At 75.5% G+C, this 55,694-nt stretch carries 55 protein-coding genes (1 of these 55 running past the window's edge); 26 read left to right on the top strand and 29 right to left on the bottom strand.

Translation table 11 applies throughout. The features are described from left to right. Positions 1–220: 220 nt before the first annotated feature. Complete coding sequence (locus tag IE98_RS0112050; protein ID WP_030268065.1) at positions 221–610, bottom strand: hypothetical protein; 390 nt, start codon at positions 608–610, stop codon at positions 221–223. 429 nt (positions 611–1,039) lie between these two features. On the opposite strand from IE98_RS0112050, the gene IE98_RS50740 reads away from it, so the two are divergent. Continuing rightward, on the top strand, positions 1,040–1,330 hold the full coding sequence (locus IE98_RS50740; RefSeq protein WP_234443514.1) for a hypothetical protein: 291 nt from the start codon (positions 1,040–1,042) through the stop codon (positions 1,328–1,330). A gap of 9 nt (positions 1,331–1,339) precedes the next feature. Here the strand turns inward: IE98_RS50740 and IE98_RS0112060 are convergent, their stop codons facing one another. Beyond that, positions 1,340–2,140, bottom strand: a complete 801-nt coding sequence (locus IE98_RS0112060) for a hypothetical protein (RefSeq protein ID WP_234443515.1) — start codon at positions 2,138–2,140, stop codon at positions 1,340–1,342. A gap of 125 nt (positions 2,141–2,265) precedes the next feature. Then, complete coding sequence (locus IE98_RS0112065; RefSeq protein ID WP_030268068.1) at positions 2,266–2,952, bottom strand: 2-phosphosulfolactate phosphatase; 687 nt, start codon at positions 2,950–2,952, stop codon at positions 2,266–2,268. Between the two features lie 717 nt (positions 2,953–3,669). Between IE98_RS0112065 and IE98_RS0112075 the strand changes: the two genes are divergently transcribed. Beyond that, positions 3,670–4,638, top strand: a complete 969-nt coding sequence (locus IE98_RS0112075; RefSeq protein ID WP_234443516.1) for an endonuclease/exonuclease/phosphatase family protein — start codon at positions 3,670–3,672, stop codon at positions 4,636–4,638. A 167-nt stretch (positions 4,639–4,805) separates the two neighbouring features. Here the strand turns inward: IE98_RS0112075 and IE98_RS0112080 are convergent, their stop codons facing one another. Continuing rightward, a complete protein-coding gene (locus tag IE98_RS0112080; RefSeq protein ID WP_030268072.1) occupies positions 4,806–5,351 on the bottom strand; it encodes a DUF3291 domain-containing protein in 546 nt (181 codons plus the stop codon). Between the two features lie 287 nt (positions 5,352–5,638). Between IE98_RS0112080 and IE98_RS47865 the strand changes: the two genes are divergently transcribed. Together IE98_RS47865 and IE98_RS42370 are read left to right on the top strand one after the other, a co-directional pair. Next, entirely contained in the window at positions 5,639–6,022 is a 384-nt protein-coding gene (locus IE98_RS47865) for a luciferase family protein (RefSeq protein ID WP_159400893.1), read from the top strand. An 85-nt stretch (positions 6,023–6,107) separates the two neighbouring features. Beyond that, positions 6,108–7,088, top strand: coding sequence for a PQQ-binding-like beta-propeller repeat protein (locus IE98_RS42370; protein ID WP_052390436.1), 981 nt, complete (start codon positions 6,108–6,110; stop codon positions 7,086–7,088). A gap of 36 nt (positions 7,089–7,124) precedes the next feature. On the opposite strand, the gene IE98_RS0112095 is transcribed toward IE98_RS42370, so the two are convergent. Continuing rightward, positions 7,125–8,564 carry an oxygenase MpaB family protein gene (locus IE98_RS0112095; protein WP_078660956.1) on the bottom strand — a complete coding sequence of 480 codons (1,440 nt, stop codon included), beginning with the start codon at positions 8,562–8,564 and terminating at the stop codon, positions 7,125–7,127. Between the two features lie 234 nt (positions 8,565–8,798). Between IE98_RS0112095 and IE98_RS0112100 the strand changes: the two genes are divergently transcribed. The 3 genes from IE98_RS0112100 (at position 8,799) to IE98_RS0112110 (ending at position 10,981) form a co-directional block, all read left to right on the top strand. After that, on the top strand, positions 8,799–9,863 hold the full coding sequence (locus tag IE98_RS0112100; RefSeq protein ID WP_030268077.1) for a ParB/Srx family N-terminal domain-containing protein: 1,065 nt from the start codon (positions 8,799–8,801) through the stop codon (positions 9,861–9,863). Between the two features lie 142 nt (positions 9,864–10,005). Next, complete coding sequence (locus IE98_RS0112105) at positions 10,006–10,452, top strand: hypothetical protein (RefSeq protein ID WP_052390437.1); 447 nt, start codon at positions 10,006–10,008, stop codon at positions 10,450–10,452. Between the two features lie 10 nt (positions 10,453–10,462). After that, on the top strand, positions 10,463–10,981 hold the full coding sequence (locus tag IE98_RS0112110) for a hypothetical protein (RefSeq protein WP_030268081.1): 519 nt from the start codon (positions 10,463–10,465) through the stop codon (positions 10,979–10,981). A gap of 15 nt (positions 10,982–10,996) precedes the next feature. On the opposite strand, the gene IE98_RS0112115 is transcribed toward IE98_RS0112110, so the two are convergent. Then, positions 10,997–11,833: a DUF4239 domain-containing protein gene (locus IE98_RS0112115; RefSeq protein WP_030268082.1), complete on the bottom strand. Its 837-nt coding sequence runs from the start codon at positions 11,831–11,833 to the stop codon at positions 10,997–10,999. 2 nt (positions 11,834–11,835) lie between these two features. Then, entirely contained in the window at positions 11,836–12,303 is a 468-nt protein-coding gene (locus IE98_RS0112120) for a carboxymuconolactone decarboxylase family protein (protein ID WP_030268083.1), read from the bottom strand. 333 nt (positions 12,304–12,636) lie between these two features. Between IE98_RS0112120 and IE98_RS0112125 the strand changes: the two genes are divergently transcribed. Continuing rightward, positions 12,637–13,176 carry an EF-hand domain-containing protein gene (locus IE98_RS0112125; protein ID WP_030268085.1) on the top strand — a complete coding sequence of 180 codons (540 nt, stop codon included), beginning with the start codon at positions 12,637–12,639 and terminating at the stop codon, positions 13,174–13,176. 81 nt (positions 13,177–13,257) lie between these two features. Here the strand turns inward: IE98_RS0112125 and IE98_RS0112130 are convergent, their stop codons facing one another. Genes IE98_RS0112130 through IE98_RS0112155 form a run of 6 tightly spaced genes read right to left on the bottom strand, consistent with a single transcriptional unit; the run spans position 13,258 to position 19,122 of the window. After that, positions 13,258–13,665 carry a DUF6917 domain-containing protein gene (locus tag IE98_RS0112130; protein WP_030268086.1) on the bottom strand — a complete coding sequence of 136 codons (408 nt, stop codon included), beginning with the start codon at positions 13,663–13,665 and terminating at the stop codon, positions 13,258–13,260. Beyond that, positions 13,662–14,594 carry a Gfo/Idh/MocA family protein gene (locus IE98_RS0112135; protein ID WP_030268088.1) on the bottom strand — a complete coding sequence of 311 codons (933 nt, stop codon included), beginning with the start codon at positions 14,592–14,594 and terminating at the stop codon, positions 13,662–13,664. The genes IE98_RS0112130 and IE98_RS0112135 overlap by 4 nt, the downstream gene beginning before the upstream one ends. Continuing rightward, a complete protein-coding gene (locus tag IE98_RS0112140; protein WP_078660957.1) occupies positions 14,591–15,769 on the bottom strand; it encodes an Ldh family oxidoreductase in 1,179 nt (392 codons plus the stop codon). The genes IE98_RS0112135 and IE98_RS0112140 overlap by 4 nt, the downstream gene beginning before the upstream one ends. A 52-nt stretch (positions 15,770–15,821) precedes the next feature. Next, complete coding sequence (locus IE98_RS0112145; protein WP_030268092.1) at positions 15,822–17,096, bottom strand: M20/M25/M40 family metallo-hydrolase; 1,275 nt, start codon at positions 17,094–17,096, stop codon at positions 15,822–15,824. Beyond that, positions 17,093–18,103, bottom strand: coding sequence for a sugar phosphate isomerase/epimerase family protein (locus IE98_RS0112150; protein WP_063748910.1), 1,011 nt, complete (start codon positions 18,101–18,103; stop codon positions 17,093–17,095). The genes IE98_RS0112145 and IE98_RS0112150 overlap by 4 nt, the downstream gene beginning before the upstream one ends. Then, positions 18,100–19,122, bottom strand: coding sequence for a hypothetical protein (locus IE98_RS0112155; protein ID WP_030268095.1), 1,023 nt, complete (start codon positions 19,120–19,122; stop codon positions 18,100–18,102). The genes IE98_RS0112150 and IE98_RS0112155 overlap by 4 nt, the downstream gene beginning before the upstream one ends. A 221-nt stretch (positions 19,123–19,343) precedes the next feature. On the opposite strand from IE98_RS0112155, the gene IE98_RS0112160 reads away from it, so the two are divergent. Next, positions 19,344–20,510: a DegT/DnrJ/EryC1/StrS family aminotransferase gene (locus IE98_RS0112160; RefSeq protein WP_030268097.1), complete on the top strand. Its 1,167-nt coding sequence runs from the start codon at positions 19,344–19,346 to the stop codon at positions 20,508–20,510. Further along, positions 20,507–21,637: a DegT/DnrJ/EryC1/StrS family aminotransferase gene (locus tag IE98_RS0112165; RefSeq protein ID WP_030268098.1), complete on the top strand. Its 1,131-nt coding sequence runs from the start codon at positions 20,507–20,509 to the stop codon at positions 21,635–21,637. Before IE98_RS0112160 ends, IE98_RS0112165 begins: the two co-directional genes overlap by 4 nt. Here the strand turns inward: IE98_RS0112165 and IE98_RS0112170 are convergent. The 7 genes from IE98_RS0112170 to IE98_RS0112200 all read right to left on the bottom strand — a co-directional run bounded on the left by IE98_RS0112170 (position 21,574) and on the right by IE98_RS0112200 (position 30,390). Beyond that, complete coding sequence (locus tag IE98_RS0112170; RefSeq protein ID WP_052390438.1) at positions 21,574–23,280, bottom strand: ANL family adenylate-forming protein; 1,707 nt, start codon at positions 23,278–23,280, stop codon at positions 21,574–21,576. The genes IE98_RS0112165 and IE98_RS0112170 overlap by 64 nt on opposite strands. A 38-nt stretch (positions 23,281–23,318) precedes the next feature. Continuing rightward, positions 23,319–24,890: a CoA transferase gene (locus IE98_RS0112175; RefSeq protein WP_030268102.1), complete on the bottom strand. Its 1,572-nt coding sequence runs from the start codon at positions 24,888–24,890 to the stop codon at positions 23,319–23,321. Beyond that, a complete protein-coding gene (locus tag IE98_RS0112180; RefSeq protein WP_030268104.1) occupies positions 24,887–25,675 on the bottom strand; it encodes a class I SAM-dependent methyltransferase in 789 nt (262 codons plus the stop codon). The genes IE98_RS0112175 and IE98_RS0112180 overlap by 4 nt, the downstream gene beginning before the upstream one ends. 245 nt (positions 25,676–25,920) lie before the next feature. Further along, a complete protein-coding gene (locus IE98_RS0112185; protein ID WP_030268106.1) occupies positions 25,921–27,282 on the bottom strand; it encodes a protoporphyrinogen/coproporphyrinogen oxidase in 1,362 nt (453 codons plus the stop codon). Then, the gene (locus IE98_RS0112190; RefSeq protein ID WP_234443517.1) at positions 27,279–28,892 is read right to left on the bottom strand and encodes a class I adenylate-forming enzyme family protein; all 1,614 of its coding nucleotides are present in this window, start codon (positions 28,890–28,892) and stop codon (positions 27,279–27,281) included. Before IE98_RS0112190 ends, IE98_RS0112185 begins: the two co-directional genes overlap by 4 nt. Beyond that, positions 28,889–29,866: a UbiA family prenyltransferase gene (locus IE98_RS0112195; protein WP_030268109.1), complete on the bottom strand. Its 978-nt coding sequence runs from the start codon at positions 29,864–29,866 to the stop codon at positions 28,889–28,891. The genes IE98_RS0112190 and IE98_RS0112195 overlap by 4 nt, the downstream gene beginning before the upstream one ends. A 221-nt stretch (positions 29,867–30,087) precedes the next feature. Beyond that, positions 30,088–30,390 carry a hypothetical protein gene (locus tag IE98_RS0112200; RefSeq protein ID WP_030268111.1) on the bottom strand — a complete coding sequence of 101 codons (303 nt, stop codon included), beginning with the start codon at positions 30,388–30,390 and terminating at the stop codon, positions 30,088–30,090. 386 nt (positions 30,391–30,776) lie between these two features. Between IE98_RS0112200 and IE98_RS0112205 the strand changes: the two genes are divergently transcribed. Beyond that, positions 30,777–32,138, top strand: a complete 1,362-nt coding sequence (locus tag IE98_RS0112205) for a DUF3533 domain-containing protein (protein WP_052390439.1) — start codon at positions 30,777–30,779, stop codon at positions 32,136–32,138. A gap of 22 nt (positions 32,139–32,160) precedes the next feature. On the opposite strand, the gene IE98_RS0112210 is transcribed toward IE98_RS0112205, so the two are convergent. After that, a complete protein-coding gene (locus IE98_RS0112210; RefSeq protein WP_030268114.1) occupies positions 32,161–32,394 on the bottom strand; it encodes a hypothetical protein in 234 nt (77 codons plus the stop codon). Between the two features lie 218 nt (positions 32,395–32,612). After that, the gene (locus tag IE98_RS0112215; protein ID WP_052390440.1) at positions 32,613–34,064 is read right to left on the bottom strand and encodes a helix-turn-helix domain-containing protein; all 1,452 of its coding nucleotides are present in this window, start codon (positions 34,062–34,064) and stop codon (positions 32,613–32,615) included. A gap of 351 nt (positions 34,065–34,415) precedes the next feature. Here IE98_RS0112215 and IE98_RS0112220 point away from each other — a divergent pair, with 351 nt between their 5' ends. Next, entirely contained in the window at positions 34,416–37,610 is a 3,195-nt protein-coding gene (locus IE98_RS0112220) for a M28 family peptidase (protein ID WP_030268118.1), read from the top strand. 249 nt (positions 37,611–37,859) lie between these two features. Continuing rightward, positions 37,860–38,372: a protein-tyrosine phosphatase family protein gene (locus tag IE98_RS0112225; protein WP_030268120.1), complete on the top strand. Its 513-nt coding sequence runs from the start codon at positions 37,860–37,862 to the stop codon at positions 38,370–38,372. Between the two features lie 34 nt (positions 38,373–38,406). On the opposite strand, the gene IE98_RS0112230 is transcribed toward IE98_RS0112225, so the two are convergent. Both IE98_RS0112230 and IE98_RS0112235 read right to left on the bottom strand, forming a co-directional pair. Continuing rightward, positions 38,407–39,276 (bottom strand): hypothetical protein, encoded by an 870-nt coding sequence (locus IE98_RS0112230; RefSeq protein ID WP_030268122.1) that lies wholly within the window; start codon positions 39,274–39,276, stop codon positions 38,407–38,409. A 57-nt stretch (positions 39,277–39,333) separates the two neighbouring features. Then, positions 39,334–40,260, bottom strand: a complete 927-nt coding sequence (locus tag IE98_RS0112235) for an NAD-dependent protein deacetylase (RefSeq protein ID WP_078660959.1) — start codon at positions 40,258–40,260, stop codon at positions 39,334–39,336. 378 nt (positions 40,261–40,638) lie between these two features. Here IE98_RS0112235 and IE98_RS0112240 point away from each other — a divergent pair, with 378 nt between their 5' ends. Together IE98_RS0112240 and IE98_RS0112245 are read left to right on the top strand one after the other, a co-directional pair. Then, on the top strand, positions 40,639–41,616 hold the full coding sequence (locus IE98_RS0112240) for a GlxA family transcriptional regulator (RefSeq protein ID WP_030268127.1): 978 nt from the start codon (positions 40,639–40,641) through the stop codon (positions 41,614–41,616). Between the two features lie 139 nt (positions 41,617–41,755). Beyond that, entirely contained in the window at positions 41,756–42,586 is an 831-nt protein-coding gene (locus IE98_RS0112245; RefSeq protein WP_078660960.1) for an MBL fold metallo-hydrolase, read from the top strand. Here the strand turns inward: IE98_RS0112245 and IE98_RS0112250 are convergent. Next, positions 42,547–43,533, bottom strand: a complete 987-nt coding sequence (locus tag IE98_RS0112250) for a GlxA family transcriptional regulator (protein ID WP_030268132.1) — start codon at positions 43,531–43,533, stop codon at positions 42,547–42,549. The two genes, IE98_RS0112245 and IE98_RS0112250, sit on opposite strands and share 40 nt — an antisense overlap. A 189-nt stretch (positions 43,534–43,722) precedes the next feature. Here IE98_RS0112250 and IE98_RS0112255 point away from each other — a divergent pair, with 189 nt between their 5' ends. The 6 genes from IE98_RS0112255 to IE98_RS0112280 all read left to right on the top strand — a co-directional run bounded on the left by IE98_RS0112255 (position 43,723) and on the right by IE98_RS0112280 (position 48,460). Then, a complete protein-coding gene (locus IE98_RS0112255; protein WP_030268134.1) occupies positions 43,723–44,397 on the top strand; it encodes a DJ-1/PfpI family protein in 675 nt (224 codons plus the stop codon). 40 nt (positions 44,398–44,437) lie between these two features. Continuing rightward, complete coding sequence (locus tag IE98_RS0112260) at positions 44,438–44,767, top strand: hypothetical protein (protein ID WP_030268136.1); 330 nt, start codon at positions 44,438–44,440, stop codon at positions 44,765–44,767. A 121-nt stretch (positions 44,768–44,888) separates the two neighbouring features. Then, on the top strand, positions 44,889–45,113 hold the full coding sequence (locus tag IE98_RS0112265) for a hypothetical protein (RefSeq protein ID WP_030268137.1): 225 nt from the start codon (positions 44,889–44,891) through the stop codon (positions 45,111–45,113). Continuing rightward, positions 45,113–46,963: an MlaD family protein gene (locus IE98_RS52555; RefSeq protein ID WP_052390441.1), complete on the top strand. Its 1,851-nt coding sequence runs from the start codon at positions 45,113–45,115 to the stop codon at positions 46,961–46,963. Before IE98_RS0112265 ends, IE98_RS52555 begins: the two co-directional genes overlap by 1 nt. A gap of 185 nt (positions 46,964–47,148) precedes the next feature. Next, positions 47,149–48,036: an FHA domain-containing protein gene (locus IE98_RS44505; protein WP_052390442.1), complete on the top strand. Its 888-nt coding sequence runs from the start codon at positions 47,149–47,151 to the stop codon at positions 48,034–48,036. A 31-nt stretch (positions 48,037–48,067) separates the two neighbouring features. Continuing rightward, the gene (locus IE98_RS0112280) at positions 48,068–48,460 is read left to right on the top strand and encodes a hypothetical protein (RefSeq protein WP_030268143.1); all 393 of its coding nucleotides are present in this window, start codon (positions 48,068–48,070) and stop codon (positions 48,458–48,460) included. Positions 48,461–48,562: 102 nt separating this feature from the next. On the opposite strand, the gene IE98_RS0112285 is transcribed toward IE98_RS0112280, so the two are convergent. Continuing rightward, positions 48,563–49,183: a DinB family protein gene (locus IE98_RS0112285; RefSeq protein ID WP_030268145.1), complete on the bottom strand. Its 621-nt coding sequence runs from the start codon at positions 49,181–49,183 to the stop codon at positions 48,563–48,565. Between the two features lie 123 nt (positions 49,184–49,306). On the opposite strand from IE98_RS0112285, the gene IE98_RS0112290 reads away from it, so the two are divergent. Then, positions 49,307–50,956 (top strand): FUSC family protein, encoded by a 1,650-nt coding sequence (locus tag IE98_RS0112290; protein ID WP_030268146.1) that lies wholly within the window; start codon positions 49,307–49,309, stop codon positions 50,954–50,956. Further along, positions 50,953–51,474: a MarR family winged helix-turn-helix transcriptional regulator gene (locus IE98_RS0112295; RefSeq protein WP_030268147.1), complete on the top strand. Its 522-nt coding sequence runs from the start codon at positions 50,953–50,955 to the stop codon at positions 51,472–51,474. The genes IE98_RS0112290 and IE98_RS0112295 overlap by 4 nt, the downstream gene beginning before the upstream one ends. A 225-nt stretch (positions 51,475–51,699) precedes the next feature. Here the strand turns inward: IE98_RS0112295 and IE98_RS0112300 are convergent, their stop codons facing one another. From IE98_RS0112300 to IE98_RS0112310, 3 genes are all read right to left on the bottom strand, one after another. Continuing rightward, the gene (locus IE98_RS0112300; RefSeq protein ID WP_030268149.1) at positions 51,700–52,209 is read right to left on the bottom strand and encodes a GNAT family N-acetyltransferase; all 510 of its coding nucleotides are present in this window, start codon (positions 52,207–52,209) and stop codon (positions 51,700–51,702) included. Between the two features lie 22 nt (positions 52,210–52,231). Then, positions 52,232–52,774, bottom strand: coding sequence for a GNAT family N-acetyltransferase (locus IE98_RS0112305; protein ID WP_052390461.1), 543 nt, complete (start codon positions 52,772–52,774; stop codon positions 52,232–52,234). A gap of 85 nt (positions 52,775–52,859) precedes the next feature. Next, complete coding sequence (locus IE98_RS0112310; protein ID WP_159400894.1) at positions 52,860–53,054, bottom strand: hypothetical protein; 195 nt, start codon at positions 53,052–53,054, stop codon at positions 52,860–52,862. A gap of 257 nt (positions 53,055–53,311) precedes the next feature. Between IE98_RS0112310 and IE98_RS0112315 the strand changes: the two genes are divergently transcribed. From IE98_RS0112315 to IE98_RS0112325, 3 genes are all read left to right on the top strand, one after another. Beyond that, complete coding sequence (locus IE98_RS0112315) at positions 53,312–53,740, top strand: YrdB family protein (RefSeq protein WP_199922898.1); 429 nt, start codon at positions 53,312–53,314, stop codon at positions 53,738–53,740. Between the two features lie 229 nt (positions 53,741–53,969). Continuing rightward, positions 53,970–55,319, top strand: coding sequence for an alpha/beta hydrolase family protein (locus tag IE98_RS0112320; RefSeq protein WP_106976571.1), 1,350 nt, complete (start codon positions 53,970–53,972; stop codon positions 55,317–55,319). A gap of 84 nt (positions 55,320–55,403) precedes the next feature. Next, positions 55,404–55,694, top strand: partial view of a TetR/AcrR family transcriptional regulator gene (locus tag IE98_RS0112325; RefSeq protein ID WP_030268158.1) — the beginning only. Its footprint extends 297 nt past the window's final position; the window shows 291 of its 588 coding nt (coding positions 1–291); its start codon is at positions 55,404–55,406; its stop codon lies beyond the right edge, outside the window.

The following is a 55,694-nucleotide window of genomic DNA, read 5'->3' on the forward strand; positions in this document are numbered from 1 at the left end:
CAGCCCGCGCACCGCACCCTCCGCGCAGAACCAGTCGCCCCGAGCCCGCGCCGCCTCGACCAACGGCTCCGGACCGCCCCGTTCGAGGATCTCGTCCACGATGCGGGGCGGCACGCCGCCGAAGTTCCTCAACTGCCATTCGAGATCGTCACGGTTCACGGAGGCACCCTAGGTGATCAATTCCAAGGGGTGCCTGCGGAGGGTGTGTGGGGGTGGGCGGTCAGGCGTCGGGGCCGACTTCGGGGTGCGTGAACCGTACGGGCTTGCCCAGTGACCGGGCGTAGGCGATTTCGGCTCGGGTGCTGTCTCCGATGTAGTCGCCGACGACGAGCGCCTCATCAGCGAGCCGGATCTTCGCTCGGTGCAGATCGTCGAGTCGAGCCTTCAGCGCCTCGGCCTCGACAGGATCGGACCAGAGTTCGTGCGGCGACTTCATGTCGCAACCCGGCTTGACGACGATCCTTCCGGCTTCGGTCTCCCGCAGATCGGCCTCGGCCATCTCGGTCATGAAGCGGGTGGAGCCGCAGATCACGACGATGCGCGGGAGGCTCAGCTGCTTCTTCGCCTCGGCGAGAACCTCCTCGGGGCTGAGCGGTTGCGGGTGTGACACCGGTTCCTCCTGCTGGTGCGGTCCAAGGGCCGAGCCCGATCAGGCGTGCCGCCTCGACCGCGCACGTCAGGAAGGCGAGCCCGTTCCGTGCTTCCGTCCTCTTGCTCGTGACACCATTCTGGGCTGACGCATCACCAGGCCGCGATCGGCGCCGACCGTCGCCTCGTCGTGGCCGTCGACATGCCGGTGCCGGGCCCGGTGAGCCCAACGGCCGGCCACCGAAACGCTGCAGGAGCACGCGTGAAGTATGTCGATCTCGACGCCGGGTCGGCGAACTGACCGGGGTCCTCGACCCCCGCCGCTACCTCGGGCTGCTTCCTGCCATGAGTGCGAGCCTGCCCCCGGGCGCCAGGGCATTCGCCACCGACCCGAGCCACTACGAGTTCGTCGGACGACGCTGCGTGAAGGACTTGGCGTTCCACCAGGTCGATGTCGGGGGGCGGAGGCCGGGACTTCGAGCTCCACCTCCGCCACAACTGCTGGAAGCACGACGAGGACCTGGTCATCCGCTGCACCGGGGTTACCGGAGTCCGGATCGGGACCTCGGACGGGCCCGCGACCTGGGACGACCTCGGCACGCTGATCCTGGACGAGATCCTTCCCCACGCCCGGGGCTGCGTCCACGAGATGGCCTTCGGGCCCGTGACCGTCGTCGTCACCTGCGACGACCTGATCGCGACATGGGTCGAAGCCGACTGCCCCGAAGGGGGACGAGGCTGACGATCGAGCTCAGGGTGTGTGCTCGCGAGGTGCGAGTTCCTTGGTGGCGGGCTCGTCGGGTGTGGCGCGGTGCTGGGCGGGCACCGAATCCTCCGGCGGAGGGGGCGGGGTGTCGTCGGCCGTCCACGGCCAGGACGTCGGGGGCGGGCCGAAGGCGCGACGGGCGGCCCGCACGCTGAGGGTGGCGAGGGCGGCGTTGGCACCGCCGCCGATCACGGCTCCGATGCCGAAGGGGGCGACCCGGCCGAGGACGATGATTCCCTGCTTGGTCCCGTACTTCGTGATGAAGTTCCGCCCGAGGATCCGGTTGATCTGACGCAGCGTCTCGACGGGCACCTTGGTGACGATCTGCCGTCCCCAGTGCTGGCCCGTCCGTTCGGCGACCTTGCTGATGGTGGCCGAGCCGCTGCCGCCGAGCATGATGCCCATGACGATCGTCCGGCGGCGCTCGAGCTCGTCGATGGGGACGCCGTGGACCTCGGCGACCGAGAGCGCGAAGAGGGCACTCAGCTCCAGGGACGAGAGGGCCTCGCCCGCCGACATCGCCAGCGCGACGCCGGTGCCGACGCCCGGTGCGGCCGCGGCTCCGCCGACCGCCGCACCCGTCCCGGTCAGGGCGCTGACGTACATCCGCTCCAGCGTGCGGATCACCTCCGCCGGCGTCGCCTCCGGGTTCCGCTGGCGGGCCCGGGCGATGTTCTTGCGCACCAGCGGGCTCTGGAAGTCGATCGCCTTGTCCAGGAGGTCGAGGACCCGCTGCCCGGGTACGGCGGGTGCCGGCTCCGCGTTGTCGGGGGCGCCTGTTGCCATGCGTGGAACTCCTCAGGTCGTCACGTTCCGGCCGAGTCTCCCACTCGACCGGTCGTGTCGACCTTGCTTTGGACGGATCGGGGCACCAAGAGGGATGACTGCAGAGGAAGTTGGCCGGTCGGTGATCAGATCCGCGGAGGCACCGGGCACCGGCGGAGGACCATGAGCGAGTCATCCTGGGTCGCCACCATGGCGAAGGGGAAGCGGTCGAGTTCCAGACAGAGGGCGACGTCATCGGGATGGGCACCCTCGCGCACGCCCTGCGCCAACTCCTCGGCGGCGCGGGAGGCTGCGGCGCGGCCGAGGAAGCCGGCCGGATCCGTGGCCGTCCCGGTGGCCCGTCGGGCGATGTACTCGGCACACGCCAGGTCCTCGTCGGCCCGCCCGTCCTCTCCGGTGACCACGAACGTCACGTCCTCGTCGCCCCGCGTGCGCAGGAGCCCAGCCGTCGCCTCCGCCACCACGAACCCGGCGCACAGCACCAGCGAGGCGTCCTTCACCGCGAGTGCGCCCACCGTTCCGGCCGTGGTCTTCTGCACGACCGTCCGGCCGCGGAGGTCGGCGGAGCGCAGCAGACCCGGGGAGTTGACCAGGTCGAACCCGGGCGCCGGCGGGCCGTCCTTGAGCGCCGCCCACTCCGGGTGGCGGGCCTTGAGGGCCAGGGCGTCGTCCAGCGACCCGGCGAGGACGATCTTCTCCGCCCCCCGGTCGAAGGCCCAGGCGGCCACCGTGTAGGCGCGCATGACGTCGATCACGACCGCCACGGAGGGGACTTCGACCAGGTCGGTGATGCCGAGGAAGCGTGCGTCCATCCGCTCATGATCGCGCAGGACCGGCCCGCGGAGCCCCGGCCGTGACGCGCGTCACGGCAGCGGCCCGGCAGCGGTGCGCGGCCGGTGGGCTCGTCGCCGTGGGCCGATGCACTGAGATGCACTGACGTGCCGGCGAGCCGTGACGTAGCGTCACGCTAGGCGAGGTGTGTGATGGTTGTTGGTCACGGGCTGTGAGTGCGGTTGTGCGGTCCGGTGCGCGGAGGAGAATGGAACGGCGGACACATGAGGCCCGCTCCTCCCTGCGCGCAGCGCCGAGGGCGCCCTGTCGCCGGTCCGGCAGCCCCGGGTCGAGCGCGGCGGACAGCACGCCCCGAAGCCGGTGCGGCGTCGCGGCCGCCGCTGTCGACCCGTCCGATCTTCCGGGGTGTTCTCCGGGAGACGTGTTCCCCATGGCCCGGTCGTACGACGACCTCCCACATCGGTCGCGCGAGGCCACCTTCGCCCCTGCGATGGTGACGGCCGGGGAGCCCTGCCGCGGCCTGGACCCCGAGCCCCGGGTGGACCGCGGTCGGCCGGAGAACGCCTGCGCTGCCCGTACGGCCGGGAGCAGGAGCTCCTCGTCGCGCGGGCGGGGCGGGCGAGGGGCCGACGGGCACCCCGACTTCGAGTCCCTGCAGAAACCCGCCGACGCGCACCGATGCCGCGTCGGCACCTGACGGGCTGCGTGCAGCCCGGTGAACGGCGAAGGAGACAGCCGTGATCACCATAGGAACCTGGAACGTGGAGAACTTCTGCCGACCCCCGTCGGCCGGCAGCCCGCCCGACCCGAACAGGTGCGCCGCGAAGGACGAGGCGACCTACGAGGCCAAGGTCGAAGCCCTTGCCGGAGTCGTCTCGGAGATCGCGCCGGACCTGCTCGGCGTGCAGGAGGTCGGCAGCCAGGAGGCCGTGGACGACCTCGTGGCGAAGCTGCCGGGCACCTGGCACTCCGCCGTCTCGACCCACCCGGACCAGCGCGGCATCCGCGTCGGCGTGATCAGCCGCTGGCCGCTCCTCGACGTGCAGCAGCGGATCGCCTTCCCCGACCGTCTCGGCGCCGTGCAGGTCGAGGACGACGGTGCCCCCATCCGGGAGATGGGCCGCGGTGGCCTCGCCGTCCGCGTCGAGCCCGCCCCCGGGCAGAGCGTGCACGTCGCCGTCTGCCACCTCAAGTCGAAGCTGCTGACCTTCCCCGGCAACCAGCACAGCACCCACGACGAAGGCCTGCGCGCCCGGTACGCCGCCTACGCGCTGTTCCGCCGCGGCGCCGAGGCCGTCACCATGCGCGGCCTGGCCGACGACCTGCTCCGGGGCGACGGCAAGAACCGGGACGTGATCGTGCTCGGTGACTTCAACGACGACTGGAAGGCCGCCACCACGCAGATCCTCTACGGGCCGCCCGGCTCCCAGTTCGGCACCGGAGGCTTCGACCACCCGGACCAGGGCGACGCGATGCGGCTCTGGAACCTCGCCCCGCGGATCCTCGAACAGGGCGGCTACTCCCGGATCTTCGAGGGCCAGCACGAGCTGATCGACCACATCATGATCAGCCACTCGCTGCTCGCCAAGTTCCGGACGGTGTCGACCGGCAACGAGAAGCTCCCGAGCGTCACCGAGGCCCGGCCGGCCGCGTCGCACGACCAGCCCTCCGACCACTCGCCCGTCGCCGCGACCTTCGACCTCTGACGCCCCACCGGCAACCCCACCCCCGGTCCCCGTCGACGCCACTCCGGCGCGGCGGGGCCGCGCGGCCACCCGCCGTGACCGTGGAAGGCCGTACCGCGCCGGAGGTCGAGTCGGAGGCGCGCGTCCGCCGTCCTTCGGCCGAGGCGTTGGACCGCGAGTCCGGTCGTTCAGGCTTCTTCGCGGGTGCCCTGGATCCTGGTCGGGGTTCCGTCCGGGGTGAACGGGTGGTGGAAGGTGAAGGCGTGCGCTGCGGTGCCGTGGCGGTGGAGGTGTTCCAGCCGGGAGACGCCGTCCTGCCAGGTGGGTATCGCGTCGTCGGAGACCCACCAGGCCACGTGGCCCGGGTGGCCGAACCTCTCGAACCAGTCGTGACGCCGGTTCAGGGCCGTGCGGTGCAGGCCGGTGTAGACGGCGTCGAAGGCGGGGCGCAGGTCGGTCCAGAGCGAGAGGGTCACGGCCAGGGCCGTCGTTTCTGCGGTACGGCCCTTGCCGTACCAGGTCGGTACCGTGAACTCGCCCCAGGCGCCCCAGTCCGCATCGAAGAGCACGCCCCGTTCAGTGTCCGCCGGTTCGGCGCGTGCGAGGTATCCGGGGTGCTGACTGATCGTCCGGTAGACGGCCTCGCCGGCGTCGTAGAACTCGCGGGTGAGAGGCCCGGGGTCGGCGAGAGGCGACTTCAGGACGCCGAAGGTGTAGAGCGCAAGTCGGGGCATGGGTTTCTCCCTTGGTTCGGGGGCGTCTGCTGTGGACGCGGTTCGGTGGCGGGCGCCCGGGGCGTGACCGAGTCGGCGCGGCGCGGGCGGGCCAGGCTGGAGGAACTCCCGTGCGGCCGTGGGCGATTGCTGGGGACCAGGTGAAGGTAGCTGCTTCCGCGGGCCCTGTCGACGTTGCGTTTTGCCTGGCTGTGTGGCCTCTTGTGGCGCTCAGCGGGGGTGCGGCGTTCGCGCGGTGGCCGGAAGAGGGCCGGTTGGGGGCGGCCGTCCGTGTGAATGATGGGTCCATGTCATTGGACTCGGTCGTGGAGTGGTTCGACGAGTGGACGCATCTGGTGTGTGGGACCGCGAGTTGTGGTGGCGGGGTGGCGTTGTCGGCCGGACGGTGCGAGATCGTCCACGTGCACGAGGGCGCCGGGGTGGACGTGCACCTGACCCGGTGGGCGATCGGGAGGTTCGCGCAGGAGCTGCGGCAGGTGGCCGGGGTCCGGGTGCCGGAGAACTGCGCGTGGGTCACGGTGGGCGTCGAGTGCCAGGCCGACTCGGACGTGCTGATGACACTGGTGAGTCTGGCGCTGCACGCCCACGCCGCGGACGGGGCGTCCCGGGCCCCGGCGCCGTGCACGGTGCGGCGGGTGTACGGCGGGGCCGTGCGCCGACGGTGGAGGTGACCGCCCGCCGGGTAGGGCGGTGACGCGGCCGTATGCTGCTCGGTTCGCCGCTCGGCGGGGTGGCGTGGGGACCGGAGGGGTCGCGGTGGTCGAGGGACTGTGGGAACGGGTGCTGCACCAGCGCGGAACCCACTCGGCGGTGGTCGTCGCGGGCGGTCGGGTCGTCGTGCACGAGCGGCGCACGCGCCTGGTCTGCCTGGATGCGGTGGACGGCGCGGTGGCGTGGGACCTGCCGGTGGGGACGTGGCCGCGTGCGGTGGTCGTCACGGGGGACCGGGTGCTGGTGCTGCCGCAGGACAGGCCGGTGCTGTCGTGCATCGGCCTGACGACGTGCGAGGTGTTCTGGCGTGCGGAGGTGCCGGCCTGGACCGGGAACGTGGCCGTCGCGGGCGGTGTGGTGCTGGCCGGCGGGTGGCGCGGGTACACGCCGCTGACGGCCATCGACCTGACGGACGGTCGGCTGCGCCGACGGATCGCGACGACCGTGGAGACGGAACGGCCGGCCGCCTGGTCCGGGGGTCTGGTGCTGGGCAGCGGGACGAGGGCGTGGCTGATCGACCCGCAGGACGGGCGGGAGCTGGAGGCCTGGCAGCTCTCCCGGCCGCTGGCGGGTGCGGACGGCCGGGCGGTGTTCACCGTGCTCGATGCGGACCGCTGCGCAGTCCGCTGCGGGGAGGACGCGGTCGTCGTGCTCCGTCGCGGGCGGGGACGGGACGAACCGTTGGCGACCCACGAGGGGCCGCTGCTCGGTGGGGCGCCGTTGGCCGTCGGCGGCCTGCTGTGGCTGCGCGAAACGCGGTCCGGCGGCGAGTACGTCGCGGTCGATCCGCTGGACGGGGCGCGCCGGTGGCGGACCGCGGTGGGGCGGCCGACGGCCGAGGGGGTGGTCCGGGCGGGAGGGGGCGTCGTGGTCGCGTCCGAGGACGGCACCCTGTTCCGCCTGCGGGCCGGGGGTGAGGTGTCCGAGCGGCACCGGCTCGGCGGCCGGATCGCGGCCCTGCACGACCTGGGGGACGGCCGACTGTTGACCGTCGCCCGCAACGGGCTTCGGGTGTGGAAACTATGACGATCCGTCACATGATGTGCCGATGCCGCCCGGAGGTCAGGGGCGGCCGAGGAGGGCCGCGCCCGCGACGGTGTCCGTCCGGGCGGTGAAGAAGTCGGTGAAGGCGGTGACGAACTCCTTCTCGCTGATCCGGCCGTCGCCGTCGGTATCCAGCCGGCGGAAGCCGTCGTTGAGTTCGGCCGGGTGGACGCGCGATCCGCCGAACAGGACGCGGTACTCGTCCGCGCAGAGGTGGCCGGTGCCGTCGGTGTCGGCGGCGCGGAACAGGGCGCGCATCGCGGGCACCAGACCGGCGTCCAGGTAGGCCGGGTCCCGGTCGACGCCGTCGAGCATCGCGGAGACGAACTCGGCGCGGTCCACGGCGCCGTCGCCGTCGGCGTCCATGGCCGAGCGGAGGTGGCTCCACCAGGTCTCGAACGCGGCGTAGAGCACGTCCTCCTGCTCGGTGGGGAGTTCGAGCTGCCAGCAGACGGCGTGGACCATGGCCTGGAGGTCGGCGGAGTCGACCCGTCCGTCGCCGGTCTGGTCGAGCACCTGGTGGAAGAAGGTCTCCAGACGGGCTCGTCGGGAGTCGGCGAGGCGGGGCCGGGACGGCGGACGGGTCGCGGCACGCCGGGGGTCCGGTCGCCCGCCGGCAGTGGAGCGATGCCGGTGGCGCAGGTGGTCGGGGAGCCGGGTCATGACGTGTCGCATGCCGTGGTGCAGCACCCAGGAGAGTGTGGCGGCGGAGTGCGTCCTGCGGGTGCCGAAGGTCTCGTGCCAGGCCGGTGGCAGATCGGCCATGGTGAGGCTGTACAGCAGGCGCGCCGCCACGACCCGGAGCAGCGGCCAGGCGGGCCGCAGCCGTCCGAGCCTGCGCGGGGCCGGTGCCTCGCGGAGGATCTCGAACAGCAGGTACCGCACCTGGTCGCCGTACTCGAGGACCTCGCGGATGCCCCGCTCCACGTAGGCGGGCACGTCCGCGGCGGTCGGCGGGAGGACCTCGGCGGGGATGCCCAGCGCTGCGCAGATGTCCCTGAACTCGGCGTAGAGATCGTCGAGTTCGATGGGAGTGAGCCGCGTGCCGGACAGCTCGTGCATGGCCGTGACGGTCTCGTAGAGCGTCACCATCACCCATGCGCGGACCTCCGGGTCCTCAGCCGTGTACGGGCGCCCGGCGTCGTCGCTGCCGTGGATCCTGCGATGGGTGCGGGCCAGCCGGTCCACTTCGAGCCGGCGCTCCTCCGGCCCGGCGGAGAACAGCCGCGCACCGCTGTCCACGGTGTGCTCGATGCGCCGCCACGGGTGCGAGCGGTAGGTCGAGTACCGTGCCATGCCCGCCGCGACGGCGGGATGGGCGGTCTGCAGGACGAGCAACCGCCAGGTCACCAGCCCGATCCGCCACTCGCCGAGGCTGCGGCGCAGCGGACTGCGGATGCCGGTGGGGGAGGAGGAGGGGGAGGGCGACGGGGAGGGCGACGGGGGCGCGGACGTCATGGGGGCTCCAAGGGGCGGGGCGGGCCGACACCACGTTCAACGGGGCGCGGGGCAGGGCGGCACTGTGGATCACTCCTCCGGCCGCCGTCGAGCCCCCGCACGGGCCCGACCGCCGATGGCGGGGGGCACCCCGATCGTTGCCCCGGGTTCTCCGTGCCGTCGTAGCTGCGACGGCGCCCGTTGGCCGGCCGCTGCCACGCTCGCGGACGGATCCGCCCCGACGCGAGGAGTGCCATGAGAGTCAGACCCCCGTCCCGCCGTACCGCGGCGCTCGGCGCAGCCGTCGTCGCGGTCGTCGTGGCCGCGCCGGCCGCGCAGGCGGCCCCCGGCGCGCCGGGTACCCGGCCCTCGTTCTGCCACCACGACAACCGCTCCGCGCCGTTCGCGCAGTACCTGTGCGCCGAGCCCGGCGAGCTGCTCGACGTCCGCATCGGCGACGTGCACCCGACCCAGCCCTCGCTGGGCTACGACGAGGTGTACTACAAGCTGGGCCGCTACACGCTCGGCAAGGACGCGATCAACAAGAAGTTCAGTGATTGGTGCGAGGCCGACGGCCGCATCGACGCCGCGACCGTGCAGCCCGGCGCGCGCCTGGACGACCCGTCCTCCTTCACCTGCCAGCTCCCCGTCGGCGCCGAGACGGCGGACAGCATCGCGCCGATGAAGACGGTCGTGATCGGGCCGCACGGCGAGCCGTTCCTCACCGACGGGCACCACACGCTCACGTCGTTCTACGAGACCCCCGACGGCGGTGCCGACCTGCACGTCCGGCTGCGGGTGCTGGCCAACTACAGCAACCTCACCCGCCAGGCGTTCTGGGACGAGATGCAGGCGCACAAGTGGGTGTACCTGCGCGACCCGGCGGGCGCCCCGGTCGCGGTCAACAAGCTGCCGACCGGCGTCGGGCTGGCCAACTTCAGCGACGACGCGTACCGCGGGCTGCTCTACTTCGGCCGCGACATCGGCTACACCCAGAACGACCTGCCGTTCCAGGAGTTCTACTGGGGCAGCTGGGTCCGCGACACCGCGCCGGTCGACCTGTCCGACTGGAACCCGAACGACCTCGCCGGCTACCTCGCCACGGTGAAGGGCCTGACCCTGGCGATGACGGCGCTGCCGAAGGACGCGGTCGTCGACAGCGGCTTCGACGCCGCCGACCTCGGCGCGCTGGACCAGTGGAACGCGGGCAAGGCCGCCACCAAGGGCGAGTTCGACAAGCTGAGCAAGCCGTACTCCGACGCGAAGCCCGGCAAGCTCGCCTACGCCCTGGAGTACAAGCGGGTCCACGGCCTGGGCTGATCCCGTCCACGGCCCGGTCCGCGCACGGGCGTTGAGCACTCCGGAGGAGGACCGGCCGGCAACGGCCGGTCCTCACAGTGCCATCAGGGTGACTTGAGCGGGCGCCGGATCCGCTGCCCCGCGGTTGTGGTTGGCTCCGGCCATGGGACGTTCGTGGATCGAGTACGGCGGGTGCGGGTTCTGGGCGGCCGACGGGCCGGCCGAGGTGTGGCTGCACCTGCTGGCGCAGGAGGCGGGCCGGGTGGTGGACCGCCCCGGCTGGCTGGAGTCGGCCCGCGCCGAGTGGGAGGAGGGCGCGGCGGTGGGGTTCGTGGGCTGCGTGCCCTGGGGTCTGGACGGGCATCTGGGCGCCGACCCGGGGCGGGCCGCCGTGGTGCTCCGTCTCGTGGCGGGGGTGAACCGGCGCCTGGAGGGATGGGCGCCGGCGATTCCGCGGGCGGCGGCGAACGCCTTCGGGGTGGGCGGCCCGGGGGCCGTGTTCACCGAGGACGTTCCCGTCGGGCCGCTGCTCGGCCTCGGCGCGGCGCTCGCCGGTCTGCTGGGCGACGCGGCGGCGCCGGACCCTTGCGACGGGCCGTGTGCGGAGTAATGATGATTACATGATTACGTCGGAGCAGGAGGCCCTGCGCGGCTGGTTCACCGGCCGGCTGCCGGACGGGCTGTACAGCGAGTTGGTCGAGATCACCGTGGACCGGGAGGAGATCACGGTGATCGGGCGGATTCCGCCGCCGGAGCTGGCGGACGGGGTGTCGGACGCCGAGCGGGAGGCGGCGGTCGAGGGGCGGATCACGGAGTTCCGCGAGCGGACCCGGGAGGCGCGGATGGCCGTCGCGCGGGAGGCCGAGCGGCGGTACGGCCGCAAGGTGTCCTGGGGCGCCGAGTGCGAGGGCGTCCGCGGGCTGTTCACCACGGTCTCGGCGCCGGTGATGACCCGGCTGCGGCAGCCCGAGCGGCAGGTGCTGGACACCCTCGTCGAGGCCGGCGTGGCGCGCAGCCGGAGCGAGGCGCTCGCCTGGTGCGTCCGCCTCGTCCAGAAGCACTCCGAGTCGTGGCTGGACGAGTTGCGCGACTCGCTGGAGAACGTCCGGCGCCTGCGGGCGCAGGGGCCGGACGCCTGAGCGGTCGCGCAGCGGTCACTTCGGCGCCGGTGCCTCCGCCACGCCGGGGCCGGAGGTGGCCGGGCCCTCCCAGAACCTGGAGAGCGCGCCCTCCTTGAACGGGCTCGGGCTGACGCTCAACTCCCCGGCGAACGGCCGGTCGAGGACGAGCACCAGCAGCAGGCTGAAGCCGATCAGCGCCGCCACCGAGCCGACGAACAGCAGTTGGATGCGGCGGCTGCGGATGCCGTAGAGGAAGGTGAGCGGCAGGATCACCACCGCGCCGCCGTACACCAGGATCTGCAGCAGCATCGGCAGTTGCTGTCCGCTCTGGGTGATCCTGGCCCGGCGCTGGCCGGCGACCTGGCCGGCGCTGTCCACCGCCTGGTCGTAGAAGGTCTGCTCGGAGTGCGAGACCGGCTGGTAGGCCTGCAGCGACTGGTAGACCGCCTCCAGCTTGACGGCGGTGCGGTTGTAGTCGCCCTGGCCCGTCCGCATCAGCGGCCACTGCTGCTCCACCACGGCGTGCACGTAGCCGTCGACGGCGCGGTTCACCCGGTCGCGGTCGTCGGCGGGGAAGGCCTGCGCGTCCCGGACGATCTGGGCGGCGGCGGTGGCCTCCGAGGCGACCACGTTCTCCGCGTTCTCCAACTGCGTCCACAGGGTCACGATGACGAAGGCCAGGATCACGCCGTAGATGGCGCCGAACATGCTGAGCACCACGCCCACCATGTCGTTGTGGTCGCCGCTCGCCGTCTGCGGGTAGCGGCGCCGGGTCAGGACGCTGCCCAGTACGGCGAGCACGACGATGCCGCCGACCACGACGGCGCCGAGGGCGAAGGTGGAGAGGTTGTTGAGCAGCCAGACCTCCACCGTCAGACTCCCGCGGCGGCGACCGGCCGGGAGGTGATCGCGATCCGGTTGTAGGCGTTCACCACCGTCGCCGCCCAGGCGACCAAGGCCGCCTCCGACTCGGTGAGCACGGCCCGTGCGGCGCGGTGGAGGTCGCGGCCGGCTGTGCGGTCGTGCACCAGCGTCACCGCCTCGGCCAGCGCCAGCGCCGCCCGCTCGCGCTCCGTGAACAGCTCGGACTCCCGCCAGACCACCAACTGGGCCAGCCGGTCGTCCTTCTCGCCCGCCCGGCGGGCGGCGGTGGTGTGCAGGTCCACGCAGTACACGCAGCCGTTGATCTGCGAGCAGCGGAGGCGGACGAGTTCCAGCAGGATCGGCTCCAGGCCGGCGGCCGCGGCCGCCTCCTCGACGGCGCCGTGCAGCGCGTTCACGGCGGCGAAGGCCTGCGGCGCGAGCCCGATCAGGGGCAGTGGGGCGAGTGTGTCGGTCACGCACCGAGCGTAAGCGCCGGACGGTGCCGCCGTGCTGTCGGAGCGTCAGTGATCACCCGGTCGGGCAGGGCTCCGCGGACGGGTTGACCGTGTCGCCGATTCGGGTCCGCCATCAGTGGTTCGGGCCCGCGCGGGGGAGATGGGCCGTCAACGAAGTTTCGTGCTCACCCGGTTGGCGGTACGTGTGCGATCCGTCACCCGCCGTGCCGGTAGTGTGACGTTCCGTGGCCGCACCGATCGCGTGCCGTCACTCCACAGATCAGCCGGGCGCCACCGCCGGCCCTGTCCCTGGGCCCGGCAGCCCGTGCGAGACACCCCTTGGAGACTTCCGAGATGACCACTTCCGTGCAGCTCGACCGTGCCCAGAAGCGCTTCGACCTCTGGGACGTGAACGGCGACGGCCGGATCGACCGCGCCGACTGGGACGCCGAGGCCCAGCGCATCCTCCAGGCCTTCGGCGAGGCCCCCGGCACCCCGGCCGCCCGTGCCCTGACGGATGCCTACCTCGGCATGTGGGCCTTCTTCGCCGACAAGGCCGGCATCGACGAGCAGACCGGCGCGCTCACCCCGGAGCAGTTCAACCACATCGCCGAGGAGCACGTCCTCGAGAACGGCGGCGCGGGCTTCGGCCGGGTCGTCACGCCGACCATCCAGGCGATCGTCGAGCTGGTCGACGTGGACGGCGACGGCCAGGTCAACCCGGCCGAGTTCAAGAGCTGGCTGGACGCGATCGGCGTCCAGGACGTGAACCCGCTCGAGGCCTTCGCCCAGATCGACGCCAACGGCGACGGCCAGCTCTCCGTCGAGGAGCTCGTCCAGGCCGTCCGCGCCTACCACCTGGGCGACATCGACGTGCCGCTGCTCGGCCGCTGACCCGCACCGCTGCCCGGGCCGGGACGGCGCCCCCGGCCCGGGCCGCGGCATGCCGTCCGGGGCTCCCGGGCTCGCGGTGCGTCAGGAGCCGGCCGGGACGAACCGGACGGGGAGTTCCGGCCGGAGGTCCAGCTTCGCGCCGGTCAGCAGGTGGTCCGCGGCGATCAGCACGTTGTAGTGGTTGGGGAAGTGGCAGGCGTCGAAGCCGAGCACCGTGCCCACCCGGTGCTCCCCGACGAACACCTCGTCACCGCGGTCCAGCACCCCGGCCGCCCCGATCTCCGCGAAGCCGAGGAAGCCGACCCGGTCGATCCGGGCGCCCGCGGCGGTCTCCCGCTGATCGGTGGTCACCAACTCGTGCACCTCGCCCCGCCGGACGCACCGGCTGGCGAACGGCTCCAGGCTCATCCCGCGGTCCTCACGGCTGTGCAGCAGCACCTTCACCAGCGTGCCGGTGACCGTACGCTTCGGCCCGTTCTCGTGCGTCACCGCGCCTCCACCCGCTCGGCCCGGTAGGCGGCCTCGACCACCCGCAGGGCGTCCAGTCCGTCGGGCCCGCGCCCCGGGCCGGCGGCGCACGGCCCGCCGAGGACCACCGCCGCGAACTCCGCCAGCACCCCCTCGTACTCGTGCCAGAGCGACTGCTTGAACCCGGGGTGCCCGGCCAGCATGTCCGCCCCCAGCACCGTGCCGTCCGCCAACTCCACCGCCACGTCCTTGCACTCGCCGAGGAAGGACCAGTCCAGCTCGATCCGGGCGGTCACCCCGTCGGCGCCGGCCAGAGCGAGCACCGCCTGCCGGTCGACGCCCTGCGCGTCCCGGACGACGTCGGCGGACTCCAGCCGCATCGGACCGGCCAGCAGCCGCACCAGGTCGTAGGCGTTCGGGCCGTTGTCGGCCACGCAGCCGCCGCCGCAGCGCTCCGGGTCCAGGTACCAGCGGTCCCGGCCGACGTGCTCCTCGATCCGCTCCAGGTAGCGGACGGTCACCGAACGGAGCGGCACCACGTCCGGGATCCGGGCCCGCAGGCCGGCGACCGCGGCGTTGTACCGGCGGTGGAAGGCGGTGAACAGCGGCACCTGCCGCTGCGCCGCGATCGCGGCCAACTCCTCGCCCTCCGGGGCCCGCAGGGCGAGCGGCTTCTCGACGCAGACCGGCAGCCCGGCGCGCAGCACGTCCCGGCAGATCGCGGTGTGCAGGTCGTTCGGCACGGTGACGACCACCGCGTCCAGGCCGCCCGCGGCGAGCATCGCCCGGTGGTCGGTGTGGCAGCCGACCCGTCCGGCGAAGGGGCGCAGCAGCTCGCGGTCGAGGTCGCAGACGGCGGCGAGCCGGACGTCCGGCACCCGGTCGAGCGCCGCCAGGTAGAACCGGGAGATCACCCCGAGGCCGACCAGGCCGATCCGCAGCCCGCTCACCGCGCGACCTCCGCACCGAGGCCGGCGTCCCGGCCGGTCCCGTCCTCCGCGCCGGCCCCGGTGGCCACCGGGCGGACGCCGAACCGGTCGGCGATGTCCGCGAGTTCGCCGAGCAGAGCGGGCGGCAGCGGCACCCCGTCGCGGTGCGCCTCGGCCGTGCGCCGGGCCTCGTGCCAGCCCGGGTAGGCGACCGGGCCGGCGCCGTCGGCGGGCGGGCAGGCGAGCACGGTGGAGAAGAGGGTGTGCGCGTCCAGCCCGGCCTGCGCGCCGTCGCGCAGGGCGGCGGGCGCGATCGCCAGCGCGAACAGGCCGATGTCGTCGTCCCGCCCGGTCGGGCCGCCGTCGCCGTCCAGGGCCTCCGGCTCGGGGCCGAGGCCGGCACCGGGCAGCAGGGCGGCGAGCACCTCGACCATCAGGCCGAGTCCGAAGCCCTTGAACTCGCCGCCCGAGCCGGCGCCCAGCCAGAGCAGATGGGCGTCACCGCGGTCGAAGGCGCCGGGATCGGTCACCGGGCGGCCCGCCTCGTCCGCCAGCCATCCCGGGGGGACCGCCTCACCCGCGCGGGCGGCCGCCCGGATCCGCCCGGTCGGCACCGCGGTGGTGCTCATGTCGAGGACGTAGGGCGGGAGTCCACCGGCCGGCGCGGCGACGCTCCACGGGTTGGTGCCGAGCAGCGCCACCGCGCCGCCCGGCGGCCGGGCGATCCGCTGGCGGCCGCAGTTGGTCGCGAGCAGCCCGATCATGCCCCGCCCGCAGACCCGGGCCGCGTGGTGCCCGGCGCAGCCGACGTGGGTGGCGCGACGGACGGACACCAGGCCGATGCCGTACTGCTCGGCCCGGTCGGCGGCCAGGTCCATCGCGGCGCCGGCCTGCCACAGGCCGAGGGCGCGGCCCGCGTCGACCAGTACGGCGGCGCCGCGGTCCGCCAGCACCCGCGGTTCGGCGGCGGGGTCGGCCCGCCCCTCGGCGAGCAGCGGCAGGTAGAGCCGGGAGAGGTTGGTCAGGCCGTGCGAGGTCAGGCCGGCGGCGTCGCCGTGGCAGAGCGCCTCGGCGGAGGCCAGCGCCCGGTCGGCCGGCAGGCCGTGGGCGGCGAACACCTCGGTGGTGAACCGGATCAGGTCGGGGTACGGGACGCGGACGGCGGTCGGGGCGGGCGCGGACGCCGCAGGGGTCACGGACTTGCTCCTGGTGTCGGTGGTGGACGGGCGGGCACCGCCGGGGCGCGGCTCAGCGGCGGGCGAAGGCGACGAGCAGCCGGGCGACGGCCGCGGCGAAGCCGTCCAACTGGTCGAGGTCGGCGAACTCGCCCTCGGCGTGCGCCCGGTTGCTGCCGAGGCCGCCCGGGCCGAGGACGACGGTGAAGGCGTCCGGCAGGCCGGCCGCCCAGATGGCGTCGCAGGTGAAGGCCGGCTCGTGGGCCGGCCAGCGGTCGATCCCGGCGCCCTGCAGCAGCGACTCCAGCTCCGGGTGGGCGCCGTCCAGGGTCGGCAGGCCGCGCTTCAGCCAGTCCAGCCCGGTGACCTCGGCGCAGTCGGCCGCCGTCCGGACGAACTCCGGCACGTCGGCGAACTCGCGGCGGAAGGCGTCCAGCCCCGAGCGGACGGCGGTCTCCACCGCGGCCTCCGCCCGCCGGCCCGAACCGGCGTCCTGGTAGGGGATGTTGAGCAGCAGCTCGCCGCGGCCGTAGACCCGGTTGTGCAGCGGCCCGGTGCCGATCCCGGCGATGCAGACCCGCTCCCGGGGCGCGGTGGCGGTGCCGAGCTCACGGGCCAGGTGCTGGGCGAGGTAGCCGAGCAGCACGGTGGCGTTGTGGCCGTCGCCGGGACGGTCGTCGACGGCGTCCTCGCCGCGGACCCGCAGCCGGGCGGTGGCGGCGGCGGTGGCCCGGGGCAGGTAGCGCAGGCCGGTGGGCTCGCAGAAGACGTTGAGCGCGCCGACGTGGCCCGCCTCGACCAGGACCCGGGTGCCGAAGGTGCCCATCGCGCCGCCCTCCTCGCCGGAGACGGCCTGCACCAGCACGCCCGTCGCGGTGCCGACCAGCGGTTCGGCGGCCCGGGCGGCGCGGATGCCGGCGAGCAGCGCGACCGCCGGGCCCTTGGCGTCGATCGCGCCGCGGCCGAGGAAGCGCCGGCCGTCGAAGGAGACCGGCCCGTGGCCGGCGACGGTGTCCAGGTGGACGTTGAACATCACGGTGCGGGCGAGCGGCAGCGGCGGGCCGAGCCGCAGCACCAGGTTGGGCTGGCAGGCGAGGAAGCCGTCCTGTGCGGCGGCCCGCCGGACGGTGAGCGGGATGTCGGGCCGGTCCAGGTCGGCGGCCCGGGCGGGACCGTGCTGCACGGTCTCCAGGCCGATCCGGGCGGCGGCGCAGGCGTAGTGCAGCTGGGCCTCGGCCAGCCGGGGCGGCGGGGCGCCCGGCCCGGTCTCCAGCGGACCGGCGGTGGGCAGCTCCAGCAGGTCCAGCAGCAGGGCGTGGTCGGCGGGCAGCAGGCGGTCCTCGCTCATCGGCCGACCGCCCCGTGGGGCAGGGGCGCGGAGGTGTCCGGCGAGCCGCCCGGCAGGGTGGCGGGGGCGCCCCGGCGGCCGGCCGGGAGCGCCGCCGCGGGGATGCACCGCAGGCCGCCCGGCACCGCGCGCCAGCCCGGGGCGGACGGCAGCACCTGCTGCTCGACCAGCCGGGCCAGGGCGCGCCCCGCGCGGACGAAGCCGCTGTCCGCGCCGCCGTCCGCGGCGGTGCGGCCCTCGTGCGGCCGGACCTGCAGATGCGGCTCCAGCGACCAGGTGCCGCTCCAGCCGCGCTCCAGCAGCAGCCGCAGGCTGTCCGCGACCCGGGCGCCGCCCTCGCCGGGCGGCACGTACCGCGTCCGCTCCGAGCCGCCGACGGCGTCCTTGACGTGCACGTGGGCCACGTGGTCGGCGACCTCCAGCAACATCAGGTGGCTGTCGTAGCCGTACGGGACGCCGTTGCCGGTGTCGAGGAGCAGCCGCAGCGCCGGGCTGTCCACGGTGGTGACCAGGTCGAGCATCCGCTCGGCCGAACTGCCCGCCCAGCCGCTGCAGTTCTCGTGCAGCAGGACGAGGCCGAGGGCGCCGGCGAGCTCGGCGAGGGCACGGAGCCGCTCCAGCACCCGGCGGCGCCACTCGGCCTCCGGCAGGCCCGCGTTGGGGTACGACATCACCCGGACGAACCGGGTGCCGAGCGCCGCGCAGCGCGGCCCGAGGGCGGTGAGCTCGTCGAGGTCCTCGTCGAAGGGATCGGCGACGGTGCCCGCCCAGTTGCCGATCCGGGAGGCCGCGCCGACGACCCGGACCCCGTGGTCGGTGATCCGGTCGGCGATCCGCCGGACGGCGTCCTCGGGGAGGTCGGCGAGCCACTGGCCGTCGACCGTGCGCAGCTCCAGCTGGGACCAGCCGAGCCGGTCCAGGGCGGCGAGTTGGCCGGTCAGGTCGGTGGCGGCCTCGTCGCCGATGCCGGCGAAGCGGATCCGCGGTGCCGCGGCGGGGGCGCTCATCGGGCGGCCGCCCGGGCCGGGGCGGCGGCGGGCTGCGCGACGGCCTTGGCCCGGTCGAGCAGCCGGACCACCTCGGTGTTGACCGCGAGGTCGGGGTGCGGTCCGCCGCCCCCGGCGGCGAAGTACCGGTAGGCGCGGCGGACGAAGGCGGTCAGCGAGTCGTCGTGCAGCAGCTCGGTGGTCTCGCCGTCCCGGTCGATGGTGATCAGCTGGGCGTAGGCGTCGGCCTCGCTGCCGGGGTAGTGCCCGATCAGGGTGCCGCCGGCGAGTTCGAGGGTGACCCGGCGCTCGCGCACGGGGGAGGTCATGTCGGAGCGGATCCGCGTCCAGACCCCGGAGCGGTGCTCGACCGTGAGCCAGGCGGTGCCGAGCCGGGGCAGCACCCGGCCGTCGACCACCATGTCCGTCCCGCCGGCGCCGGTCACCTCGCCGGGCCCGGCCAGGGCGAGGCAGAGGCCGAGCGAGTGCGGCAGTTCGATGTCGAAGGCGGTCGGGTGGCCGTCGGCGGCCAGCGTCCGGGAGAAGCGCGGCTTGCGCTGGACGACGTGGACGGTGCGCAGCGGCCCGTACGCGCCGGTGGCGAGCACGGTGCGCAGCCGGTCGGTGAGCCGGCTGCCGAGCCACTGGGCGACCACCACCAGGTCCAGCCCGTGGCGGTCGCGGACGGCGAGCAGCTCGTCCAGCCCGCGGCCGTCGGCGGCCAGCGGCTTCTCGACCAGGATCCTGCGGAAGCCGAGCCTGCCGAGCCCGTCCAGCACCGCGACCCGGCCGGTGGGCGGTGTGCACAGGTGCACCACGCAGTCGGCCGGGTCGAGCAGCCGGGCGGCGTCCGCGAGGGTCACCGGCCGAAGGTCGGCGGCGGCCGGATGGCTGCGGTGGGGGTCGGCGGCGAGCACCGGTGCCGCGGCGAACAGTCGGGCGGTGTCCGCGCCCGCGCGGAGTCTGCGGAGCACCGGCAGGTGCAGGCCGAGGCCGGCGCGCCCCATGCCGACGAGCAGTGTGCGGAATCCGTCCGCCATGGTGAGCCGCCATTCCTTCCGGTCCGGTGCAGTGCGTCGCGGACATTCAATCAGCACACGGACAGTGCATTTGACCGAGCGTCAAATAATCTTCACAGAAGGCCATTCGAAGGAGTGAAGTGCGCTGCCAGGTCAGGAGGTCGTCACAGGCAGTGGCGTAGATTTCCTGCCGTGCGCCCCGGTGTTCCGGGTTCATGTCCGTACGATCTGATGAGAGTTTCATGGGTGAACACTCCGGGGTCTCCTTCTTCACGCAGGCGGAGAGTTTCGAGTCCCTCTGGCCGACCACCCGGCGCCATCTCGGCGAACTCATGGACCGGGGCAAGTACTCCCACGGCCCGAAGGTCGCCGAACTCGAGGCGGCCCTCGCCGCCTGGACGGGCGCCCGGCACGTGATCGGGGTCAACAGCGGCACCGACGCCCTCGTGCTGCTGCTGCGGGCCGCCGGACTGCGGGCCGGGGACGAGGTCGTGGTGCCCGCCTACACCTTCGTGGCCTCCGCCTCCTCGGTGGTGCTGGCCGGCGGCCGCCCGGTCTTCGCCGACATCGACCCGGTCACCTACGGGCTCGACCCGGCGAGCGCCGAGGCCGTCGCCACCGACCGCACCACGGCGGTCATGCCCGTCCACCTCTTCCACCAACTCGCCGACCTGCGCGGCATCCTGGACGTCGCCGCCCGCCGCGGGCTGACCGTCGTCGAGGACAGTGCCGAGGCCTTCGGGATGCGCTGGGACGGCGTCCACGCCGGACTGCACGGCGCCGGCGGCGTGCTCTCGTTCTTCCCGACCAAGACCCTCGGCGCGATCGGCGACGCCGGCGCCGTCCTCACCGACGACCCCGGCATCGCCGAGGCGGTCTCCGCGATGCGCCACCACGGCCGCTCCGGGCCCAGCACGGACGACTTCCCGGCGATCAACCGGCCCACGGACCTGCTCGGCGTCAACAGCAAGATGGACGACGTCCAGGCCGCCGTCCTGCTCGCCAAACTCACCCGTGCCGAACGGGACATCGCCCGCCGCGCCGCCCTCGCGGCCGGCTACACCGAACGCCTCGCCGGCACCCCCGGCCTCCACCGGCTGCCGACCACCGTCGACCGCGGCGTGCCCACCGACCCGGTCTGGTACGTCTACCTGATCGAGACCGAGCGCCGCGACGCCCTCGCCGCCCACCTCGCCCGCCACGGCGTGCAGACCGAGACGTACTACCCGACCCCGCTGCACCTGCAGCCCTGCTTCGCCGCACTCGGCCACCGGCCCGGCGACTTCCCGCACGCCGAGGCCGCCTGCGAACGCGCCCTCGCCCTGCCGCTCCACCCGGACCTCACCGACGACGACCTGGACCGGGTCTGCGACCTCGTCCGCGACTTCCACCACGGAAGGCAGCCATGATCCCGTTCTTCCCGCCCGACCTCTTCGAGGCGGACCGCGAGCTGCTCCTCGACGTCGTCCACGAGGTCGCCACCGACCCCGCCCAGAAGTTCATCCTCGGCGAGCGCACCGCCCGCTTCGAGGGCCTGCTGAAGGCCGGGCTGGGCGCCGCCGACGTGGTCGCCTGCGGCAGCGGCACCACCGCCCTCACCCTCGTCCTGATGGCGATGGACATCGGGCCCGGCGACGACGTGGTCGTCCCGGCGTACGGCTGCGCCCCGCTCGCCAACACCGTCCTCGGCCTCGGCGCCGTCCCGGTGTTCGCCGACATCGACCCCGTCACCCTGGTCATGGACCCGGACGGCGCCGAGGCGCTCCTCACCGGGCGGACGAGGGTGCTGATGCCCGCCCACATGTTCTCGGTGATGGCCGACATGCCGCGGCTGCGCGTCCTCGCCGACCGGTACGGGCTGCGGCTGCTGGAGGACTCGGCCGTCGCCCAGGGCGCCGTCCTCGACGGCCGGCCGGCCGGCACCTGGGGCGACGCGGGGGTGTACTCCTTCGTCCAGGTGAAGTCCTTCGGCGGCCCCGGCGAGGGCGGTGCGATCGTCACGCGCAATCCCGAACTCGGCCGCACCGTAAGGATGCTGCGCAACCACGGCCAGGACGGCGTGCACCGCTTCCGGCACCACCGGATCGGCCTGAACAGCCGCTTCGACGAGGTGCTCGCGGCCTTCCAGATCCGCCGGCTGCCCGGCCTCGCCCGCCGGATCGCCCGCCGCGCGGAGATCGCCGCCTACTACACCGAGCGCTTCACCCCGCTCGCCGAGCACGGCGTCACCCCGCCGCCGCCCGGCACCGACGGCCGCTGCTACTACGTCTACTCGCTGCTCGCCGAGCGCCGGGACGAGCTCAAGCAGCACCTCGCCGCACACGGGGTGGACAGCCACGTGTACTACCCGCTGGCGCTGCCGCACCAGCCGGCCTTCGCGCACTGCGCACCCGCGGGGCGGCGCTGGCCGAACGCGGAGCGGGCGGCCCGGCAGAGCCTGGCGATCCCGGTCTACCCGCATCTGACGGATGTTCAGGTCGAGGCGGTGGCCGACGCGGTCTGCGCCTTCGCCGCCCTGGCGGCGCCCGTCCGCTGAGCGGCGACGGGGAGCCGGGCCGCGGCCGCCAGCACGGCGAGCGCCCGCCGGTCCGGCTTCCCGGTGCTGCCGACCGGGAGCCGTTCCAGCAGCAGCAGGTGCTCCGGCAGCTTGTACCGCTCCAACCCGCAGTCCTCCGCCAGGAATCCGGTCAGGTCGGCCAGGGCGAGGCCGACCGCCGTCGCCCGCGGCACGACGCAGGCGCACATCCGCTCGCCCAGGTCCGGATCGGACACCGGCACGCACACCGCCTCGGCCACCGACGGATGGCCGTCCAGCAGCCCTTCGACCTCGGCGGTGCCGATCGACACCCCGCCGCGGTTCACCGTCTGCTTGATCCGCGACACCACCCGCAGCCGCCCGTCCGCCTCCAGCACCCCGAGGTCGCCGGCCCGCACCCAGCCGCCGTCCACCCGCTGCCGGGCGTCGAGTTCGGGCGCGCCGACGTGGCAGAGCGGGCTCATCGGGCCGCGGGCCTGGATCTCGCCCGGCCGCCCGGCCGGGAGCGGACGTCCGTCCGGACCGCACACCCGGATCGCCGTCACCGCCGGGTCGGGGCGGCCCACCCGCTGCACGTCGCCGTCCGGATCCGTCCAGCGGGTGTGGCAGTTCATGCCGTCGCTCGACCCGTACACGTTGACCAGCGGCCGCCCGAACCGGGCCAGCGCCCCGCGCAGCACCGCCGGGGTGAGCATCGCCGAACTCGACACCACCGCCTGCAGCGAGGAGAGGTCCTCCGCCGGCTCCGCCGGCTGCTCGGCCATCCGGCGCAGCATGGTGGGGACGGCCGCCAGGTGTGTCGGCCGCAGCCGGGAGACCGCCCGCAAGGCCCCGGCCGGGTCGAAGCCGTCGTGCAGCAGCACCGTCGCCCCGCAGCGCACCAGCGCCACCACCGCCAGCGAGCCGTACGCCGTCGCCGGGGAGACCAGCAGCAGCACCCGGGGCGGCGCGCCGTCCGCCGTCCGCAGCGCCTCCTCGACGTACCGGCCGCGGCCGCCCGCCAGCGCGTTGTGCGAGTAGGCGATCATCTTCGGCGCCGCCTCGGAGCCGGAGGAGACCAGGATCCTGGCCGGCGCCTCCGGGTCCACCGCGACCGGCGGCACCTCGCGGCGGAGCGGCAGCGGCAGCGCCTCGACGTCCAGGACCCGCTGCAGGTGGGGCAGTTCACCGCGCAGGTCGGTGAGCAGCTCCAGCGGGCGCCCGCCCGAGGGCAGTTCGGCCACGGTCAGCACGGTGTCCGCCCGGGAGGTGCCGAGCAGGGCGGTCAAGTCCCGGCGCCCGTGGCCCGGCAGGCAGGGCAGCACCACCGCGCCGAGCGCCGCGACCGCGAGATCCGCCGCCAGGGCGCGCCGGTCGGCGGGCAGCCGGGTGGCCACCACGGAGCCCGCGCCCACCCCGCGAGCCGCCAGCGCCGCCGCGAGTCCGCGCACCAGGTCGTCCAACTCCCGGTAGGAGAGCGCCCCCCGGCCGTCCACCACCGCGGTCCGCTCCGGGTGCGCCGCGACCCGCGCCGCGAACAGCGCGTGCAGCCCCCGGTCGGGGCAGAGGCCGGCCGCCACCCAGGCCCGCCGCAGCTCCGCCGGGACCTGGTCGGGGAAGGCGATGCCGTTGGCCGAGATCCACGGCGTCCGGTCGGTGGTCATACGGGGCACTCCTCGGAGAGAGCGGGGACGGGCGGCGGTCACGGGCGGAAGGCCCACGGCGGGCGGACGAGCGTGCACCCGGCCCCGTCCAGGGCGGGAGCCAGGCGCGGATCGGCGGCCAGTACGGCGAGATCGGTGCAGACCGGCACCGACGGCGCCGGGCCGTCGCTGCGGCCGGTGCGGCACAGCAGCCCGGCCGCGGACAGCAGCGAGGACTCCACCCGCTGCGCCCGGCCGGTCCGTTCGCGGGCCTCCAGCGCGGCCGCCGCACCCTCGGCGCAGAGCAGCCCGCCCAGCACGTCGCACAGCGTCAGCAGGGACGGCCGCACCGGCTCCCCCGGCGGGGTGACCAGGGCGGCGAGGCCGGAGTACGCCTGGACGGGGTAGTCGGTGCCGAGCGGCAGGCCCGGGCCGCGTTCCGTTCCGCTGCCGGAGGCCTGCACATGGACGAGCCCGGGGCGGACGGCGGCCAGCGACTCCGCGTCCAGGCCGAGGGCGGGCACCTTGGCGGGGGCGAGGCTGTGCAGCAGCACGTCCGCCGCGGCCACCGCGCCGCGGACGGCGGCCCGGCCCGCCGGGCTGCGCAGGTCGGCCTCCAGCACCTCCTTCCGCCGGTTGAGCGCCGCGAACCTGGCCGAGACCGGGCCCGCCATCGGCGGCACGCCGCGCAGCGGGTCGCCGCCCGGCGGCTCCACCCGCACCACCCGGGCGCCCAGCAGCCGCAGGACGTGCCCGGCGAGCGGACCCTGCACCCGGCGGGCCACCTCCACCACCGTCACGCCGTCCAGCGGGCCGCGGCCCGGCTCCGGCGGCCGCCCGGCTCCGGCGGTCGCCCCGCCCGGGGTGATCCGCCACGGCACCGCCGAACCGGTACCGGGTGCGGGCCCTGCGGCGACCGCGGTGACGGTGACCCCGCACTCGGTGGCCAGCGCGGCGAGCCGCCGGTACGGCAGGGTGGCGGCGGCCGCGCCCAGGTCCGCCGGCAGCGGGCAGACGGCGGTGGCGTAGCGCAGCTGGAACGGCCGCCAGGCCCGGGCGACCGCCCGGCGGTCCGCGCCCAGGGCGGCCCAGAACCGCTGCCAGCCGTCGGGCTCCAACGCCTCCAGCTCGAACCGCACCCCGTCCAGCGAGGTGAACGGCGGCCCGCCCGGCCCGGCCCGCTCCTCGTCCTCGGGGCCCTCGTCGGCGGTTGCCGCCGCCAGGTACTGGCCGACCGCGAGCAGCGCCGCCTGTGCGACCGACACCTCCACCATGGAGTGCGGCGCGCCCAGTCGGGCGGCCCGCAGTGCGGCCAGGGCGCCCGTGGCGGCGAGCACCCCGGCGGCCGCGGAGGCGAAGTCCACGCCCAGCGGCAGGGGCCGGCCGTACCGGCGGCCGTGCACGTGCATCAGGCCGCAGGCGGCCTGGACGTCCGCCTCGCCGTGCAGCGGCAGCGCGACGGGCCCGGCCCAGGAGATCCGGCAGCCGATCCGGTGCGGGCCGGCCGCCAGACCGAGGGTGCCGTCGGGGTGCCGCCCGGGGCGGTGGCCGAGCGCCCGCAGGTGCGCGGCGGCCAGGCCGAGGGCGACCCGGGGCGGTGCGGCGGCGAGTGTGCCGGCGGCCGTGCTCACGGGCGGCGGCCGTGGACGGTGTGCACCAGGTTGGAGCAGGCCCGGAAGTCCGGGTGCACCAGGATCTCCCGCAGCTCGGCGAGTTCGTCCTCGGTCAGCCCGGCGCGCAGCAGCGGCTCGCGCAGGTGGCGGGTGTTGTGGATCTGCAGCTGCAGACCGGGCGAGCCCGGGGTCAGCGCGGTGACGTACGGGACGGCCTCCACACCGGCGAAGCCGGCCCGCCGCAGGGCGGCGGCGCACTCGCGGCCCCAGCCCTGGTGCGAGCCGCGCTCGCGGAACGCCTGCAGCTTGGCGCGCTGGAACCGTTCGAACAGCTCCTTGGCGCGGGCGTTCGGTGCGAGCAGCACGGGCGCGTACTCGGCGTCGAACTCCAGCAGGTGCAGCACTCCGCCGGGCCGCAGTGCGGCGAGCAGCCGGCGGAGCACGGCCTCCCGCTCGGGCAGGTGGGAGAGGACCAGCCGGGCGTGGATCAGGTCGAACGCGCCGTCGGGCAGCGCGTCGTGGACGATGTCGTGGCGATGGACCTCCAGGTTGGGACGGGCCGGCACGGGCAGCGGCGCCAGGTCGGTGGCGAGCACCCGCCCGGCGGGGCCGACCCGGTCGGCCAGCCAGAGGGCGATGCTGCCGGCGCCGGCACCGACGTCCAGACAGTCCATGCCGGGGCGGACGCCGACGGCGACCAGCCGCTCGATGCTGATCGGGTCGAGCCAGGCCGCCAGGCAGCGGTGCTGTTCGGCGGCGTGGCTGCCGGTGTTGTCGAAGAGGTAGGCGGGGGCGAGGGTCATCGGTCTCTCTCCGGTCCGTCGGTGACCGGCGGACACTGGTCGGCCGGGGCGTGCGGGCTGTGCGGGCATCGCGGGCTGTGCGGGCGTGCGGGCGTGCGGTACTGCGGCGTTCGGGCGATGCCCGGGCGTTTGTCCAGAGGCGCGCGGGTTACGCGTACGGGCGCGCGCGGGGGCCTCCGGTGACGGCCGGGCGGTGCCCCCACGTGCCCCCCTGTGCGGCATCCGTGTGCCGCTGAGCACCCGCCCTAGGACACGGGGACGGGTCGGTCGGCCGCGTGGGCGAGCACCCGCCGGGCGGCGAGCCGGCCGGAGCGGACGGCGCCCTCGCTGCTCGGCCGGAGCATCACCCAGTCCCCGGCGTACTCGATCGCACGCGTGGGCCTGGCCAGGAAGGCGGCCCGCTCCCGGACGGCGGCGGGCGGCGCCTGCGGCAGGCCGTGGCGGTACCGGTGCACCAGGGTGCGGACGGTGGCCGCCCGCAGGCCCGGGAGGAAGCGCTCGGCCTCCGCGCAGGCGATCTCCACCACCCGCTCGTCCGGCTCCTCCAGCAGCTCCGGGCTCGTCCACGGCGAGACGAAGACGTTCGCCAGGCCGCGGCCCTCGGGCGCCCGGCCGCGGGCCTTGAGGTGGTCGAGGACGATCCCGGTGCAGACCAGGCTCTCGCCGGCCGGGACGGAGATCGCATAGCTGGGGCTGCGGGTCGGGCCGGGCAGCGGCCGGTCCAGCAGGCAGGCCACCTTGAGCATCGGCGCGTAGCTGCTCGCTGCCACGAACCCGCGCTCCTCGGGCGGGAGTCCGGGGTGCAGGGCGAGTGCGACGGGGGCCGGCACGGCCAGTACCGCCTGCCGGGCGGTGCACCGCGAGCCGTCGGCGAACTCCAGCAGCACCCCGCCGCCCTCCGGCCGGACGGCGGTCACCCGGGCCCCGAGGGCCACGTCCAGCCGGTCGGCGAGCGAGCGGGCCAGGGTGTCCATGCCGTCCCGGTAGGTCATCCAGCGCGCACCGGCGCCGCCGACCGAGAGCAGGGTGGCCACCATCGGCCCGATCGCCGAGGAGTCGGGCCGCCAGCCGAAGCAGTGGCTCGCCAGCGGCTGGAGCATCCCGTCGAGCAGTTCCTCGCGGCCGCCCGCACAGTACTGACCGAGCGTCAGCTCGCCGCTGGGTGCGGTCTCCGGGTGGTCCGGGTCGAAGCCGCGCCAGCGCAGGGCCAGTTCGGCGGTGAACCGGAGCCAGGCGAGCCGGCCGCGCCAGGACAGCCCGGCGCCGGTCACCAGCCCCCTGGGGTGGCCGAGATGAGCATGGGCGCGGCCGTGCCGCCAGAGGGCGAAGCCGCTCTCGACGACCGGGACGTCGGACTCGGGGATGCCGACCGCCCGGATCAGCTCCCAGGTGGCCTCGTACCCGGCCCCGGCGATGGTCTCGGCGCCCTCGTCGACCAGGTAGCCGTCCACGCGGGTGGAGGCCATCCGTCCGCCGACCCGCCCGGTGCCCTCGAAGACCCGCACCGCGCGCCCGGCGGCGGCCAGGTGGTGGGCGGCGGCGAGCCCGGCGATCCCGGCGCCGACCACGGCGACGTCCAGCTCGGGCGTGCCCTCGGCGGCGCTCATGTCCACCGCCCGCTGCCGAAGGCCGCCGCACCGGCGAGGAGCCGCTCGCGCAGCTCGTGCCGCCGGACCTTCCCGGTGCCGGTGCGCGGCACGGCGTCCCAGCCGAGCACCACCGGCTCGGCGAGCGGCGGCAGGTCGTGGACGGCCCGCCGCCAGCGTTCGCCGTCGAGTCCGCCGCTGCCGGTGACCAGCACCGGCAGCGGGCGGCCCCCGGCGACGGCGAGCAGCACCGCCTCCTCGACCTCCGGCAGCCGGTCGTGCAGCACGTCCTCGACCTCGACGCAGCTCAGCCCGGGGACCATGTCCACCTCGCGGTCGAGCAGCAGCAGCCGCCCGTCCCGGGTGCGGACGCCGAGGTCGCCGGTGTTGAACCACGGCCCGGACGCCTTCGCCTCCCACCGCTCCGGCTCGCCCAGGTAGCCGAGGCAGCGGGCGCCCGTCCGGGTCAGCACCAGGCCGGGTTCGCCGCGCCGCACGGGCGCCATGGTGGCGGGGTCGACCACCTTGAGCCGCACCCAGCCGGGCAGCGGCCGGCCGAGGTCCCGGGTGGTCGGGTGGCGCTGCTCGCTGTCCGCCAGCGCCCCGCGGGTGAGGAAGCGGAAGGTGAGCGGCCCGGTCTCGGTCTGCCCCCAGCCCTGCATCCACAGCGGGCGGCGCCGTTCGGAGGCGGCCAGGAAGGTACGGACGGTCGGCGGGTGCACCGCGTCGAAGGTCGAGATGTACAACCGCACGTCGCGGAACGGGTTCTGCGGCCCGGCCGCCAGCTGCTGCCAGCGGACGTAGGTGGACGGCAGCGCCTCCAGGATCGTCGGCGGGTGGCTGCGCAGCAGCGCGGCGGCGGTCGACGGGTCGGAGTCCGGCAGGATCGCGAAGGTGCCGGGCGCCCGCCAGAAGGCGCTGGCCGTCCAGGTGACCGCGCGGCCGTGGGCGAAGGAGATGGCGCTGGCGACGGTGTCCGGGCGGCGGGCGGAGAGCACCGGCCAGCGGCGCGCTTCGAAGGCGGCCAGCCGGCGGATCAGGGTACGGGTGGAGTGCACCACCAGCTTGGGCACGCCGGTGGTGCCCGAGGTGTGGTGGACGGTCAGCGGCGCGTCGTCGGGGCGGCGGTGGACGGCGGGCACGGGGTGGCCGCGCAGGTCGTCCGGGATCAGGGCGCCCTCGGCCGGCCCGTCCAGGCAGACGGTGCGGCGGGCCAGCCGGGTGAGGTCGTGGCCGGCCGACCCGACGGTGCCCAGTACGTCCCGCTGGGTCACCAGGACGGCGGGCTCCAGCCGTTGCAGCAGGACGGCCAGGCCGTCCGGCGGCACCCGGTCGGAGAGCAGTGCGGGCACCGCGCCGATCCGGGCGGCGGCGCAGGCGAGCAGCACGTAGTCCCAGTGGTTGCGCTTCACCACGGCGACCCGGTCGCCGGGCCGCGCGCCGGCGGCGGCCAGGCCGGCGGCGGTCTCCCGGACGAGGTCGGCGAGCCGCTCCGTCGTCCAGCTGGTGCCGCCCTCGGGGGCGAGGTCGAGCGGGCGGCCGAGTTCGACCCGGACCGGCGACCGTCGCTCGGCCAGCACCTCGAACAGCGGGCCGAGGTCCAGCGGCAGGGGCCTCACCAGGGCGGTCACGACAGACCCCCGGTGAGCGGGCCGGCGGCGGCCAGGTCCACGGCGACCAGCAGGGCGCAGCTCAGCCGGTGGAGGCGGATGCCGAGCCGCCGGGCGAGCAGGATCTCGCCCGCGACGAAGCCCTGGTACCACTGGCGGACCCGCAGCACGAGCACCGGCGCCATCACCGCCGGGAACCACCAGGGCGCCACGCCCGCCACGGCCGAGCCGACCACCAGCACCGCCTCCAGGGCCGAACAGCCCGCCACGAAGAGGGCGTTGCCGCGCGGCGGCAGGAGCACGGCGGCGGTCCGGCGGCCGACCGCGCGGTCGCCCGGGATGTCGTTGGTGTTGGAGTAGACGCCGAACAGCGCGGGGCCGAGGCCGAACACCAGCGCCTGCACGGCGACGAACCCGTCGAAGCGGCCGGTCAGCAGCCCGTACAGCGGCAGGACGAACAGCCAGCCCAGCGCGGCGAGGAAGAACTCCTGGAAGCCGTTGTAGCTGATCCGCAGCCACCACGAGTACTGGAAGCCGAAGACCGTCAGGGCGAGCACCCCGGCCACGGCCCAGGGCGGGCGTGCCGGGGCCAGGGCCGGCGCGGCCAGCCAGCAGAGGGCGCAGGCGGCGGTGGAGAGCCAGCCGAAGCGGATCGCCTGCGGCTCGGTGAGGGTGCCCGCGATCAGCGGCTTGCGGGCCAGCCGGCGGGCGGGCGCGTCCGGGCCGTAGTTGACCGCGTCGCTGCCGTCCCGGTAGCCGGTGACGTCGTCGAAGGTGCACATCGCGGCACTCATCGCGATCTCGCCGCCGAGGAAGAGCAGCAGGACGGCGAGGGTCGTCGCGGCGGTCGCGGCGGAGCCCCCCGGCAGCACCATGGCGGCGACCAGCGGGACGCTCAAGTAGTAGTCGTAGATGTCGAGTTTGGCCAGCCGGGCGTAGGCCCGCCAGGCGATCGGCGGTGATTCGGGGACGGCCGGTGCGGCGGCGTGCTCCACGGGATCGCTGTCCTCTCAACGGCGGCCTGGACCCGGGACGCAAGTGCCGCGGGGGCCGGAGATACGGGCCGACCGCGCTGACGGCGCGCCAATCCGCCGTGGCGGACGGTGAGTCGGCGGACTCATGATGGCATATGGATTCCGTTCGGATGCATTCCTGTGATGAGCGCAGGAACGGGTGGTCCGCGGTGTGTTCGTCCGCGGACCACCCGTGGCGGGAATCAGGCCGAGAAACTCCCCGCGCCACCCGGGACGTGGGTGCCGTAGCCGGGCCGGACGGTCACGCTCGGCCCGAGGCAGAAGGGGTTGCCGTAGACCTTCACCGGCCCGTCCGTCTGGTTCGCCAGCACATGTGCCAGGGCGGGCAGTTGGTTGCAGCCGGACGGATCGGTGTACACGTCCAGCGGCTGGAGCTCGGTGGAGAACACCGTCACCGTGCCGGTCGCCGCCCGTGGTGCCGGGGCGGCGCCGGTGAGCGCCAGAACGGTGCCGGCGGCGGCGAGGGAGGCCAGGAGGGTTCGCATGAATCGTCCTTCTGTCGAATCCGGTCCCGCATTTGTCCGCGGGATCGCCCCATCGATATCGTGCGCGTACGTTTCAGTTCCATTCGCGGCGTCGGACAATCACCCGCCCGGCGGAGGGAATCGAATATCCGTCCCGCGCCGCGGCCGGGGCACCCGGGCGGCCCCCGGCGGCGCGGTCCGGTCGGGTGACACGCCGGCACCACCGGTCGGCGGTCGGCGGCAATGCGCCCCCGGCCGCGTACGGTCGTTCCGGACGGACCCGCCCGGCGGCCCGGCGCACCCGGCACGGGCCGCGGCTCGGCCGCAGCCCCGGCCTCGGCCGGAGCGGGACCGTCCCGGAGGCGCCGGCCCGGACGGCGACGGCGGGACGAGCGCAGGAGGCACCCATGACACCGCCCACCCCGCCCGGCGCGGCCGAGCCGCCCGCGGAACCCTCCCCGCCGCCCCCGCCACGCCCGTCCGGCACCGGTGCGACCGCGCTCCAGGTGCTGCGCAACCCCCGGATCTGGATCCTCCCGACCGCGCTGACCGGCGTCGTCGCGCTGCTGCTCTCCCTGCTCTACATGGGCGGCATCCTCAACCCCCGGATCGACCTGCACCGGGTGCCGGTCGGCCTGGTCAGCGCCGACAAGGGCGCCACCGTCGACGGCAAGCAGCAGAACCTCGGTGCGAGCATCACGGCCGCCGTCGCCGCCGCACCCGACCCCGACGAGCGGGTCAACTGGCAGGTGCTCAGCCCCGCCGAGGCGCAGCAGAAGCTCGCCTCCAACCAGCTGTACGGCGCGCTGACGATCCCCGAGGACTTCACCGCGGCCGTCGCCGGGCTCGGCCAGCCGCCGACCGGCTCGCCCGCGCGCCCCACCGCCGTCGTCCTCACCAACCCGGGCTCGGGCAGCCTCGCCTCCTCCTTCGCCGCGTCGATCGCCACCGACGCTGCGCACCGCGCCTCGCTCGACCTCGGCAAACAGCTCACCGCCACCGCCGCGCAGCGCGCCGCCCAGCAGGGCACCCAGGTCTCCAACCCGTCCGCGCTGCTGCTGGCCGACCCGATCACCGTCGAGACCCGGGTCGGCCACCCGATCGGCCCGCACAGCGGCCTCGGCCTCAGCGCCTTCTACTACACCCTGCTGCTGGTGCTCGCCGGCTTCCTCGGCGGCAACGTCATCGGCAACGGCGTCGACGTCGGACTCGGCTACACCGACAACGAACTCGGCCCGTGGCACACCCGCCGGCGCACCGTCCCGATCACCCGCCGCCGCACCTGGGTGGTCAAGTCGGTGATGAGCGTCGGGATCTCGCTGCTCACCTCGGCCGTCATCATGCTGGCCACCGTCTCGATCCTCGGCATGGACGCCTCGCACCTGCCGCTGCTCTTCGTCTTCTCCTTCTGCGCCAGCGCCGCCGTCGGCCTCGGAGTGCAGGCGATCAACGCCACCTTCGGCGGCATCGGGCAGCTGGTCAGCATGTTCGTGTTCATCGTGCTGGCCCTGCCGTCCTCCGGGGCGACGATCCCGCTGCAGGCGCTGCCGGACTTCTACCGCTTCCTGGCCAGGTTCGAACCGATGCGGCAGCTGAGCGACGGCGTACGGGCGATCCTCTACTTCGACGCCCGGGCGGACGCCGGCCTGGCCCGCGCCTGGATCATGATCGGGGTCGGCACGGTGCTCGCCCTGCTGCTCGGCTGGGCGATGACCAGCTACTACGACCGCAAGGGCCTGCACCGGCTCGCGGCCGAGTCCTCCGCCTGAGGTGAACGGGCCGCTCGGCGCCTCAGCCCCGTTCGGTCCGGGGCCGGGAGCGGCGGGCGGGCCGCCACGGGCCGAAGACGTAGGCGATCGCCACCCCGAGCAGGGTCGCGCCGACCCGCTCCGCCGTGCGGCCCTCCGCCTGCGCCGGACCGGACTGCAGGAGCAGCAGCAGCCCCACGGCGGCGGCCGGGAGGACGCCCGGGGCGAGCGCCGCCGCCTGCCCGGGGTCGTCGTGGCCGAATACCGGCGCGGGCACCGCGTACAGCGCCCCGCGCAGGAACCCGGCCCGGGCCGGCGTTCCCGGGCCGCCGCCGGGGCGGTCGTCGTCCGGGAGGCTTCGTCGGGCATCGGCAGCTCCGTCCTGTGCGCACTGCCCCCACCGTGCACGCCGGACGGCCCACGCACCCCGCCCGCCACGCCGGGACCGCCCGAACGCGCTTCCCGCGAGACCCGGCGCAGCCGGCAGGGCTGTGCTCAGGAGCCGGTGAGGGGCCGGGTGGCGGCGAGCAGGTCGGGGTCCCGGGTGCGGGGCGGCAGGGTGTCCAGGCGGTCGCGCAGGCCGCGGAGTTCGTGGCGGACGAGGGCCGGGAGGGCGGGGGTGTCGGCCAGGGCGGGGGAGAGCAGGGCGAGGGCCGCGTCCGGGTCGCCGGCACAGAGGTGGCAGTCGGCCAGCCGGACGGTGAAGAGGAGGCGTGAGGAGGGGAGTTGGTCCGGCCCGAGCATGGCCAGGGCGGCGGTGGCCGCAGCGGCGGCGTGCCGGGCGGGCCGGGGATCCCCGACGGCGGCGGCGACGTCCCGCAGGGCGGCCGCCGCCCCGGCCTCCACCCGCAGCCGCATGGACGCGATGGAGAGCCAGGCGGCGTCCGCCTCGTCGGGTTCGCCGACGTGGTCGAGGTGCAGCCGGGCCCGGGCGATGTGCCGGACCGTCCCGCGGACGTCCCCGGTCAGCGCGTGCGCCCTGGCCCGGCCGATCCGGCCCATCGCACCGGCCCAGTGGCGGTCCGGTGCGGCCCGGCCGATCGCGCGGGCGTACCCGAGCGCCGCGTCGGCGTCGCCGTCGAGGCGGGCCAGGGTGCTCATGTCGCTCAGGGCGGCCACCTGGGTCGCCGGGTCGCCGGCCAGTTCGGACCAGGTGAGCGCCCGGTCGAAGCAGGCCATGGCGGTGGCCCGGCGGCCCTGCTGCATGCGCAGCACCCCGGCGGCGTGCGCGTACTCGGCGGCGAGCCGGGCCAGCGGTCTGCCCCGGGCGGCCGGGCCGGCCGCCAGCCGGGCGAGGACGGCCCGCAGCACGTGCTCCACCGTCTCCGCCGCGCCCGCCCGGACGGCCTGTTCACCGGCCCGCAGGTGTGCGGCGAGCAGGCCGGTGAGCGCGTGCACGGTGTCGGTGTCCGGTGGCGGTGAGCCGGGGCCCGCCGCACAGAACGCCGCCTGCAGCACCGCCATGTCGCCCGCGGGCGGCAGGACGCAGCCGGCGGCGCCGTGCAGCGGGCAGAGCAGGCCGTAGTCGGGTAGGCGCTCCGGCGGCGGCCCGGTGAGGAGGAGGGGTGTGCCGTCCGACGGCCATGTGTGCGGCGGCGGCCCGTGCGGCAGCGGCGGTCGGACGAGCGCCCGCGGCAGCGGCGGGCCGGCCGGCTCGCGCTCGTGGGTGCGACGGCAGGCCGCGCCCAGTTCGCCGCCCGCGCCGAGGAGTTCGTCGAGCCGGTCGGCGAGCCGTGGCGCGGTGCGGCGGCTGCCGCGCTCCAGCCGGCTGACCGCGGTGTGGTCGTAGCCCACGGCGGCGCCGAGTTGGGCCTGGGTGAGTCCCGCGGCGCGCCGCAGCCGCCGCAGGCGGGCGCCGAACTCCCGCCAGGACTCGACGGTCGGGTCCTGGGCCGAGGGGTACCGGCCGGACGGGTTCTCGTCGCCGGAGGTGCGGCCGTCGTCCACGGGCTGTCCTCCCCCTGCGGGATCCCTCGCGGGGCGCGTCGAGCTCCCCGGCCCCTCCGGACACCAGGACGGTACTGGAGGTTCAGGCCTCCGTCCATGACGTGGTCTCAACCAATTCCGGCCCAACCGCCGTGGAGGGGAGGCCGCTTGACGGAGTTTGCCAACTCCCGTGCGGCACGGCCGGATCCGTTGACCGGGGCATGACGGCGTGTGAGGGTTCCGGCACCCGAGCGCGGACCACCGCAGGCCGTCCCCCCGACAACGGCCCGCGGCGCGGACCGCCGGCCACCGCCGGCGGCACCGCACGCACCTGTGTCCGCGGTCGAGGACCCCCACCTTCGAGGAGCCTCGATGAACCGCAGATTGCTGACGGCCGGGACGACCCTGGCCGTCCTGGCCGGCCTGCTCACCGCCACCGCGGTGGGCCCGGCCGCCGCACGTCCCGGCCCGGCGGCCGACCCCGCCCCGCCGAACGCCCTGGCCGCCGCCGTCTCCGCCGCCGACCGCGCGGCCGCGGCCGGCCTGGACACCCTCGCCAAGGGGCCCGGCGAGAGCTACGAGCGGCACGCCGTCACCCCCTGGCTCGGCGGCCTCTACTCCGTGGCGTACGAACGCGGTTACCGCGGGCTGCCGGTGGTCGGCGGCGACGCCGTGGTGCTCGCCGACGGCCAGGGCCGGATCCGCGGCCAGCAGAACGCCGCACCCGGCGCGATCGGCGTGCCCACCACCACCCCCGCGGTGAGCGCCACCGAGGCCGAGCGGACGGCCCGCACCCGGCTCCCCGCCGTCGACGGCGCCGAACCGGCCCGCCTGGTCGTCAAGGTCACCGACGGCCGGGCCCGGCTGGCCTGGGAGTCCGTGCTCACCGGCCGGACGGCGACCGCCCCCAGCCGGCTGCACGTCTTCGTCGACGCCCGCACCGGCACCGTCCTCGACAGCCGGGACGACGTCCGCGCCGGCACCGCCAACAGCCGCTGGAACGGCCCCGCCCCCGTCACCATCAGCACCACCAACTCCGGTGGCTCGTACGCACTGCGCGACCCGAACCGGCCAGGTCTGAGCTGCGCCGACTACAGCACCGGCCAGGTGTTCACCAAATCCACCGACTCCTGGGGCACCGGCAGCCCGACCAGCAAGGAGACCGGCTGCGCCGACGTGATGTTCGCGGCGCAGAAGGAGTGGGACATGCTGCGGGACTGGCTGGGCCGCAACGGCCACAACGGCAACGGCGGCAGCTGGCCGGTCAAGGTCGGCCTGAACGACGTCAACGCCTACTGGGACGGCTCGTCGATCTCGATCGGCCACAACCAGGCCAACGAGTGGATCGCCTCGATGGACGTGGTCGGCCACGAGTTCGGCCACGGCATCGACCAGTACACGCCCGGCGGCGCCAACAACGAGGCCGGCCTCGGCGAGGGCACCGGCGACATCATGGGCGCGCTCACCGAGGCGTACGCCAACGAACCCGCTCCGTACGACTCCCCGGACTACACCGTCGGCGAGACGATCAACCTGGTCGGCAGCGGGCCCATCCGGGTGATGTACAACCCCTCGCAGGTGGGCGGCAACCCCAACTGCTACTCGGCGTCGATCCCGAACACCGAGGAGCACGCGGCGGCCGGCCCGCTGAACCACTGGTTCTACCTGCTCGCCGAGGGGTCCAACCCCGGTGGCGGCAAGCCGTCCAGCCCGACCTGCAACAGCTCGTCCGTCACCGGCATCGGCATCCGCGACGCCGGCCGGATCTTCTACGGCGGCATGCTGCTCAAGACCAGCGGCATGACCTACAAGCGGTACCGGACGGCCACCCTGACCGCGGCCAAGAACCTCGACCCGGGCTGTACCTTCTTCACCCGCACCAAGGCCGCCTGGGACGCCGTCAGCGTGCCCGCGCAGAGCGGCGACCCGACCTGCACGCCCTCCGGCACCAACGACTTCTCGCTCTCCGTCGGCCCGGCCTCCGGCAGTGTCCAGCCCGGCGGCTCCACCACGGCCACGGTCGCCACCGCGGTGACCTCGGGCAGCGCGCAGACGGTGGGCCTCAGTGCCTCCGGCGCGCCGAGCGGCGTCACGGTCGGCTTCAACCCGGGCTCCGTGCAGGCGGGTTCCTCCGCCACCATGACCGTCTCCGCCACGGCCTCCGCGCCGGCCGGAACGTACACCCTGACCGTCACCGGCACCGGCACCGCCGTGCACACCGCGCAGTACACGCTCACCGTGGGCGGCGGCGGCAACCCCGGCGGCGGCGCACCCGACATCGACGTCGCCAAGGTGCAGGCCCACCTGGCCCAGCTGAACACCGTCGCCAGCCAGAACGGCGGCAACCGCCGGGCCGGCAGCGCCGGACACAGCCAGTCCGTCGCCTACCTCAAGGGCAAGCTGCAGGCGGCGGGCTACACCGTCACCGAGCAGACCTGCACCGGCTGCACCTACACCTCCACCAACCTGATCGCCGACTGGCCGGGCGGCCCCGCCGACCAGGTCACCATGTTCGGCGCCCACCTGGACAGCGTCGCCGCCGGGCCCGGCATCAACGACAACGGCTCCGGCTCCGCCGTCCTGCTGGAGAACGCCCTGGTGCTCGCCCAGCAGAACCCGACCCTCACCCGACACGTACGGTTCGCCTGGTGGACGGGCGAGGAGCAGGGCCTGCAGGGCTCCAGCCACTACGTCTCCCAGCTGAGTCCGACCCAGCGTGCGGCGATCAGGGCGTACTACAACTTCGACATGGTCGGCTCGCCCAACGCCGGCTACTTCGTCAACAACCTCACCTCGGTCGCCGCCGCCCCGCTGAAGGCGTACTGGGACTCGCTGGGGCTGCAGCCCGAGGAGAACACCGAGGGCCAGGGCCGCTCCGACGACTACTCCTTCCAGCAGGCCGGCATCCCGACCTCCGGCTACGCGGCCGGCGCCAGCGCGGTCAAGACGGCCGCCCAGGCCGCCAAGTGGGGCGGCACCGCGAACCGGGCGTACGACTCCTGCTACCACCAGTCCTGCGACACCACCGGCAACATCAGCGCCACCGCGCTCGACCGCAGCGCCGACGGCGTCGCCTCCGCGCTGTGGAAGACCTCGGTCGGCGGAACGGTCCCCGGTGACGACTTCTCGCTCGCGGTGGACCCGGGAAGCGGCAACGTGGAGGCCGGCGGCACCACCACCGCCACCGTCGCCACCGCCGTCACCGCCGGCAGCGCCCGCACGGTCGCGCTGACCGCCACCGGCCTGCCGAGCGGCGTCACGGTGAGCTTCAGCCCGTCGTCCGTGCAGTCCGGCGCCTCGGCGGTGATGACCGTCTCGGCGGCCGCCGGCACCGCGGCCGGCACGTACTCGATCACCGTCACCGGCAGCGGCCCGGCCACCCACAGCACCACCTACTCCCTGGTGGTCGGCAGCGGGCCCGGCACCGGCACCTGGGCGGCCGGCACGGTCTACCGGGCCGGCGACACCGTCACCTACGCCGGACTGGGCTACGTCTGCCTGCAGGGCCACCAGGCCCAGACCGGCTGGGAGCCGCCGATCGTCCCGGCGCTCTGGCAGCGCATCTGAGAACCGGGACCGTGCCGCGGGACGCCGCCCGGCGCCCCGCGGCACGGCCGCCCACCGGGCGCCGCCCGGAAACCGGACTCCGGCGGGACACCGGAGCCGGGCGGCACCGCCCGGCGGACGGCCAGGGGGGAGGGCGGCAGGGGACCCGGGGGTGCCGGGGCCCCTGCCGCCCGCACCCGTCACCGGCACCGTCACCCCTCGGGAACGCGCCGCGGGCGACGGCCGTTGGACCGCCGGAGAGGGGTACGGGTGAGGACACGTCAGAAGGACCGCGAGGTCCCGGGGCCGCAGTCGCCGTGGGACGAGATCGTTCCCGGCCTGTGGATGGGCGGGCACTACTGGACGGACGCCGCGGGGGAGTTGCAGCTCGCCGCGGTCGGCGCCGAGTTCGACCTGGTGGTGAGCCTGTACGCCGCCCCGGGCCACGGGCCGGCGCCCGGCGTCGAGCACCTGGTCGCCGAGCTCCCCGACGCCCCGCTGACCGCCGGACAGCTCGCGGACGTCCAGCACCTCGCCCGGGCCGGCGCGCAGGCCGTCCGCCACGGCCGCACCGTCCTCGTCCGGTGCCACTCCGGCTACAACCGCTCCGGCCTCGTCGTCGCCCAGGCCCTGGTCGAGCTCGGGACGGAGCCCGCGGCGGCCGTCCGGCTCGTCCGGCGGCAGCGCTCCCCGTGGGCCCTGCACAACCGCGTCTTCGAGGACTACCTCGCCGTGGGCCTGGACGTGGCCGCCCTGCTCACCGGCCTGGACACGCCGGCCTGACGGGCCCGGCCGGCCCGGCCGACGCGCTCCCGGCTCAGGCCGGGGCGTGCAGGGCCAGCGTCCAGGTGTGCACGGTGTGCCGCCGGTGGTCGACGGGGTCGCGCTCGGCGACGATCGCGGTGAGGCGCTCGCCCTCGCGGCGCAGGGCGCTGATGTACCGGTGCCGGTCGTCCGCGGGGACGGTCGTCAACTCGGCCAGCACCGTGTGCTCCAGCCCGCGGCCGACGGCCCGCACCACCCCGTCGTCGATCACCAGCACGGTGCCGTCCTCCAGCACCACCGGCCGCGGCACCGTCGGATCGGTGAGCGCCGGGCCCGCCTCCACGACCCCGCCGGGGAGGAGCCGGACGACCCGGCTGCGGGTCGGGACACGGCGGTCCTGCTCCACCACCCGGATCCCGCTGCCGGTGACGAAGTGCCCGTAGCTGCGCCACGCGTCGACCTCGGTGCCGTCCCGGTCGTACTCCCGGGTGTCGAAGTGGTCGTAGCCCTCCAGACCCAGGAAGAACCGGCCGCCGCGCAGCACCGCGCCGCGCTCGCCGCGGAGTTCGGCGATCGGCCGGCCGTCCGCCAGGTCGAGCAGCAGGGCCGGGCCGAGGAAGCCCCACGGGGTGTAGGCGAGCGAGTCCGTGGTGACGAGCACCCGGCCCTGCGAGACGTACGCCGCGTTGGGGCGGGCCTCGCAGCGGTGCACCCAGCGGGTCCGGCCGGTGTCGTCGGTGCAGCGCACCTCGCCCCGCGCGCCGTGGACGCTCAGCCCGTCCCGCCGGACCAGCGGCCCGTCCGCACGCGGCCCCGTGTCGTACGGCGGCCGGCCGACCGCCGCGACGTGGTCGAGGACGGTGGCGCGCCAACCGGGCGACGTCCGCGGCCCGTCGGGCCCGTCCCGCTCAGGTGTCGACATGGCGGTGATGATAGGGCCTGTCCGGCCGCGGGGACGGACCGTCGTCCGCCGCCGCGCTCAGGGTGCGGTGGGCGGGTCGCCGTGGTGTGCCGCGAGGCCGGACAGGGTCTCGCCGAGCGGTGCCGCCACCCGGACGGCCGCGAACTCGTCGCCCCGGGTGGGGCCCTGGTTGACGATCGCGACCGGCTTGCCGGTGCGGGCAGCGTGGCGGACGAACCGCAGCCCGGACAGGACGGTCAGCGAGGAGCCGAGGACGAGCAGCGCCCGCGCCGCGTCGACCAGGTCGTAGCACTGCTGGACGCGTGGCTTGGGGACGCCCTCGCCGAAGAACACCACGTCCGGCTTGAGCACGCCGCCGCAGGCCGCGCACGGGGCGACGCGGAAGGCGTGCACCAGCTCGTCGGGCAGCTCGACGTCGCCGTCCGGGTTGATCCGCGAGCCGGTGTCCCGGAAGCCGGTGTTCAGCTCGGTCAGGCGGCGGTCCAGCTCGCGGCGGGTGCTCGTCCGGCGGCAGTCCAGGCAGACCACGCGGTCGAGGGCGCCGTGCAGCTCGACGGCGTCGACCGTGCCGGCCGCCCGGTGCAGCCCGTCCACGTTCTGCGTGATCACGCCCGTGACGCGGCCGGAGCGGCGCAGCTCCTCGACCGCGCGGTGGCCCGCATTGGGCAGTGCACCGGCGATGGACCGCCAGCCGACGTGGCTGCGCGCCCAGTACCGCCGCCGGCCGTCCTCGCTCGCGGTGAACTCCTGGTACGTCATCGGCGTGCGCGGCCGGGCCCGCCCGGTCTCCCCGCGGTAGTCGGGGATGCCCGACTCGGTGGACAGCCCGGCGCCGCTGAGCACGGCCACCCCGCCGTCGGCGAGCAGCCGCCCGACCTCCCGCAGGCCGTCGGCCGTCGCCGGCCCGCCGGGCGGCCGCAGCCCGTCCGCGGGGGGCTCGGCCCCGCCGGCCGCCGTGTCCCCGGTCATCGGTCGGATGCGCATGCCCCCGAGGATAGATCGCCCGCCCGCGGACCGCGGCGGACCGGCCCGGAACCGCCGCGGCCGGCACGCCGCCCCTGCGCTCGCCCCGCCGGTCGGCCCGCCGGTGCGACGGTGAACCAGGTGTGGTCGCTGCGCTGACCGGCGCACCGCCGCCCGCTGCCCGGCGCACCGCCGCCCGCTGCCCGGCGCACCGCCGCCCGCTGCCCGGCGCACCGCCGCCCGCTGACCGGCGCACCGCCGCCCGCCGCTGCCCGCTGCCCTCCGCCCTCCGCTGCCCTCCGCCCGCCGTCGCCCGGTGGCCCGAGCCGGACGTGGATGGCCGGATCCGCCAGAGACCCGTCATTGCAGCCACCGCCCCCACCCGGCGAGGATCGGGGCATGTCCCAACCGCACCGCGTGGTGGTCACCGTGTTCCCCGGCATCGAGATCCTCGACGCCGCAGGGCCGGCCGAGGTGTTCTCCGTCGCCACCCGCCTCCTCGCCGGCACCCGGCCCGGCTACCGGGTGGAGATCGCCGCGGCCGAACCCGGACCGGTCAGCACCTCCAGCGGCGTCCGGCTGCACGCCGACCTGACGCTCGACCAACTCGGCGGCGGCATCGACACCCTGCTGGTCGCGGGCGCCGTCGACACCGCCGACGGCCCGCCGGTCGCCCGGGTCGACCCCGTCGTCACCGACTGGCTGCGCGCCACCGCCGGCCGGGCGGCCCGGATCGGCGGCATCTGCGCCGGCGCCCACCTGCTCGCCGCGGCCGGTCTGCTGGCCGGCCGGCCCGCGACCACGCACTGGCTCACCGCCGCCCAACTCGCCGCCGAACACCCGGAGACCGAGGTCGACGCCGACCCGATCTTCGTCCGCTCCGGCCACCTCTGGACCTGCGCCGGCATCACCGCCGGCATGGACCTCGCCCTCGCCATGGTCGCCGAGGACCACGGCCAGGCGCTCGCCCTGGCCACCGCCCGCACCATGGTGATGTACGTCAAACGGCCCGGCGGGCAGAGCCAGTTCAGCGTTCCGCTGTCCGCCCCGCCACCGCCCGACGACCGGTTCGGCCCGCTGCTGCGGGTGATCGCCGAACAGCCCGCCGCGGACCTCTCCACCGAGGCGCTGGCCGCGCGGGCCGGGCTCAGCGTGCGGCACTTCTCCCGGCTGTTCGCCCGGCACACCGGCCGCACCCCCGCCGCCTACGTCGAGGGCACCCGGCTGGAGCGGGCCCGCCGGCTGCTGGAGGAGAGCGACCGCGCCCTCGCCGACGTCGCCCGCACCAGCGGCCTGGGCTCCGTCGAGACCCTGCACCGCGCGTTCCGCCGCGGCCTCAACACCACCCCCGCGGACTACCGCCGCCGCTTCCGCTGACCGGCTCCCCCTCCTGCCCCCGCGACCTCGCCCTCCTGCCCCCGCGACCTCGCCCTCCTGCCCCCGCGACCTCGCGCAGGGCCTCCTCGGCCTGCCCGCACACGGCGCCGGCCGCCGCACCCTCCCCTGGAGAACACCCGTGTCCCGTACCACCGTCACCCCCATCCCCGTGCTCGGCCGGCACGCCGTCAACGCCTACCTGCTCACCGGGCGGCGCCCGGTGCTCGTCGACGCCGGGATCCCCGGCAGCGGCGAGCAGATCCGCCGGCACCTGGAGCGGCTCGGCGTCGACCCGGGCGACCTCGCGCTGATCGTCATCACCCACGGCCACATCGACCACTTCGGCTCCGCGGCCGAACTGCACCGCCTCACCGGCGCGCCGATCGCCGCCCACGCGGCCGACCTGGGCCCGTACCGCAGCGGGCGGGTCCGCGAGCCGTACCTGCCCACCGGGCCGATGGGCCGCCTGATGAGCCGCGGCCGCCCGCTCCACGTCCGTGCCGAACCCTTCGAACCGCAGGTCCTGCTGCGCGGCGAGACGGCGCTGGACGAGTTCGGCATCGCCGCCCGGGCGGTGCCCACGCCCGGCCACACCGCAGGCTCGGTCTCCGTGCTCACCGACCACGGCGACCTGGTGGCGGGCGACCTGGTCGCCAACTCCTTCATGGGCCTGATCCCCGGCCGGCCGGCCAACCCGCCGTTCCACGACGACCCGCTCGGCAACCTCGACAGCCTGGACGCGATGCTCGCCCGCGACCCGGCCCGGCTGCACGTCGGCCACGGCACCCCGCTGGACCCGGACCGCGTCCGCCGCTGGGCCGCCCGCGAGCGCACCCGGCTGCTCCGCAGGGCCGCCGCCGGACGGCTCACCACCCGCGCCGACCTGCCGGACGGCGCCGACGCGGTGACCGTCGACGAGGCGCCCGCCGACTACTCGGGCCTCTCCCTTCCCGGGGCCTCCGACGGGTGAGGGAGCCGCGGGCGGACGGTGCTCCGGTAGGTCCGCGGACTCATCCCGGTGCTCCGCTTGAACCGGTCGCGGAAGGCGGTGGCCGAGCCGAAGCCGACCTGGGCGCCGATCCGCTCGACCGGGTGCGGGGTGGTCTCCAGCAGGTGCTGCGCCCGGCGGATCCGGGCCACGTGCAGCCACTGCAGCGGGGTGGTGCCGGTCTGCTCCCGGAACCGGCGGATCAGCGTTCGGGTGCTGACGCCCGCACGGGCGGCGATCCCGTCGAGGGTGAGCTCCCGGTCGAGGTTCTGCCGCAGCCAGTCGAGCAGCGGCTCCAGCGCGGCCCCGCCCGGCGCCGGATCGTGGTCGAGCGGGATGAACTGCGCCTGCCCGCCCTCGCGTTCGAGCGGGACGACGGAGAGCCGCGCGGCCTCCGCCGCCACCGCGGAACCGTGGTCGCGCCGGACCATGTGCAGACAGAGGTCCAGCCCGGCGGCCGCGCCCGCGCTGGTCAGGACCTGCCCGTTGTCCACGTAGAGCACGTCCGGGTCGACCGTGACCGCCGGATGGTCGGCCGCCAGCCGGGCCGCCGCGGCCCAGTGGGTGGTGGCGCGCAGCCCGTCCAGCAGCCCGGCGGCCGCCAGGACGAAGGTGCCCGAGCAGATCGACGCGATCCGGGCGCCGCGCGCCGCCGCCTCCCGCAGCGCGGCCAGGACGGCGGGCGTCAGGGCCGGATGCGGGTCGTCGGTGCCCGGCACCACCACGGTGTCGGCCGAGGCGAGCTCCGCCAGACCCCAGGGCGCCCGCAGCGCGAACGACCCGGCGTCGGTCTCCGCCTCCTCCGCGCAGACCAGCACCCGGTAGCCGGGACCGCCGCCGGGCAGCCGGGCCCGGCCGAAGACCTCCACCGGGATCGCCAGGTCGAAGGGGACCACCCGGGGGAGCGCGAGGACGGCGACGGTGTGCACGGTCGGCAATCTACCCGCCCGCCGCAGGCCGTCCGCCACCCCGTTCCCGCTGGTCCGCGCGGTGGCACGGCGGTGTCGCTATCCCGTTGAAAGCTGTCGCCCGGGCTCCTGTGGCGCGCCGCCGCCCGTGGATAGCGTCGAGTCGTCGCCGGCCGCGCCACCACCCCTCCCACCTGCTGAAGGACGCCCATGCATGCCCAGATCGTGCTCTTCGACGGTTTCGACCCGCTCGACGTCGTCGCCCCCTACGAAGTGCTGCACGCCGGCGGGACGGCGTCGGCCGGGGCGGTGACGGTCGAACTCGTCTCCGCCGAGGGCCCCCGCGAGGTGGTCGGCGGGACGGGTGGGCTGGCGCTGCGCGCCACCGCCGCGCTCGACCCGGACCGGCCCGGTCTCGTCCTCGTCCCCGGAGCCTCCGGCCGGATCGCCGAGACCGAGGAGACCGCCGATGCGCCTGGCGGAGGCGACGAGCCGATCCCGGTGCTGCTCGGGCGGACCCTGAGCACCGCCCTGCCCGGCCTGCTGGCCCGGGCCGTCGACAACCCGCGGACGACGGTCGCGACGGTGTGCGGCGGTTCGCTCGTCCTCGCCATGGCCGGACTGCTGGAGGGCCGCTGCGCCACCACCCATCACCTGGGCCTCGACCTGCTGGACGCCACCGGCGTGCACGCCGTCCGCGCCCGGGTCGTCGACGACGGCGACCTGGTGAGCGGCGCCGGTGTCACCTCCGGCCTCGACCTCGCGCTGTACCTGCTGGAGCGCGAGGTCGGACCGCAGATCGCCCGCGCCGTCGAGGAGTTGTTCGCCCACGAGCGCCGGGGCACGGTCTGGCGGAGCGAGGGCCCAGCCCCGGCCGCCTTCTGACCGAACCCGCCACGACACGCTGAACGAGGAGCACACCACCATGACCGTCACGCCCGTCGAAGGCACCTGGGACCTCGCCATCGCCACGCCCGTCGGCAGGATCGCCGCAGTGATCGAACTCCACCGGCGGGACGGCCGCCTGGCCGGCACCGCCCGCGGCGCGGAGGAGGAGGTCCCGCTCGACGCCGTCACCCTGGACGGCGATCGGCTCAGCTGGCGGCAGTCCGTCACCCGGCCGTTCCGCCTCAACCTGACGTTCGACGTCACGGTGGACGGGGACGCCCTGGCCGGCACCTCCCGCGCGGGCCGCCTCCCCGCCTCCAAGGTCACCGGCCACCGGCGGACCGGCCCCGGCACCGCCGCGGACTGACCCGCACCGCGGCCGGAACGACGGCCACACGGGTGCACCACCAAGGGCGCGTGGGGGCACCTCCCGGCCGAAGGCCGGGAGAGCTTCGCAATTCGGATGCGGGCCGCCGTGCGGACCGGGGGTGAGCCGGATTCGTCAGGAGCACCGCTCCCGAATTGCGCAGTTCCCCGACTACCTCAACGTCTACCTCCGCCTCACCGCACCGCCCGGCACCCGCATCGTCCCCGAACTCACCTCCGCCGACAGCAGCTTCCCCGCCGACCCGCCGCCCGGCGACCCCACGGACCCCGCCGACGGTGCCGCCGCGCCGCCCCTCCCGCTGCCGACCACCACCCGAGGCCAGTGATGCCGACCACCGCCACCCGGCTGAAGAACCTCGCCTTCCTGGCCGTCTCCGTCCTCGGCCGGATCGCCGTCCAGCACGCCGACCTCGGCCACTACGTCGGCCTCCGCGACCACTACACCGTCACCGTCCGGCTCGACCGCACCGGCGGACTCTTCGAACACGCCGAAGTCACCTACCGCGGCGTGCCCGTGGGACGCGTCGGTGCCCTGCGCCTCACCGCCGACGGCGTCGAGGCCGACCTGCGGATCGACGACTCCGCCCCCCGCATCCCGGCCCGGCTGACCGCCGTCGTCGCCGACCTGTCCGCCGTCGGCGAGCAGTACCTCGACCTGCGCCCCACCACCGACACCGGCCCCTGGCTCAGCGACGGCTCGGTCGTCGCCCGGGCCGACACCAGCACCCCCGCGCCCGTCACCGACGTGCTCGGCCGCGTCGACGGCCTGGTCTCCTCCGTACCGCTCCAGTCGCTGCGCACCGTGGTCGACGAACTCGGCGCCGCCCTCGACGGCCAGGGCGGCAACCTGCAGGCCCTGTTGGACAGCGGCAGCCGCTTCGTCAGCGCCGCCCGCACGGCGCTCCCCGCCACCGAGCGGCTGGTCGTCGACGCGCAGACCGTCCTCGGCACCCAGGCCGACGAGACCGCCGCCATCCGCGACTTCGCCACCGGCGCCGACCGGCTCGCCCGGCAGCTCCGGGACTCCGACGCCGACCTGCGGACCGTCCTCGCCACCGCCCCGCAGACCGCCGTCCAGGTCACCCGGCTCACCGACGACCTCGACCCCGGCCTCAGCGTCGTCCTCGCCAACCTGCTCACCACCGCCGAACTGGGCGTCACCCGGCAGCACGGCATCGAGGAACTCCTCGTCCGGCTCCCGGCGGTGGCCGCCGCCGGCTCCACCGCCGTCGACGCCGACGGAGCCCACCTCGGCGTCGCCGTCACCTTCTTCTCCCCGCTGCCGTGCACCGACGGCTACCGCGCAACCCCCCGCCGCAACGGCCTCGACACCGGCCCCGCACCGCAGTTCAACACCGCGGCCCACTGCGCCGCCCCGGCTGGCTCCGGCACCGCCGTCCGCACCGACGGCATCACCGAGCCGCTGACCGGCCACGAGGTCCCGCCAAGTCCCCCCTGCTCCAGCCCCGCGAGAGGACGACCGACCGTGTCGACCACCCGTCACCTGATCAACCGCCGACGCAGGCTCGCCACCGCCCGGCCGGCCACCGCCCGGCCCGCCCCCGTACCGGCCGGGCCGCAGCGCGGCGGCACCACCGCCACCCTGCCCGAGCCGGCCGGGCCCGCGACCGCCCCCGAACGGCGGGCGCGCCGCCTGCGGGGGATCCGCCCGTGGGCGGTGCTGCTGGCGGCGGCCGCGGTCTGTGCCGGTCTGGCCGGTGCCGCCGGGCTCCGTGCCGCCGACCTGCGTGCCGACGGCCGGGCGCACAACACCGCGCTCACCGACGCCGCCCGCACCAGCGAGGTCCGCGGCGCCGTCACCGACGCGGTCAACCGGCTGTTCTCGTACAGCTTCGCCGACCCGGCCCGCACCGACGCGGCGGCGAAGACCCTGCTCACCGGCAAGGCGGTCGAGCAGTACGGCACGCTGCTCGGCCAGGTCCGGGCACAGGCGGCCCGGCGCAAGCTGGTGCTCACCACCACCGTCACCGACAGCGGCGTGGAACGGCTGGACGGCGACCGGGCCCGGCTGCTGCTCCACGCAGACCAGAGCAACACCTCCACCGCCGAGGGGAGTCCGACCGGGGCGAGCTACGCGGCGGCGATGTTCGCGGTGGAGGCCGTCCGGCGGGACGGCCGCTGGCAGATCGAGTCCATCGACACCTTCGGCCGGTGACTCCGGGGCCGCGGGCCGTCGGCCAGGTGGGCCGCGTGCACGGTCGGCGGCACCCTCCGGGCTGTGCTGCGGAGCGGACTGGCCTTTACTGGAAGGGAAGGCACCCGAGCCGTGGGGCGGCGGGAACCGTCACCGCCGCCGGCGGTTCACCGGTTCGCCGGACGGACCCGGCAGGAGGTCGTGCAATGAACCCGCCTTCACGGGACCAGACCTTACCCCGTCTCGTCGTCGACAGCCCGGACCGGATCCGCGGCCAGGTGCACGTGCTCGACCTGGAACCGCTGCTGGTCGGCCGGGACACCGCCTGCCGGCTCCAGCTGATCCATCCGAAGATCAGCCGACGCCACGCGCTGGTGTCGTGGGCCGACGGGCACACCACCGTGGAGGACCTCGCGTCCACCAGCGGCACCCGGGTGAACGGTCACCTGGTCCGGGGGCAGCAGGAACTGCACAGCGGTGACGTCCTCGACTTCGGCCCGCTGGAAGTGCACTACGAGGAACCGGGCGTGGAGGCCGCCACTGCGGTCGCCGGGCCGCCCCCGGACGGCACGCCCGCACCCCAGCCCGACGACCCCCCGGCGGCCGCACCTCCTCGGGTCACATCTCCTCCGGCGGGATCCCCGCCGGGGTCGCCCGCGCCGGAGACGCCGTACCCCGGGACGGAGCCGCGCTTCGACGTGGCCGAGCAGTGGGCGACGGGGAACCTCAGCAACGTCGGCGGGAACCAGTACAACTACCTGATGCAGGACGACCGCATCCTGGCCGCCCGGCGCAAGGCCTACTTCCGCAGGCTCCGGGCGACCCGGAGGACGGCCCGGCGTGCGGCCCTGGTGGGGCTGCTGCTCGCCGTCCTCGGCTTCGCCTTCCGGTCGTGGCTGAACTCGGAGCAGAACGTGCTCGACCCGAGGGCCGGGGGCGTGGCGATCGACGGGATCAGCCTCGCGGTCGGGATCGTCGGCACGGTGCTGTTCGTCCTCGGCGCCGCCGTGGTGGCCGCGACCGTGTTCCGGCAGCGTCGCTACGAGCGGGAGGAGGACCGCCGGCTGAACCCGGACCGGCCGTCGCCGAGATGAGGCGGGGCGGGTCCACGGCGAAGGGACCGTGATGGTCTTCAACATCGGCAACCAGCAGGGCGGCGTCGTCAACAACGTCGCCGGTGATCAGACCGTCCACGGCGGGCAGTCCGGCCACCTCACGGCGGACGGGCAGGACGTGCGCGCCCTGGTCGGCGAGCTCCGCGCGGCCGTCGACCGGGCGCAGCTGCCACCGGCGGTCGCGCCCGAGGTCCGGTCCGAACTGGACTCCCTGGACGCGGAGGTGGCCCGGCCGGAGCCGGACCGTGCGGCGGTGGCGGGGCGGCTGACCCGGACGACCCGCGTGCTCGCCTCGGCCGGCGCCTTCGTCGGTGCCGGCGCCGCCCTGATCAGACCGATCTCGGCACTGGCCGGCTGGCTCGGCCCGCTGGGGCTGCCGGCCCTGCACGCCCTCGGCGCCTGAACCGCCCCCGCACTGCTCCCGCACCGCCCCCACGCACCACCCCCACCCACGGCCCCCACGCACCGCTCCCGCGGAGCGGTCCGGCGGCGGACCCGCGACACGTCAGCGTGCGGGCCCACCCGTGCCGGCCTCCGCGCCGGGCACGCCGGCGGCCTCGCGTGCGGCCCGTTCCACGCGGTCGTGGTGGTCCTGCCACCAGGACTCGTCGCCCTCCGGCAGGTTGCCGTCGGCCGCCCGCAGGCCGCGGCCGCCGTCGACGAGTTCGCGGACGATGTCGGCGTGCCCGGCGTGGCGGTCGGTCTCGGCGATCGCGTGGACGAGGATGCGGTGCAGGGTCACCTCGGCGCGCTGCCCCCAGCCGACCCGGCCGACCGCGTCGAGGGGCAGGGTGCGGACGGTCTCGTCCGAGTGCGCCCACACCCGCCGGTACAGCCCGACGATCTCCTCGCGGGTCTCCTCCGCGGTCGCCCACAGGTCGGCGTTGGGCTCGGCCCGCCCGGCGATCCACAGCGGCGCCGCCTCGAAGGGCCGCCCGAAGGTCTCGCCGAAGTACACCGCCTCCGCGGCGGTCACGTGCTTCACCAGCCCGAGCAGATTGGTGCCGGACGGTGTCAACGGGCGCCGGACGTCGTACTCCGACAGCCCGTCGAGCTTCCAGAGCAGGGCGTCGCGCGCGTCCTGCAGGTACAGGTGCAGATCGGCCTTGGCATCGAATGCGGTCATGGCGACCAGTCTGCGCACCGCCTCCGCCGCCGCGTCCACGGAATTTCCGGAGACCGGGCCGCCCGCGGCAGTGCCGTGAGCCGCACATCATTTTACTGGTGTAATACCTGTTACCCTTAATGGGTGGGTTCTGCAACCGTTACTCCCGGACTCCGCCTCCGCAGCCTCCCGGTGCGCGAGGCGCTGCGCCTCGGCCGCCCGTCCGACCGGTGGTTCAAGCCGGCGCTGAGCGTCGCCGCTGCCTCCGTCCTGCCCAACCTCGTCCTCTGCGCCCTCGGCCGCCTCGACCTCGCCGCCTACACCATGGCCGGCTCACTGTGCGCGCTCTACGGCCACGACCTGCCGTACGCGCGCCGCGCCGCCACCCTCGCCCGGGTGGTGCTCGGCATGCTCGCCGGCGTCGCCGTCGCCCTGACGGCCGCCTCGCTCACCGACTCCCCGCTCGTGCTGGTCGCCGTCGGTGCCGCGCTCGCCGCCGTGCAGAAGGCGCTGGCCGACGCCGCCGAGATCGGGCCGCCCGGCCACGTGATCTTCACCTTCGTCGCCGCCGGCGCGCTGTTCGCCCCGCAGCAGCCGGGGCAGATCCCCGGCCACCTCGCCCTCGCGCTCGCCGCCGGCGCCTTCGCCTGGCTGGTGGCCATGGCACCCGCCCTGCGCCGCACCGACGGGCCCGAACGCCGCGCCACCGCCCGGGCCCTGACCGCCGTCGCGGCCCACGCGGACGCCCCCGGCGCACGGACCCGGCACACCGCCGACGCCGCCCTCCGGGCCGCCCGCCACAGCCTCCACCTCACCGGCACCACCACCCCCGACCGCCGGGCACTGGCCGGCCTGCTCCACCGGGCCGAAGCCGCCCTCGCCGGCCACGGCCCCACCGGCGAACAACTGCACACCTGGGCGGCCGCGGTACGCGCCCACGGCCCCGTCCCCGGCAGTCCCACCGCCCTCGACCTGCCCGAGGCGGACACCCACGACACCGCGCCGGCACCGCCCCGACCCTCGCTGCTGCGCAGCCTGGCGCCCGGAGCGGCGCACGCCCCGGCCGCCCTGCGCACACTGCTCGGCTGCGCCCTCGCCGGGTACGCCACCCTGTGGCTCGGCGTCGACCGGCCGTACTGGGCGATCGTCACCGCCGCGTCCATCACCCAGGCCAACATCGCGCTGACCTGGAACCGCACCCTGCAGCGCACCCTCGGCAACCTGCTCGGCGTCGCGGTCTTCGCCGCGGCCGTCCCGCTGATCCGCACCGGGCCGATCGCCCTGGTGCTCTGCCTGCTCGTCCTCAACTTCGCCGCGGAGGCACTCGTCACCCGCAACTACTGGCTCGGCACCGTCGCGGTCACCCCGATGGCACTGCTGCTGGTCGAGTTCACCGGCGACCACCCGGCCGGACGGCTCATCGGCGACCGTGTCCTCGACACCCTGATCGGCGCCGCCGTGGGCTTCGCCGCCGCACTCGCCGTCACCAACCACCGCACCGCCGACCGCGTCCGGCACGCCCTCCACGCCGCCGGCCGCGCCCGCGCCGACGCCGAACGCGCCCTCGCCGACCCGGCCGCCGGACCCGCCGCCGTGCACGCCGCCTCCCGACGGCTCGCCCACAGCCTCGCCGACCTGCGCGAGGCCCGGGACACCGCGGCCGGCGAATGGCGCCGTCGCACCCTGCCCGAACGGGCACTGCGCGCCGCCGAGGAGGACGGACACCGTACGCTCGCGGGGACGGCCCAGCGGCGGGGCGGCCTCCACCCCGCCCCGGAGAGCGGAGCGGCGTGAACCAGGACAGCGGTGCGAACGACGTGGTCGCGGCGGTCCGGCGGCAGTGGCGGGCCGTCCACCCCGACCTCGACACCGAGCCGATGGAACTCGTCGGCCGGATCAACCGCTGCGCCGCCCTGCTGCAGCAGGCCGAGGACGCCCCGCTGCGCTCCGCCGGCCTCACCCGCGGCGAGTTCGACCTGCTCGGCGCCGTCCGCCGCACCGGCCGCGACCTCACCGCCGGCGAACTCGCCCGGGAGACCTTCGCCTCCGGTGCCGCCGTCACCAAGCGCCTGCGCGCCCTGCAGGACCGCGGCCTGGTCGAGCGCCGCACCGACACCCGCGACCGGCGGATCGGCCACGTCCGGCTCACCGACGAGGGCCGCGAGCTCGTCGACCGCCTGATGCCCCAGCAACTCGCCCACGAGCGCGCCGTCCTCGCCGGTCTGGACGAGCCGACCCGCCGTCTCCTCGGCGCGGGCCTCGCCGAACTCCTCCTCCAACTGGAGGGCCGCCTCGGCACCCCGCGGGGCTGATCCGGCTCCCCGGGGTGTGTCAGGTCCCCTCCCGGGCGGAAGGCCGGTGCCACCCACCCCGCCCCCGGGACGACCTCGGCGAGCGGGGCGCCGACGCCGCACGGGGTACGCCGTCCGGCTCGGCCGGTTCCGGTTCGGCTTCGTGTGACCGGCGCCGCCCGGCGGCCGACGGGCGCCCTCCACAGCGCGGCCGCCACACCCCCTGGGACGTCGGGGACGGGACGGTCAGCCCGACTCCCACCTGATCTCGCCGTCCTGGAGCCGGTCGGTGGGCGTGAGCCCCGCCGCGGCGGCGACGGCCGCGGAGGCCCGGTGTTCGGGGTGGACGTGGGCGACGAACCGGTCCACCCCGGCGGCGGCGAGTGCGGAGACCAGGCCCTGCGCCGCCTCGGTCGCGATGCCGCGGCGCTGCCATCCGGTGCCGACCACCCAGGCGATCTCCGCGGTGAGCCGGCCGTCGCCGTCGGCGGTCACCGTCGCCTGGACCGTCCCGGTCAGCCGGCCGGCCACGTCCAGCCGGACCACCCAGTTCGCCCAGACCTCGCCGGGATCGGGCGAGCCGGCGACCAGCCGCTCGTACCGGCTGCGGAGTTCGTCGGGGCCGAGCGGCCGGCCGCCGATGAAGGCGTGCAGCGCAGGATCGCCGAGGACGTCCGCCATCTCCTCGGCGTGGGCGGCCCGCAGTGGCAGCAGCGTCAGCCGGGGCGTCCGGACGGTCCCGGGAACGGTGAACACCGCACTACCTCCTGATCGTCCGTCAGAGATCGCCCGCGACCAGCGCGTGCAGGTGCTGGTCGTGCCGGCCGTCGGCGTGGCGGAGCGCACTGCGCATGGTGCCCTCGAAGGTGTAACCGGCCTTCTCGGCGACGCGGCAGGAGGCCGGATTGGCGGTCGAGTGGCACAGGGTCAGCCGGTGCAGGCCGAGTTCGTCCAGTGCCCAGCGCCCGGCCCGGCGCACCGCATCGACGACCAGGCCGCCGCCGCGGGCGTGCGGCAGCACCCAGTAGACGATCTCGGCGCTGCCCGCCGCCAGGTCGACGTCCTTCCAGCCGAGCAGTCCGAGGACCTCGCCGCCGGGGCGGGCCATCGCCCAGATCGCGGCCTCCTCGGCCCGCCAGCGCTCGTGCATGCGGGCGATCCGGCGCCGGGCGTCCTGAGCCGTGGGCACCGTGAGCAGGTTCCACTGCCGGATCGCGGCGTCCCGGCCGGCGGCGACCAGCGCATCGGCGTCCTCGGGGCGCCACGGCCGCAGTTCGAGCCCGACGGAGACGTCCAGCACCGGCTGGACCCCGGCGGCCATCCGGCCGGCGGGCACGGTGTCGGGCACGGGCGGGTCGGTGATCACCGACGCATCCTGCCACACCCGTTGCGGCACCGCGGCCGGCTCAGGCCGGCTCCAGGTCCGCGGGCGCGGCCTCCCACTCGATCCCGCCGCCGAGCGGGCGGACGAAGATCCGGCGGCGCAGCAGACGCCCGGTCTCGGTGTCCCGTTCGACCAACTGGCCGGAGATGGTGCCGCAGCGGCCGTCCCGCCGGTCGCGGACCGCCCGGCCGAGATGAGGGTGGGGCGGACTGCTCACCGAGACACCCATCGCCACGCGCACACCTCCGTCCGCCGCCGGCGCGACGCTGCGCCGAGGTCCGCGGCCGATCCTCCCCGCCACCCCGCGGGGCGGCGCCGGCCTTCACGCGATGTCCGCAAGCCCTGCCGATCATCCGCCCGCACCCGTGCATGACGGTGTGTCACCACGTCGGCCGTACCGGGAAGGTGTGCCCGCGTGCCATGCTGGGGCTTTCGTCCGGCGGACGGCACGGACACGGGGCGGGGGAGTCGGGCATGGTGCGGGAACCGCAGGGGAGACCGGCCGACGTGACGGCCGGCCTGGCCGGCCGGCCCTGGTTCGCTGCGAACGAAGTGCTCGCGTTCCTGCTGGAGTTGGCGGCCCTGGTGCTGCTCGGCCGGTGGGGCTTCGCGGAGGGCGGCGGCGCCGTCGGCCGGGTGCTGCTCGGCCTCGGGCTGCCCACGGCGGCCGCCGTCCTGTGGGGTCTGTTCGCCGCGCCCAAGGCCCGCCACCCGCTGCTCTTGCCAGGGGTGCTGGTGGTGAAGGCGCTGGTCCTCGGCGGCAGCGCAGCCGCCCTGTACGGCCTCGGCCACCCCGCCGCGGCCGGTGTCCTGGCCGCCGTGATCGTGCTGAACACCGCTCTCGCCGAGACCTTCCGCCGCCGCCCCGCCCCGGCCTCCGACGCCGACTCCACGGCCCGCTGATCACGGGGATGTGATCCGCCGGACGGCCGCCGCGCACGCCCGGGGTGACCGCACGGGTCCCCCCGCGCCGCGCCGATGCCGCGCCTCCTGGGGCTGGCCCCACCCCGCATCCGGGGGAGTACGGGGTGCCATGGAGTCGCCGCACGGGGCAGCCTGAGGGGGCGGCAGGTGTACGACCTTTCCGTGCCGCCAGGTACTGGACCGTTCCGAACCGACGGGAGCCCTCGCCATGACCCTGAGTACTTCGCCCGCCCGCCCGTCCGCCGCGCCGGCGGCCACCACGGCCCGCCGGCCCCTGCTGCGGGCCGCCGCGCTCGTCGTGCTGACCGCCACCGCCGGCGCGGCCGCCCTCGGTCCGGCCGCCGCGGCCGACGCACCCGGCCCACCGGCCCGCGCACGACTGGTGCTGCCCGCGCCGAGCGGCCCGTACCCGGTCGGCACCGTGTCGCTGCACCTGGTCGACCCGGCCAGGACGGATCCGTGGACCGGGTCCGGCCCGCGCGAGGTGATGGCGACCGTCCGCTACCCGGCCCGGGACACCGGGCCGTACCCGACCGCCCCGCAGCTGCCCGCCGCGGCCGCCGCCGTCTTCGAGACGATGTACCGCAACGGCGTCGGCCTGCCGATGGACCGGGTGGCCTGGGCGCGGACCCGCACCCACGCGCACGAGGGCGCCCCCGTGGAGCTCCGCGGCGGGCGGCGTCCGGTGGTGCTGTACTCGCCCGGCGGCGGCGACCCCGCCGCCTTCGGCACCACCCTGGTCGACGACCTCGCCTCGCGCGGGTACGTCGTGGTGACGGTCGACCACACCTACGAGGCGCCGGCCGTCGAGTTCCCCGGCGGACGGGTGGCGGCGAGCCGGATGGACGCCGAGATCGCCGCCGTCCAGGACCCGGACCCGGCGAAGGCGGAGGCGAAGCTCACCGCGCTGCTGCGCAAGCTCGTCGACGTCCGGGTCGCCGACACCCGCCTCGTGCTGGACGGGGTCGGCGAACTCGCCGCCGGCCGCAACCCCGACGCCGAGCACCGGCCGCTGCCGCAGGGCCTCGGCGCGGTGCTCGACCCGGGCCGCACCGGCATGTTCGGCCAGTCGGCCGGCGGCTTCACCGCCCTGCAGGCGATGCACGACGACCCCCGGATCCGGGCCGGCGAGAACCTGGACGGCGTCCTCGGCTACGTCGGGGACGACCACGACCCGGCGAACCCCTCCACCGTCGCCACCGACGGACTCGACCGGCCCTTCCTGCTGATGGGCAGCGAGGGCGACGACCACCGCAGCAACCCGTCCTGGGGTGCGCTCTGGCAGCACAGCACCGGCTGGCACCGCGACCTCACCCTGACCGGCGCGGCGCACGGCAGCTACACCGACCTGGAGGCGATGGTGCCGCAGCTCGCCCGGCAGCTGGACCTGCCGCCCGGCACCGCCGCCGACCTGATCGGCACGGTCGACCCCGAACGGGCCGTCGCCGCCGCGCGGGCCTGCACCGCCGCCTTCTTCGACCGGACCCTGCGCCACCGGGACGGCGGGCTGCTCGACCGGCCCACCGAGCGCTTCCCCGAGCTGCGCCGGGTGGACTGATCCGCGCCCGGAGAAAATGCCCGCCGCCCGCTTCCTCGGGATGCTAGCTTGAAACCTAGAGATCCTAGGGAGGGTGGCCGGGCCATGGCACGTGCGGGAATCACCGCGGCGAAGCTCACCGAGGCGGCCGCGGAGATGGCCGACGAGGTCGGACTCGACCGCGTCACCGTCTCCGCGCTCGCCCGGCACTTCGGCGTCAAGGACGCCAGCCTCTACTCCCACGTCACGAACCTGCGGGAGCTGCGCGTCCGGATCGCGATGCTCGGCGGCGCGGAGATGACCGAACGCATCGCCGCCGCCGTGGCCGGCCGGGCCGGCAGGGACGCCCTGGTCGCCTTCGCCGACGCCTACCGGCAGTTCGCCCTCGCCCACCCG

The sequence above is a fragment of the Streptomyces sp. NRRL B-24484 genome (assembly GCF_000717715.1).
Taxonomy (GTDB): Bacteria; Actinomycetota; Actinomycetes; order Streptomycetales; family Streptomycetaceae; genus Kitasatospora.

Coding starts and splice junctions, on each gene's coding strand:
- IE98_RS0112125 (WP_030268085.1), top strand. CDS start 12,637: ATGACCACTTCCGTGCAGCTCGACCGTGCCCAGAAGCGCTTCGACCTC.
- IE98_RS0112235 (WP_078660959.1), bottom strand. CDS start 40,260: ATGCGCATCCGACCGATGACCGGGGACACGGCGGCCGGCGGGGCCGAG.
- IE98_RS0112260 (WP_030268136.1), top strand. CDS start 44,438: ATGACCGTCACGCCCGTCGAAGGCACCTGGGACCTCGCCATCGCCACG.
- IE98_RS52555 (WP_052390441.1), top strand. CDS start 45,113: ATGCCGACCACCGCCACCCGGCTGAAGAACCTCGCCTTCCTGGCCGTC.
- IE98_RS0112305 (WP_052390461.1), bottom strand. CDS start 52,774: ATGGCCGCCGGGGTCCAGCCGGTGCTGGACGTCTCCGTCGGGCTCGAA.
- IE98_RS0112150 (WP_063748910.1), bottom strand. CDS start 18,103: ATGAGCGCCCCCGCCGCGGCACCGCGGATCCGCTTCGCCGGCATCGGC.
- IE98_RS0112220 (WP_030268118.1), top strand. CDS start 34,416: ATGAACCGCAGATTGCTGACGGCCGGGACGACCCTGGCCGTCCTGGCC.
- IE98_RS47865 (WP_159400893.1), top strand. CDS start 5,639: ATGTCATTGGACTCGGTCGTGGAGTGGTTCGACGAGTGGACGCATCTG.
- IE98_RS0112230 (WP_030268122.1), bottom strand. CDS start 39,276: ATGTCGACACCTGAGCGGGACGGGCCCGACGGGCCGCGGACGTCGCCC.
- IE98_RS0112155 (WP_030268095.1), bottom strand. CDS start 19,122: ATGGCGGACGGATTCCGCACACTGCTCGTCGGCATGGGGCGCGCCGGC.
- IE98_RS0112160 (WP_030268097.1), top strand. CDS start 19,344: ATGGGTGAACACTCCGGGGTCTCCTTCTTCACGCAGGCGGAGAGTTTC.
- IE98_RS44505 (WP_052390442.1), top strand. CDS start 47,149: ATGAACCCGCCTTCACGGGACCAGACCTTACCCCGTCTCGTCGTCGAC.
- IE98_RS0112255 (WP_030268134.1), top strand. CDS start 43,723: ATGCATGCCCAGATCGTGCTCTTCGACGGTTTCGACCCGCTCGACGTC.
- IE98_RS0112315 (WP_199922898.1), top strand. CDS start 53,312: ATGGTGCGGGAACCGCAGGGGAGACCGGCCGACGTGACGGCCGGCCTG.
- IE98_RS0112285 (WP_030268145.1), bottom strand. CDS start 49,183: ATGACCGCATTCGATGCCAAGGCCGATCTGCACCTGTACCTGCAGGAC.
- IE98_RS0112100 (WP_030268077.1), top strand. CDS start 8,799: ATGAGAGTCAGACCCCCGTCCCGCCGTACCGCGGCGCTCGGCGCAGCC.
- IE98_RS0112105 (WP_052390437.1), top strand. CDS start 10,006: ATGGGACGTTCGTGGATCGAGTACGGCGGGTGCGGGTTCTGGGCGGCC.
- IE98_RS0112145 (WP_030268092.1), bottom strand. CDS start 17,096: ATGAGCGAGGACCGCCTGCTGCCCGCCGACCACGCCCTGCTGCTGGAC.
- IE98_RS0112080 (WP_030268072.1), bottom strand. CDS start 5,351: ATGCCCCGACTTGCGCTCTACACCTTCGGCGTCCTGAAGTCGCCTCTC.
- IE98_RS0112205 (WP_052390439.1), top strand. CDS start 30,777: ATGACACCGCCCACCCCGCCCGGCGCGGCCGAGCCGCCCGCGGAACCC.
- IE98_RS0112065 (WP_030268068.1), bottom strand. CDS start 2,952: ATGGACGCACGCTTCCTCGGCATCACCGACCTGGTCGAAGTCCCCTCC.
- IE98_RS0112240 (WP_030268127.1), top strand. CDS start 40,639: ATGTCCCAACCGCACCGCGTGGTGGTCACCGTGTTCCCCGGCATCGAG.
- IE98_RS0112185 (WP_030268106.1), bottom strand. CDS start 27,282: ATGAGCGCCGCCGAGGGCACGCCCGAGCTGGACGTCGCCGTGGTCGGC.
- IE98_RS0112320 (WP_106976571.1), top strand. CDS start 53,970: ATGACCCTGAGTACTTCGCCCGCCCGCCCGTCCGCCGCGCCGGCGGCC.
- IE98_RS0112110 (WP_030268081.1), top strand. CDS start 10,463: ATGATTACGTCGGAGCAGGAGGCCCTGCGCGGCTGGTTCACCGGCCGG.
- IE98_RS0112280 (WP_030268143.1), top strand. CDS start 48,068: ATGGTCTTCAACATCGGCAACCAGCAGGGCGGCGTCGTCAACAACGTC.
- IE98_RS50740 (WP_234443514.1), top strand. CDS start 1,040: ATGTCGGGGGGCGGAGGCCGGGACTTCGAGCTCCACCTCCGCCACAAC.
- IE98_RS0112060 (WP_234443515.1), bottom strand. CDS start 2,140: ATGGCAACAGGCGCCCCCGACAACGCGGAGCCGGCACCCGCCGTACCC.
- IE98_RS0112200 (WP_030268111.1), bottom strand. CDS start 30,390: ATGCGAACCCTCCTGGCCTCCCTCGCCGCCGCCGGCACCGTTCTGGCG.
- IE98_RS0112095 (WP_078660956.1), bottom strand. CDS start 8,564: ATGACGTCCGCGCCCCCGTCGCCCTCCCCGTCGCCCTCCCCCTCCTCC.
- IE98_RS0112170 (WP_052390438.1), bottom strand. CDS start 23,280: ATGACCACCGACCGGACGCCGTGGATCTCGGCCAACGGCATCGCCTTC.
- IE98_RS0112165 (WP_030268098.1), top strand. CDS start 20,507: ATGATCCCGTTCTTCCCGCCCGACCTCTTCGAGGCGGACCGCGAGCTG.
- IE98_RS0112180 (WP_030268104.1), bottom strand. CDS start 25,675: ATGACCCTCGCCCCCGCCTACCTCTTCGACAACACCGGCAGCCACGCC.